General features: G+C 39.4%; 52 protein-coding genes, 1 pseudogene and 1 riboswitch (2 of these 54 cut by a window edge). Of the genes and pseudogenes, 31 read left to right on the top strand and 22 right to left on the bottom strand.

Annotated features, from left to right (window positions below; translation table 11 throughout):
* Positions 1-254 carry the end of a helix-turn-helix domain-containing protein gene (locus ACO05K_RS12465; RefSeq protein ID WP_421944760.1) on the top strand. It extends 577 nt beyond the left edge of the window, so the window shows 254 of its 831 coding nt (coding positions 578-831); the start codon falls outside the window, past its left edge; its stop codon occupies positions 252-254.
* Positions 255-488: 234 nt separating this feature from the next.
* Here ACO05K_RS12465 and ACO05K_RS12460 read toward each other — a convergent pair whose 3' ends face one another.
* From ACO05K_RS12460 to ACO05K_RS12440, 5 genes are all read right to left on the bottom strand, one after another.
* Entirely contained in the window at positions 489-2,615 is a 2,127-nt protein-coding gene (locus ACO05K_RS12460; protein ID WP_421944759.1) for a xanthine dehydrogenase family protein molybdopterin-binding subunit, read from the bottom strand.
* A 16-nt stretch (positions 2,616-2,631) separates the two neighbouring features.
* Entirely contained in the window at positions 2,632-3,645 is a 1,014-nt protein-coding gene (locus ACO05K_RS12455; RefSeq protein ID WP_421944758.1) for an FAD binding domain-containing protein, read from the bottom strand.
* Between the two features lie 20 nt (positions 3,646-3,665).
* Entirely contained in the window at positions 3,666-4,445 is a 780-nt protein-coding gene (locus ACO05K_RS12450) for a 2Fe-2S iron-sulfur cluster-binding protein (protein ID WP_421944757.1), read from the bottom strand.
* A gap of 871 nt (positions 4,446-5,316) precedes the next feature.
* Complete coding sequence (locus ACO05K_RS12445) at positions 5,317-5,463, bottom strand: hypothetical protein (RefSeq protein ID WP_421944756.1); 147 nt, start codon at positions 5,461-5,463, stop codon at positions 5,317-5,319.
* Between the two features lie 273 nt (positions 5,464-5,736).
* Entirely contained in the window at positions 5,737-6,105 is a 369-nt protein-coding gene (locus tag ACO05K_RS12440; RefSeq protein ID WP_421944755.1) for a response regulator, read from the bottom strand.
* A gap of 218 nt (positions 6,106-6,323) precedes the next feature.
* On the opposite strand from ACO05K_RS12440, the gene ACO05K_RS12435 reads away from it, so the two are divergent.
* Positions 6,324-6,965, top strand: coding sequence for a PAS domain-containing protein (locus ACO05K_RS12435; RefSeq protein WP_421944754.1), 642 nt, complete (start codon positions 6,324-6,326; stop codon positions 6,963-6,965).
* Between the two features lie 880 nt (positions 6,966-7,845).
* Positions 7,846-8,322, top strand: a complete 477-nt coding sequence (locus ACO05K_RS12430) for an SgcJ/EcaC family oxidoreductase (RefSeq protein WP_421944753.1) — start codon at positions 7,846-7,848, stop codon at positions 8,320-8,322.
* 248 nt (positions 8,323-8,570) lie between these two features.
* On the opposite strand, the gene ACO05K_RS12425 is transcribed toward ACO05K_RS12430, so the two are convergent.
* Genes ACO05K_RS12425 through ACO05K_RS12410 form a run of 4 tightly spaced genes read right to left on the bottom strand, consistent with a single transcriptional unit; the run spans position 8,571 to position 11,293 of the window.
* Positions 8,571-8,846: a Trm112 family protein gene (locus ACO05K_RS12425; RefSeq protein WP_421944752.1), complete on the bottom strand. Its 276-nt coding sequence runs from the start codon at positions 8,844-8,846 to the stop codon at positions 8,571-8,573.
* A gap of 3 nt (positions 8,847-8,849) precedes the next feature.
* Positions 8,850-9,497 carry a thiamine phosphate synthase gene (locus tag ACO05K_RS12420; protein ID WP_421944751.1) on the bottom strand — a complete coding sequence of 216 codons (648 nt, stop codon included), beginning with the start codon at positions 9,495-9,497 and terminating at the stop codon, positions 8,850-8,852.
* On the bottom strand, positions 9,497-10,540 hold the full coding sequence (locus ACO05K_RS12415) for an AIR synthase family protein (RefSeq protein WP_421944750.1): 1,044 nt from the start codon (positions 10,538-10,540) through the stop codon (positions 9,497-9,499). The genes ACO05K_RS12420 and ACO05K_RS12415 overlap by 1 nt, the downstream gene beginning before the upstream one ends.
* A gap of 9 nt (positions 10,541-10,549) precedes the next feature.
* Positions 10,550-11,293 carry a class I SAM-dependent methyltransferase gene (locus ACO05K_RS12410; protein ID WP_421944749.1) on the bottom strand — a complete coding sequence of 248 codons (744 nt, stop codon included), beginning with the start codon at positions 11,291-11,293 and terminating at the stop codon, positions 10,550-10,552.
* A gap of 57 nt (positions 11,294-11,350) precedes the next feature.
* Positions 11,351-11,452, bottom strand: a riboswitch (TPP riboswitch).
* 757 nt (positions 11,453-12,209) lie between these two features.
* Between ACO05K_RS12410 and ACO05K_RS12405 the strand changes: the two genes are divergently transcribed.
* The gene (locus ACO05K_RS12405; protein ID WP_421944748.1) at positions 12,210-12,461 is read left to right on the top strand and encodes a DUF3072 domain-containing protein; all 252 of its coding nucleotides are present in this window, start codon (positions 12,210-12,212) and stop codon (positions 12,459-12,461) included.
* A gap of 90 nt (positions 12,462-12,551) precedes the next feature.
* Here the strand turns inward: ACO05K_RS12405 and ACO05K_RS12400 are convergent, their stop codons facing one another.
* A complete protein-coding gene (locus tag ACO05K_RS12400) occupies positions 12,552-12,764 on the bottom strand; it encodes a hypothetical protein (RefSeq protein ID WP_421944747.1) in 213 nt (70 codons plus the stop codon).
* Positions 12,765-13,229: 465 nt separating this feature from the next.
* Here ACO05K_RS12400 and ACO05K_RS12395 point away from each other — a divergent pair, with 465 nt between their 5' ends.
* Complete coding sequence (locus tag ACO05K_RS12395) at positions 13,230-13,475, top strand: hypothetical protein (protein ID WP_421944746.1); 246 nt, start codon at positions 13,230-13,232, stop codon at positions 13,473-13,475.
* 350 nt (positions 13,476-13,825) lie between these two features.
* Here ACO05K_RS12395 and ACO05K_RS12390 read toward each other — a convergent pair whose 3' ends face one another.
* Both ACO05K_RS12390 and ACO05K_RS12385 read right to left on the bottom strand, forming a co-directional pair.
* Positions 13,826-14,836, bottom strand: a complete 1,011-nt coding sequence (locus ACO05K_RS12390; RefSeq protein WP_421944745.1) for a zinc-binding alcohol dehydrogenase family protein — start codon at positions 14,834-14,836, stop codon at positions 13,826-13,828.
* A gap of 696 nt (positions 14,837-15,532) precedes the next feature.
* On the bottom strand, positions 15,533-15,994 hold the full coding sequence (locus tag ACO05K_RS12385) for a hypothetical protein (protein ID WP_421944744.1): 462 nt from the start codon (positions 15,992-15,994) through the stop codon (positions 15,533-15,535).
* Positions 15,995-16,473: 479 nt separating this feature from the next.
* Here ACO05K_RS12385 and ACO05K_RS12380 point away from each other — a divergent pair, with 479 nt between their 5' ends.
* From ACO05K_RS12380 to ACO05K_RS12370, 3 genes are read left to right on the top strand one after another with little or no spacing between them, the layout of a single operon-like run.
* The gene (locus tag ACO05K_RS12380) at positions 16,474-17,313 is read left to right on the top strand and encodes a sensor histidine kinase (RefSeq protein WP_421944743.1); all 840 of its coding nucleotides are present in this window, start codon (positions 16,474-16,476) and stop codon (positions 17,311-17,313) included.
* Positions 17,300-18,016, top strand: coding sequence for a LytR/AlgR family response regulator transcription factor (locus ACO05K_RS12375; protein ID WP_421944742.1), 717 nt, complete (start codon positions 17,300-17,302; stop codon positions 18,014-18,016). The genes ACO05K_RS12380 and ACO05K_RS12375 overlap by 14 nt, the downstream gene beginning before the upstream one ends.
* 46 nt (positions 18,017-18,062) lie before the next feature.
* The gene (locus tag ACO05K_RS12370) at positions 18,063-18,686 is read left to right on the top strand and encodes a cupin domain-containing protein (RefSeq protein ID WP_421944741.1); all 624 of its coding nucleotides are present in this window, start codon (positions 18,063-18,065) and stop codon (positions 18,684-18,686) included.
* Between the two features lie 274 nt (positions 18,687-18,960).
* On the opposite strand, the gene ACO05K_RS12365 is transcribed toward ACO05K_RS12370, so the two are convergent.
* A complete protein-coding gene (locus ACO05K_RS12365) occupies positions 18,961-19,695 on the bottom strand; it encodes a GntR family transcriptional regulator (protein WP_421944740.1) in 735 nt (244 codons plus the stop codon).
* 427 nt (positions 19,696-20,122) lie between these two features.
* Here ACO05K_RS12365 and ACO05K_RS12360 point away from each other — a divergent pair, with 427 nt between their 5' ends.
* The 10 genes from ACO05K_RS12360 to ACO05K_RS12315 all read left to right on the top strand — a co-directional run bounded on the left by ACO05K_RS12360 (position 20,123) and on the right by ACO05K_RS12315 (position 37,954).
* Positions 20,123-21,898: a class I mannose-6-phosphate isomerase gene (locus ACO05K_RS12360; RefSeq protein WP_421944739.1), complete on the top strand. Its 1,776-nt coding sequence runs from the start codon at positions 20,123-20,125 to the stop codon at positions 21,896-21,898.
* A 5-nt stretch (positions 21,899-21,903) separates the two neighbouring features.
* On the top strand, positions 21,904-23,325 hold the full coding sequence (locus ACO05K_RS12355; RefSeq protein ID WP_421944738.1) for a sugar porter family MFS transporter: 1,422 nt from the start codon (positions 21,904-21,906) through the stop codon (positions 23,323-23,325).
* A gap of 60 nt (positions 23,326-23,385) precedes the next feature.
* Complete coding sequence (locus ACO05K_RS12350) at positions 23,386-26,538, top strand: SusC/RagA family TonB-linked outer membrane protein (RefSeq protein WP_421944737.1); 3,153 nt, start codon at positions 23,386-23,388, stop codon at positions 26,536-26,538.
* A gap of 24 nt (positions 26,539-26,562) precedes the next feature.
* Positions 26,563-28,188 carry a RagB/SusD family nutrient uptake outer membrane protein gene (locus tag ACO05K_RS12345; RefSeq protein WP_421944736.1) on the top strand — a complete coding sequence of 542 codons (1,626 nt, stop codon included), beginning with the start codon at positions 26,563-26,565 and terminating at the stop codon, positions 28,186-28,188.
* A 7-nt stretch (positions 28,189-28,195) separates the two neighbouring features.
* Positions 28,196-29,323, top strand: a complete 1,128-nt coding sequence (locus ACO05K_RS12340) for a SusE domain-containing protein (RefSeq protein ID WP_421944735.1) — start codon at positions 28,196-28,198, stop codon at positions 29,321-29,323.
* 130 nt (positions 29,324-29,453) lie between these two features.
* A complete protein-coding gene (locus tag ACO05K_RS12335; protein WP_421944734.1) occupies positions 29,454-30,575 on the top strand; it encodes a glycoside hydrolase family 76 protein in 1,122 nt (373 codons plus the stop codon).
* A gap of 16 nt (positions 30,576-30,591) precedes the next feature.
* Positions 30,592-32,946, top strand: a complete 2,355-nt coding sequence (locus tag ACO05K_RS12330) for a GH92 family glycosyl hydrolase (protein WP_421944733.1) — start codon at positions 30,592-30,594, stop codon at positions 32,944-32,946.
* Positions 32,947-32,971: 25 nt separating this feature from the next.
* Positions 32,972-34,153, top strand: coding sequence for a glycoside hydrolase family 76 protein (locus tag ACO05K_RS12325; RefSeq protein WP_421944732.1), 1,182 nt, complete (start codon positions 32,972-32,974; stop codon positions 34,151-34,153).
* Positions 34,150-35,010, top strand: a complete 861-nt coding sequence (locus ACO05K_RS12320; RefSeq protein WP_421944731.1) for an ROK family protein — start codon at positions 34,150-34,152, stop codon at positions 35,008-35,010. The genes ACO05K_RS12325 and ACO05K_RS12320 overlap by 4 nt, the downstream gene beginning before the upstream one ends.
* A gap of 442 nt (positions 35,011-35,452) precedes the next feature.
* On the top strand, positions 35,453-37,954 hold the full coding sequence (locus ACO05K_RS12315; protein WP_421944730.1) for a glycoside hydrolase family 95 protein: 2,502 nt from the start codon (positions 35,453-35,455) through the stop codon (positions 37,952-37,954).
* A gap of 245 nt (positions 37,955-38,199) precedes the next feature.
* On the opposite strand, the gene ACO05K_RS12310 is transcribed toward ACO05K_RS12315, so the two are convergent.
* Positions 38,200-39,243 (bottom strand): TlpA family protein disulfide reductase, encoded by a 1,044-nt coding sequence (locus ACO05K_RS12310; protein ID WP_421944729.1) that lies wholly within the window; start codon positions 39,241-39,243, stop codon positions 38,200-38,202.
* A gap of 299 nt (positions 39,244-39,542) precedes the next feature.
* On the opposite strand from ACO05K_RS12310, the gene ACO05K_RS12305 reads away from it, so the two are divergent.
* The 4 genes and pseudogenes from ACO05K_RS12305 to ACO05K_RS12290 form a co-directional block, all read left to right on the top strand.
* Complete coding sequence (locus ACO05K_RS12305; RefSeq protein ID WP_421944728.1) at positions 39,543-39,734, top strand: hypothetical protein; 192 nt, start codon at positions 39,543-39,545, stop codon at positions 39,732-39,734.
* A 276-nt stretch (positions 39,735-40,010) separates the two neighbouring features.
* Entirely contained in the window at positions 40,011-40,253 is a 243-nt protein-coding gene (locus ACO05K_RS12300; protein ID WP_421944727.1) for a hypothetical protein, read from the top strand.
* 29 nt (positions 40,254-40,282) lie between these two features.
* Positions 40,283-40,441, top strand: a complete 159-nt coding sequence (locus tag ACO05K_RS12295) for a hypothetical protein (protein WP_421944726.1) — start codon at positions 40,283-40,285, stop codon at positions 40,439-40,441.
* A gap of 1,043 nt (positions 40,442-41,484) precedes the next feature.
* Positions 41,485-41,727: pseudogene (locus ACO05K_RS12290) on the top strand (response regulator); the annotation flags it as partial.
* 344 nt (positions 41,728-42,071) lie between these two features.
* Here the strand turns inward: ACO05K_RS12290 and ACO05K_RS12285 are convergent.
* From ACO05K_RS12285 to ACO05K_RS12275, 3 genes are all read right to left on the bottom strand, one after another.
* On the bottom strand, positions 42,072-42,386 hold the full coding sequence (locus tag ACO05K_RS12285) for a hypothetical protein (protein ID WP_421944725.1): 315 nt from the start codon (positions 42,384-42,386) through the stop codon (positions 42,072-42,074).
* Between the two features lie 281 nt (positions 42,387-42,667).
* Positions 42,668-43,063 (bottom strand): hypothetical protein, encoded by a 396-nt coding sequence (locus ACO05K_RS12280; RefSeq protein WP_421944724.1) that lies wholly within the window; start codon positions 43,061-43,063, stop codon positions 42,668-42,670.
* A 174-nt stretch (positions 43,064-43,237) separates the two neighbouring features.
* The gene (locus tag ACO05K_RS12275) at positions 43,238-43,387 is read right to left on the bottom strand and encodes a hypothetical protein (RefSeq protein ID WP_421944723.1); all 150 of its coding nucleotides are present in this window, start codon (positions 43,385-43,387) and stop codon (positions 43,238-43,240) included.
* A 302-nt stretch (positions 43,388-43,689) separates the two neighbouring features.
* Between ACO05K_RS12275 and ACO05K_RS12270 the strand changes: the two genes are divergently transcribed.
* The 7 genes from ACO05K_RS12270 to ACO05K_RS12240 all read left to right on the top strand — a co-directional run bounded on the left by ACO05K_RS12270 (position 43,690) and on the right by ACO05K_RS12240 (position 48,799).
* The gene (locus ACO05K_RS12270) at positions 43,690-44,019 is read left to right on the top strand and encodes an ArsR/SmtB family transcription factor (RefSeq protein ID WP_421944722.1); all 330 of its coding nucleotides are present in this window, start codon (positions 43,690-43,692) and stop codon (positions 44,017-44,019) included.
* 52 nt (positions 44,020-44,071) lie between these two features.
* On the top strand, positions 44,072-44,539 hold the full coding sequence (locus ACO05K_RS12265; protein ID WP_421944721.1) for a DUF6428 family protein: 468 nt from the start codon (positions 44,072-44,074) through the stop codon (positions 44,537-44,539).
* Positions 44,540-45,039: 500 nt separating this feature from the next.
* Entirely contained in the window at positions 45,040-45,459 is a 420-nt protein-coding gene (locus tag ACO05K_RS12260) for an arsenate reductase ArsC (protein ID WP_421944720.1), read from the top strand.
* A gap of 1 nt (position 45,460) precedes the next feature.
* Positions 45,461-46,522: an ACR3 family arsenite efflux transporter gene (gene arsB / locus ACO05K_RS12255; protein ID WP_421944719.1), complete on the top strand. Its 1,062-nt coding sequence runs from the start codon at positions 45,461-45,463 to the stop codon at positions 46,520-46,522.
* A 500-nt stretch (positions 46,523-47,022) separates the two neighbouring features.
* Positions 47,023-47,865, top strand: coding sequence for a PAS domain S-box protein (locus ACO05K_RS12250; protein WP_421944718.1), 843 nt, complete (start codon positions 47,023-47,025; stop codon positions 47,863-47,865).
* 30 nt (positions 47,866-47,895) lie between these two features.
* Positions 47,896-48,297 carry a response regulator gene (locus ACO05K_RS12245; protein ID WP_421944717.1) on the top strand — a complete coding sequence of 134 codons (402 nt, stop codon included), beginning with the start codon at positions 47,896-47,898 and terminating at the stop codon, positions 48,295-48,297.
* Positions 48,272-48,799, top strand: coding sequence for a DUF892 family protein (locus ACO05K_RS12240; protein WP_421944716.1), 528 nt, complete (start codon positions 48,272-48,274; stop codon positions 48,797-48,799). Before ACO05K_RS12245 ends, ACO05K_RS12240 begins: the two co-directional genes overlap by 26 nt.
* Before the next feature lie 393 nt (positions 48,800-49,192).
* On the opposite strand, the gene ACO05K_RS12235 is transcribed toward ACO05K_RS12240, so the two are convergent.
* From ACO05K_RS12235 to ACO05K_RS12225, 3 genes are read right to left on the bottom strand one after another with little or no spacing between them, the layout of a single operon-like run.
* On the bottom strand, positions 49,193-50,029 hold the full coding sequence (locus tag ACO05K_RS12235) for a phytoene/squalene synthase family protein (protein WP_421944715.1): 837 nt from the start codon (positions 50,027-50,029) through the stop codon (positions 49,193-49,195).
* Between the two features lie 12 nt (positions 50,030-50,041).
* Positions 50,042-50,656 (bottom strand): MarR family winged helix-turn-helix transcriptional regulator, encoded by a 615-nt coding sequence (locus ACO05K_RS12230; protein WP_421944714.1) that lies wholly within the window; start codon positions 50,654-50,656, stop codon positions 50,042-50,044.
* A 38-nt stretch (positions 50,657-50,694) separates the two neighbouring features.
* Positions 50,695-51,411 (bottom strand): SDR family NAD(P)-dependent oxidoreductase, encoded by a 717-nt coding sequence (locus tag ACO05K_RS12225; protein ID WP_421944713.1) that lies wholly within the window; start codon positions 51,409-51,411, stop codon positions 50,695-50,697.
* 284 nt (positions 51,412-51,695) lie between these two features.
* Here ACO05K_RS12225 and ACO05K_RS12220 point away from each other — a divergent pair, with 284 nt between their 5' ends.
* On the top strand, positions 51,696-52,283 hold the full coding sequence (locus tag ACO05K_RS12220; protein WP_421944712.1) for a hypothetical protein: 588 nt from the start codon (positions 51,696-51,698) through the stop codon (positions 52,281-52,283).
* A gap of 353 nt (positions 52,284-52,636) precedes the next feature.
* On the opposite strand, the gene ACO05K_RS12215 is transcribed toward ACO05K_RS12220, so the two are convergent.
* Positions 52,637-55,126, bottom strand: coding sequence for a mechanosensitive ion channel family protein (locus ACO05K_RS12215; RefSeq protein ID WP_421944711.1), 2,490 nt, complete (start codon positions 55,124-55,126; stop codon positions 52,637-52,639).
* Between the two features lie 454 nt (positions 55,127-55,580).
* Between ACO05K_RS12215 and ACO05K_RS12210 the strand changes: the two genes are divergently transcribed.
* On the top strand, positions 55,581-56,429 hold the full coding sequence (locus tag ACO05K_RS12210; RefSeq protein ID WP_421944710.1) for a hypothetical protein: 849 nt from the start codon (positions 55,581-55,583) through the stop codon (positions 56,427-56,429).
* A gap of 366 nt (positions 56,430-56,795) precedes the next feature.
* Here the strand turns inward: ACO05K_RS12210 and ACO05K_RS12205 are convergent, their stop codons facing one another.
* On the bottom strand, positions 56,796-57,671 hold the 3' portion of the coding sequence (locus tag ACO05K_RS12205) for a helix-turn-helix domain-containing protein (RefSeq protein ID WP_421944709.1). Its footprint extends 45 nt past the window's final position; the window shows 876 of its 921 coding nt (coding positions 46-921); its start codon lies beyond the right edge, outside the window — the gene reads right to left on this strand; the stop codon is at positions 56,796-56,798.

The raw sequence follows: 57,671 nt of genomic DNA, 5'->3' as shown, positions 1-57,671 counted from the left end.
CTCAGCTAACTGGCAGAAGCCTGGCAGGATTCAAACGAGATTTTCAAAAGGCTTTTGGTCTTCCACCTCGCCAATGGCTGCTTTCCAAACGATTAGATGCAGCAAAATTTCTGATTGAATATAAGCACCAAAAACCCTCAGCGATATATTTGGATTTGGGCTTTGAAAGCCTTTCACATTTTTCTCATTCTTTTAAAAAGAAGTTTGGATTGATGCCCAGCCTTTTAAATAAGGGTATCGTCCGCTCAGAGTAAGTTGACAGTGAGGTAATGAGCGTAATATATCCTTGCATTATGTATGGGAAGTTAAAGGCCATCTCAATCAGCGCAAAGAAAACTAGGAAGATATTCAATACCCTGAAACTCGTCCTAATCGTTAAGGCCGCCCTGCTGGTGGCTGGGCCTAAGGCTTAATCTGATTGCCAAGAAGCACCATACAGTAATTTTAGCTCACCGGATCGCATGTTTTAGGATCATGCAAAAAAGTGCTTAAAATAACTTATCAGGAGTAATTGGCAATTTGCGGATGCGTTTTCCTGTCGCGTTAAATATCGCGTTAGCAATGGCTGCTGCAACACCAACAATGCCAACCTCGCCTATACCTTTCACCCCCATTTTGTTAGGGATTGTATCATCTTCATTAATGAAGATGGCATCAAGTTTTCCAACATCTAAATTTGTAGGAACATGATAGTCTCCAAATGAACGTGTTGCAAAGTTACCCCATCTTGGGTCAACAACTGATTCCTCACTTAGCGCCATTCCAATACCCCAGATATTTCCACCAATAATTTGAGAACGGGCAGTTTTTGGATTCAGTATTTTTCCAGCGCCCGTAACCGCCAAAAATCTAGTAACTTTCACCATTCCCGTTAAAGCATTTACCCTCACTTCGGCAAAGTTTGCATTGAAACTATGAGCAGAATATTGGTCCGCGTCTTTTGGCGGCTTAGCATCGACACGGCTTTGGAATTCACTAATATTTTCCGAAACCATTAATTGGTAAGCTGTAGGACGAACAAAAAATTGTTTGCCGGATTTAGCTAAAAGCTCATCGGTTATTTTGCTACAAGCATCATTAACTGCATTTGCAAAACTTGCCGCTCCTACAGAGCCAACAGAACCTGCGGCAGGTGGAAGGTCCGAGTCACCAAGTTTTACAGATATATTTTCCAAAGAAATCCCTAATCCATCTGCTGCAGTTTGTGCTAAAATTGTATTGGTTCCGGTACCCAAATCTGAGGCGGCAATTTCTACCGTTGCTAAAACATTATTTCCTGTCTTTTTTAATTTGATTATTGCAGAACTATCCCTTTGCCTGGCTGGATAGGTTCCGCAAGCAACACCATAACCAATTAAATCATCGCCAACTTTATTACTAGCTGGGGCCGGTTTTCTTTTCTCCCATCCAAAAGCTTTAGCACCTTCTTTCAAACATTCGACCGTTTTTCTTGATGACCATGGTTTGCCATTTGATGGATCTTTTTTAGGTTCGTTTTTTAACCTGAGTTCGATTGGGTCCATCTTCAGCTTGTAAGCCAATTCATCCATCGCTGATTCTAAGGCAAAACTGCCTGTCGATTTTCCTGGTCCCCGGGTATAGGTTGGCAAAATTATATTCATAGGTGCCACCTTATAAGAAATTATAGAATTTGGAACCTCGTACATAATTTTAGAACAATCCCCACATGGTTCTAAAAATTCGTTATCTATTGCAGTATGTGTTGTAGTTTCATGCGCAAGGCTAATTAATTTGCCATCTCTTGTGGCGCCTAAGCTAATCTTTTGAATATTTGCTTGTCGCAAACCAACAGAGTTAAACATTTGCTGACGTGTCAATGCCATTTTTACAGGGCGGTTGACTGCCTTTGCTGCAACAGCAGTAAGTATCAAGTTTGCCCACTGACCACCTTTCGATCCGAAACCGCCACCAATAAATGGAGATACAATTCTAACTTGTTCTGGCTTTAAGTTGAGTGTTTGGGCTGCGGCGGTTTGTGCACCATTAATAATTTGAGAACCGTTGTACAAAATAACTTTATCTCCTTCCCAAACTGCAATAGTAGAGTGTGGTTCCATGGGGTGATGGTGCTCTATCGGAGTTTCATATATTTCTTCAACCTTAACTGCAGCAGTGCTTAAAGCCCCTTTAGCATCTCCACGAATTAAATCTGCAAGTTCTTTTCCGCTAGGCGTTGTTGCTGAGGGAGCTAATTTTTCAAAATCAGTCCTAACATCTTTTTTTTGATAGTCAACCTGAATTAGATGAGCTGCATGAGTTGCCTGTTCAAATGTTTCGGCCACGACTACGCCGATATTCTGACCGTAGAACAGAATTTCCGGACTTTGCAACATTGCTCCGCCACGTATTCCACCCTTTTGGTTCAGTTTTGGAGCATTTTTATGTGTGATTACGGCCAGTACACCTTTCGCCTGCTCCGCTTGTGTTGTATCTAAGTTTGTAATCGTTCCGGCGGCAATTGTACTTTTAAAAATTACAGCATAGGCCATATTTTTAGCAGGATAATCTGTAGCATAGGTTGCCTTGCCTGTGATTTTTAAAATTCCATCAATCCTGTTAACGGCTTTACCAATCGATTTATTTCTTTCCTCCATAATGATAAATTGTAAACTACGCTTTAATGTCCGTTCCTCTTAAGGCTATTTCTAAAGCGCTAACTATTGTGTTCTTACCCAAATTAACCTTAAATTTATTATGTGATAAGGGCCTAGCATCAGCCATTTCTGCTTCTGCTGCGGCTTCAAAATTTGCTGATGTTGCCATTTGGCCTTTTAGCAAAGCCTCAGCTTTTAAAGCGCGCCAGGGTTTATGGGCAACACCACCTATTGCTATATGGGCAGATACAATTCTATTTCCATCAAGCACCAACCCTGCAGCAACCGATACCAATGCAAATGCGTAAGAATTGCGGTCGCGAACTTTTACATAAGCCGAATGCGCAGCAAAATCATTCTTGGGAATTTCAATCGATATGATTAATTCACCTCTGTTTAAGTTATTATCTTTTTCAGGATGATTTCCAGGTAGTCTATGGAAGTCATTTATTGGAATGGTGCGAACTTTGCCATCAGCCTGAGTTACTTTTACAGTAGCATTTAAAGCGGATAGCGCGATAGCCATATCTGATGGATAAACCGCAACACAATCTTCAGACCAGCCAAATATCGCATGCATCCTGTTTATACCTTCCTTCGCAGCACAACCCGTACCCGGCGAACGCTTATTACAAGCCAATGCGGTATCATAAAAGTACGAGCAACGGGTTCTCTGTAATAAGTTGCCTCCATTGGTAGCCATATTTCTGATCTGTTCCGATGCACCTGCTAAAATGGCTTTACTTAACAAAGGAAAATTCTCACGTACAAAAGGGTGGTTTGCAGCATCTGTATTTTTTCCAATAGCGCCAATAGAAACGCCACCACTATTCAATCCTGTTGTAATCGTTGAAATTGATGTCAAATCTAATCGGGTCAAATCAATTAATTCATCAGGTCTTTCTACGTCTTCCTTCATTAAATCAATTAGATTAGTTCCGCCGGCTAAAAAATGCGCGTTTGGATTTTTCATCAAGAGATTCATTGCGCCAGAAGTGCTATTGGTAGAGGTATATTTAAACGGTCTCATAATTTAGTATTGCTTTAATTTTAGCCTGCAAAAAGCCAGTTTTGTTGAACATCTTTTCCGCTTTGAGCTTCTTTAATTGCGGCTACAATATTTGGGTAAGCCCCGCAACGGCAAATATTGCCAGACATCCTTTCTGCTATTTCATCATCAGAAAGAATTATAGATGAATTTTTGGCTCGAATATCTTTTGTGATGTAACTCGCCTGACCATCCTTCGCTTCTTTCATCAAAGCAACTGCTGAACAGATTTGTCCCGGGGTGCAGAAGCCACATTGAAAACCATCATGTTTTAAAAACGCAGCTTGCATTGGATTTAACTCATTGTCTTTGGCTAAACCTTCAATCGTTATTACTGATTTTCCTTCGCAACTTGCAGCCAGCGTAAGGCAGGACAGTATACGGTTCCCATCAACGATAACGGTACATGCACCACACTGACCATGGTCGCAACCTTTTTTAGAACCGGTTAAGCCTAACCGTTCTCTTAAAGTATCAAGTAGCGTGCTTCGTGAATCTATGACAACTTTTTTGTTTGAAGCGTTTACTCTAAAGCTTACAGTTACACCATTCTCAATGGCCACTTCAGGTAAATCTTCAATATCCATATCGACCGCTCGGGCAAAAAGCTGCTCCGCACCGATAAGATGGCTAGCGAGTAAACCTGCCGATGCCAAGCCTAACAATTTCATAAAGTGTCTTCTATTTAGCCCTGAATGTGTAATTTCAGCTAATTCTTCTGGCATGAGGTCGCCGAAAAGTTTTAGTTCCTCTTCTGTGAGTTGAGTTTTTTTATGATTCATGCTTTGGTTCCGCTGGTTTAAGTATTGCTAACAAATTGATTAACAGTTTATACTTTGGAGAACATCGGAGCTTTACGAAGGTTTTTGCAAATCAGAAATATTACAGAATTTAATGCTTTTAGTCTAAATCTTTAAGAACGTGTTGCATGAATGTAACTGACATGGACTGTTAGGGTAAGGAATGGTAAATCAAAATAGATTATCCCCTCAATCATTTTTGCTGAGAGCGAAAAGCTCATCTGCATGCAGACCGTATCCATTTATAGTTAACAGGTGTACAAGAAATTTGAGCATCGCAAGGCAGAGGATTAATAGCTGGACTGATATTGCCGCTCGATTAATGCCAAAGGTTTCCTGGCGGTTTATGTTATCAATCAACCTTATGTATTTATCGGGTTCTCATTCAATCAGACTTGGGCAATAAGTCGTTCCATTACATACACTTCGAACCGGCTTTTTTTTTCGCTTGTCAGCTCTCTTAAGAAATCGAAAGTTTTTTGCCTTTTGCTATTTGAAATCTCCGTTTTAAAATGTATGGAAACTATGTCTGGTGCCCGGGAACCTATAGAGACGTTTGAGTATCTCAACTCATTAATCAATAATTCTGCAATCATGATCTTGTGTTCAATATTGAGTTCCTCCCGCTCAAGCGAACCATAAGTTTTACCCATATTATAACAACACTGATATTTAAAAATAGATTTGTGATGTTTTTTAAATGACGCCTTTATTTGCCTTGCTGTAACTCTTCATTCACATTACTTCATACGCCTCGGTGAAATATCAAACGCCCCAAGGATGTCATCGGTTGGTTTTAAACCGAAACCTGCTTTGAACTGGTGTTTTTAGATTCATGAGGAAACAATTTTGGTTAGCGACAGATTGCTACCAAAGGGAATTCTGGGATAAGATTTGCAACAGTTTCCTGATGACGCTCAGTTGCCACAAATAATCCTAAAATAAAGGCAGCCAGAATCAGGCAAATCAATAACCACTCGAATGCATCTAATTTTTTCATTATCAGTATAACAAGATTTTTCCTGCCTGGTTTTCAGTAATAATAAATTTAATCTTACACAAATTAGATATTGAACTCATAACCAGTTTTTGTTATTAGCGGACGGCGGGCCGAAAAGCATGATTGAAAAGGTGGTTCCCCTGCTATCACGTTTAAATAAAGGAGGTTATTGTTGCCAGATAACCGTTCTGGTAAAACTTTATGCCTTAACAAGTATTAAAACAATTAAGAGTTAATGCAATAAGGTTAAGATAATCCTTTTGCATTAGTTTCTCAGGTTAATATGTTCTTTGCCACTTCGCTTTCTAGTGGTTTTAGAATGTATTCTTTCACTAAATTATGATCTTGTGCTCGTAGCTGGTCTTTAATATCAACTGAGGAGCTTAGGATATAAACCTGTATTCCTGTTTTGGTATCCAGAGAACTTATAGCCTCTAAGACTTCCCAGCCGTTCATTTGTGGCATATTTAAATCCAGAAACAGCAAGACCTGTTCAACAGACTGTTCACTTTGGAGATACTCCAACCCCCTAATGCCGCTATTAAAGCATTTTATGGGCAAATCGGTGTGCTCGGCAATTATTTCACGATTAATGAATAAACTGTATTCATCATCATCTATCAAAAAAATTTCTTTCCTCATCACTACAATTTATTGTCTGTCTTGGCATCATTTGAAACCATTTAAATCATCACAAACGGTGAATACTTTCTGAATCACTAATGCCAATCTCGATAAAAAAAGGCAATTCTAGCGCCAATAGTTTAAAATTGGGTATAAATCGGATGTAATATAGTTTACTCGGATTTGGAATGAAACAATATTATTGATCTGGGTGTTAAGTTGAATATCTCTAAATTATGCAAAATTTTCCAGAAATCTGTGGTCTCTTGGAGGCGTCATCCTTTTATTACATCATTACCGTTGATATGAATGGTAGGTATTCCTATACCAATGCCAATTATGAAAGCCAGTTTGCGAAAGTGTCTCAGGGTTTGCTTGGCCAGCCATACGACATCACTATGCATTCCGACGATATTGCTACCTGTCAGCAGGTATCTGCACAGTGCTTTGAGTATCCAGACAAGTTATTTCCAGCGACCATTCGTAAGCTTGATGGTCGTGGTGGATATATATTTACACAATGGGAGTTTCGTGCTATGTTTGATCAAACAGGTCAACCTTCAGGGGTTTTCTGTATAGGTTACGACATTTCTGAGCTGATGATTGAAAGAGACCAGTCAAGAAAAATTTCTGAGGAAATCAATGCGCAATCTTCATTGCTTGAACAAATTGTTTTTACACAAAGCCATACGGTGAGGGCACCGCTGACTAATCTGATTGCCCTCACCAGAATACTCAAGAAAAACCTACATAACTATCAGTATAGCGGCCAGGTGGCAGACATGATCCTCTCCTCTGCTGCAAGACTGGACGAGATAATAAACGATATCGTCTCCTCAGTAAGAAAAAAGACGGACAGCCTTGACAAAGAGGATTAAGAATGAGTAGGAGAATCTGTTTGGTTTGACATATCTGGCAAGGCTTCAACGTCAATCTTTGGATAGGGGCTAACTGTTAAATTAATAAAGAAGCAGATGAAGACCCTGGTTATAATGAGTGCTTAGCATTTAATGAAAATTGGCTAAGGCTAATCATTAATGATACTTTACGGTTTAAATTGTTAAATATACATAATACTTAGAGTGAGATAAGTCCTGATTGATATTTCAATAAAAGTTCAAATGCTCTGCTATTTGAAAGTCTTTGGGCAAATATTAAGTCATGCAAATGCCCAGGATAAAGGTGCCTCGGTAAAGAAAAATAAATTTCAAATTATGGTGTCTTGTTAAGGAGTTCTATGTTTTTAACAACTAAGTTTTTATTTAAATATTCAATTTCAAAACTAACTTGATCCCCTTTCAACGGAGTTCTTTTTAGGTTTTGGTTTGTAAACTTAATGGTTTGGTTGTTGGAGTCTAGAAGAATTCCAGCACCAGACAAGATGTTGAATGATATGATTTTTCCCTTGCGCATTTCAATAAGGTTTGATAAGTATGATTAATTGTACAAAAATTATAACTTTTGTAGATAACAACCAGCGATAATATAAAGTTTTGAATATTTTTCCCCGCGGTAGTTAATTATGGTCTTACATTAATCCTGGATTAAAGTTTCGATTTTGATAACCGCGCGTTGTCGACTAAAATTAAAGGGTCAGTCTTTGTGAATATTGAGGAGCAAATAAATATCTTTTTTTAATGAAAAACTTTCCAGACTAGAGATGATGGCTTGGTTTTGAGGCCTTTTTTAGTTTTTCTTGCTATAACTTTGTTTGCGTTTTAAGCTAATCTTCAATATCTTAGAGTAAAAAAACTTGCCATGAACAAATTAATGCTATCATCGCTAATGCTTGTGAGTGGCTATTGTGCTGCGCAAACACCCACAGAAGAAATAAAAAAAATCATAACTAAGCAAGAGTCGGATTGGAACAAAAACGATATGCTTTCTTACACAAATTCTTTTACCGAAGACGCAAAACTCATTAACTTCCTAGGCTTGTTCTGGAAAGGGAAAAGCGAGATTATAAATCAGTTTAAGCTAATTAACGATTGTTGCATAAAACCCACCCAGGTAAAGTTCGATATAGCAGAGACATATTTTATTAACAATGAAACTTCCATTGTATACATCAAAGAAACATTAATTGCAAAGGAAGACTACCAAGTCCCTGGAAAGATAGTTAAAAAAGGGAGTACCGACCGTAAAATAATTACTGCCGTTTTTACAAAACAAAAAAACACCTGGAAAATACTTTCTATGCAGGTTACTCAGATAATGCCGCTCCCGCCAAGATAAATAACCAACCCATTAGTCGTTAAAGGCGAGCTGCCCTCAGAAAAACTCACCTACAAGACCAGAATCAATTACCATTTGATGAGTAAAAGTGAAAAACCTCTTCCTTAGAAATAAAGTTTGCAAGCTTATATAGAGCCCTAAAGTGATTTCAATTCTGAAATCAGCAAAAGGTACTTCCATTCAGGACCTTTTGCTTTTATTGAGACAGGTCTATTGAGAACTATCAGATAAATAAACTGGGAAGTCTGTTATTCTTTCTCCACAGTTTGTGGGAGGAGGCGAATGTCATTTAGTCCATATTGAAGCTTCCAGTTTTCCATAATGGGCTGCTCAAGTTTTATCTGACGAAATTCATCTGGGGCCATAATCGGCACGCCATGTACAATAGGGTACTTCCTTTTACAAACTGCGCAGGAAAGTATACCCTCCAGTACATTAAATTCAATATCTTTTACGAAAATATCCACCTGAAGGTCGCCTTTGTCTAAAGGACAGCATAATTTTTCTATTGTTTTAACTCTCATAATTTACTTTTTAGTATTTAATGCTAATTGATAAGCTTCTGCTTCCATTTTTGGGTTTTCTGAACTGAGAATCCCCGAAATCACCGCAACACCGCTAAACGGAATCTTCTTTTTCAAAAGAGCTGTGTTTTCAGGTGTGATCCCTCCAGAAATAAAAATCGGCAGGTTCGTAAGTGTACTGGCCCGTTGAACTGTTTCGGGTAAGACAATACTGCAACTTCCAGCGGAAGCTGATGGGAACATAGAGCAAAATGAAATGTAATCGATTTGGTTTTTATTGGCCAGCTGGACAGTCTTCAGGTCGCCGGTGCAGGTTAGCCCGGTGAGGATGGGTCTTCCGACAATTTTTCTTATTGAGGCGAGCTCATCAGGCAAACGGTCAAAATGTACGCCATGAAGGTCTTTTGTTTTTAGTAGCAAAGGCCATTCTTCATTAATAAGTACGGGAATTGAATAGGGTTTGCAAAGCCTGGCAATAGCTTCAATGATATCTACCTTCTTGCCTTCCATTGGCCAGTTGTTCCATATCTGAACGATATCTATCCTCCCAGACAATGCTGCTTGAACTTTTTCGAGCAGTATATCCTCATTTAGAGCCGGATTTACAACCAGGTAAAGTCCTCCTTTGATTGTTTTTTTTCTCAACCGCATTATTTCCATCCTTTTTGCTGTGCGATGAAAAACGCGTGCCAATATGGATCTGTCGGGTAGTAAGTTATTTCGCTAGATTTTTCATCATCAATAAGTTTATACCCGTTTTCTCTCGGGGTAAATTTTCCGATAATACTTGCCTGTATACCGTGGTTTGAGAGCGTTTCCACCAAACCAGTCGCCATAGTTTTGTCTACAGCCATCACCATACTGCCCGCACCAATGCTAAAACGGGGATCGATGCTAAACAAATCACAGATATCCCTGACTGTTTGGCTAATGGGGATAGCACTATTGTCTATTTCAACACCATTGCCAGATGCGATTGCCATTTCGTAAACCGCCCCCAATATTCCTCCTTCAGTCACATCATGCATAGCTCGGATTACTCCATTTGCAACTTTTCTCGCAATTAGAGCCTCCGCTAAGCTCGAAGTTTGATAGAAGGATTTGCAGGCAACATTGTAGCTTTCTATTCCGGCCTTATTCTTAACTGTTTCCGGAAAACTCATCGCTAAAATTGCCGTCGAGGATATTGCACATTCTTTGGTTACAATTATAAAGTCATCCTGCCTAGCATAACGGCTAAGTAAAATGCTTTGAGCTGGAGCGATGAGCACCATTGTCCCTCCGCCCGCTATGGTTGAGTTTTGTCCCTGAATTCTTCCTGTATGACCTCCGGTGATGGATACTCCGATTGATTGGCAGTATTGATGGATAAAGTCCCAATAGGTACTGAAATCCTTTTCGGTGAGTGAAATCGGGAGATTTAAAACCATTTGTGCATACATGGGTGCAAAACCTGTGGTGGCCATGTCGTTAGCCATAAGATGTACCGATAGCCAGGCGGATTCCTGCAGACCGAGCGAGGGAATAAGTGTCAAGGGATCGCTTGTCATCGCCATGGCCAAGCCATCAGGCAGGTTAACTATGGAGACATCGATGCCGAAGCTTGGTCCGCAGTACACTTCGCTGCGCTTTATACCTGTTTTTTTGAGGATTACATCCTCAAACTCTTCATTGTTTATTTTTCCTGAACCCATAGTGTTTTATTAATCTTCGAATCGTACATACAAGCCAAAAAAATCACCTACCGGGAGACTCCACTGCTGAAGTGGAAACCATTTGGGAAGACCTGTGCAGGTCCACTCAATCGTGTATTTTCGTCCATTCAGGGCTTGATGAATCTTCCGGGTCAGCAGCTGTGGAGTATAGAATGTGGCCGTTAGGTAGAAAGGGTTTTTACCGAAGAGCTCCTGAACGCGTCTTCGCAATACTTTTGGTGAATTCCTATTCATCATACCAAATGCAATTCCTTTTTTGCCTACGCGGGCTGCTTCCGTTATGACCTTAATGGGATCCTGATAGTATTCAAAGGTGGTTATAAATGCAACCACATCAAAGCTGTTGTCTTTGAATGGCATATAATGCGAATCCGCATTGACTAAATCCCCATCAAAGAGGTGTACGGCCTGGCCGAGCATGAAGGGAGATAAATCACCTCCTGTGGCCTCAATACCGATTTCTTTCCACCATCTGGTGAACCGCGTTGTACCACAGCCAAATTCCAGTAATTCTTTGATCTCAGAATCTTTCCCGACCAACTGGGCCATTACTTTTTTTTGCCAGATTTCTGCCCGTTTGTAACGACCTTCGTACCACTGTTCGTAAGTGTCAGTATGTTCCCGGTTAAAAAACCATTCTTTCCGACCTTGCCAGTTGCTAAGTTTATCTGAAAGGACGTTGAAACTCTTCTGTTCTAATTGCATATGTTTAAATTTAAGGAGCTTTACCATTAACCGGATTTTTGGGTATCGGATCGCGCTTAAAATTAAACAGCCAGGCGGCCGCAGTCATTTGAGCAAGTGCATCCCTACGCCGGTATTATCCGTGTCAGGTTCGCGGGTATTCATCTCAGCCTATAACAAATTTTATAAGCACCCCGTGCAACAGTAGCAAATATATAAATTTTGGTCGAAAATATATAGGAAGTCGTTTCCCAAGCTCTTCTTTCTTTACTATTCCAATCAGAGTTGGTTAGTTGAAAGCTTAAAACATTTTATCATAATGCTGACATTTAAGGATTTAATGGCGTAGACTAACAAAGAAGAAGATATCGGCTGGCAAAGGATACTGCGAGGTGGATATTTTCATGGCCTTCACCCCCCCCAGAAATCTAGACGGCCAAACGTCTCGGCGAGATGAAGAGGGAACAGTATGGTACGGCCTTATGGGCGAATCGAGCTGTTAGTGACCAGTCTGTTTATGCCTGTCTTTTGTCAGATCACTATTAAAGATTAATTTTATCCTGCCGAGAATAAATTAGGCTGTATGGATTATTCACTGCCTGTTTGTTTAGAAACACATTTAATACCTCATGATTGCCATCAATTTCACCTTTCATCATTTCTATTAGCAAGACCACTACCGGTTTTCTTCTGATGTAAACTGCGACGATATTTCCCAAAATTAACGTTGGCATAATCAAATGCCTGCGCCTTAGAAATGGCTCAAAAACATATAGATATGTGGTGTAGCTTAGAAGAAATTCGATAGCCCATGATTCTAATGGGGTTGTGATCTAACATAAATTTATTCAATAATGTTTTAGTGATTTTTAAATGAACTGGAGTCAATAAACATTCATTTTAAGAATAGGGCAAACTTCGTTGATTAGACTTTGTTTTATGAAGGCATAAATACTTAAAGCGCATGGAAAACGAAGAAATTAAAAAGCAGGGAAATATACCCGAAAGAGATAATGCGCTCAAAGGCGACAATACAGTTAAGAATCCTGATGATTGGACTACTGGTGATGAGCCGATGACAGGGGCACAAGGCTCATATCTTAAGACCTTATCGGATGAGGCCGGCGAGCAGTTCGATGCGGGGCTTTCAAAAGCTGAAGCATCAAAGAGAATTGATGAGCTTCAGCATAAGACAGGCAGAGGTTTAGATGCCTGAGAATAATATACTTGCGCTGAGGAAATCCTCAGCGCAAGTATATTATTCCAGAAGTGGTTCTAATGCTAAAGCCCAGACAAACAGGTACCTCTAAAAGGTTGCGCCACTGCCGTCTTTATACTGGTAAGCAATTTTTATAGGTTCCCTGGTGCGCCAGAATTGAGAGTCTATCTGGTTAACCTTTCTAATAATTTCCTTAACATCTGCATTATCATGAAGGATGATACTGATTTCGTGAGAACCAAGCTTTACAACATCTAGTATGTCTTTTTTCAGTGCTGATTCTTTAAGTATGCTCATCATTTCTTCCATGAATATAAAACTGTAATTGTCTGCAATAGGTTTAAATATTTATCAAAAATCTTAAGTGCTGTTTTTGAATTGGGACTAATGAATTTTCGCTTGTATAATCCGAAATTGTACCTAAATTTAGCCATATCACTTGTATTGTTATTGCCCTTTGCGCCATTACCGAAGAACTCTATGTTGTCACCTTTTTCGTTGGTTTCCTTAACATTTGTTAACATCACCGCATAGAAACCACAAATTCTAGACCGTCGCAAAAACCCTCTGATTTTAAAGACGGACTAATTAGGGCCGCTTTTAATATAGCGCAGAGGATTTTAAAAACAACTCCTTTTGGTTGTGTATAATGTACACTAAGGCAAGCTAAAACCCGCTTTATTCTTTTTGTGTTTGAGTGTTATAATTTCCTTGCTGACATCGGTACGCTAGTTGTATTTATAGATAAATCAACCTAAGAAATTTATGTTTACTAAAAGCAATACAAGAATAATATTTATTAATGGCAGCGTTGTTATACTAAGACAACTAGATCCGAGTAAAGCTAAATGCCGGATATTTATAGATGGGATCGAAAAAGGGAATCTGGTTGAATCCAGTGGGAGTTTTTTTCCTGAAGATGATATTTCTATTGAGCCGGCAGTGATGTCAAGAATAAATGACTTAGCGAAAAGAGCAAATCCAGCTCAGAATGCTGTGCAGACTTCTTAGATTATTGGATTGCCTGCTATGCTTATAATGCATGATGAGCTCGTAGATGATTTTGATGACTTAAGTCAGTTAGTATAGCTTGCTCGGATTTCAAGTGATTGCTTTAAGGCTATTGAGAGAACCTTCTCTTTCACGAATGCTATGCTAGCTCATGAGCTGATGTAATCCAGTGGACATATAGGTAAACTTGTTTTGATGCCTTAGTGAAGCAGCATGCATTACGGACATGATAAATTTTGGTCGCTAGAAATCCAAAACAGCAGAGCTGTTTTGATAAGCCGTTTTGGATTACTGGATAAAAGCTTGGCAAACTGATTAATTTGCGATGTCAGCCTTAACGCGCGTTTGAACTAGTATTCAATTACTATTTTACCGATGGTTTTACCACTCTCCAGTAAGATATGTGCCTGTTTCAGGTTTTCAGTGCTGAAGCCGCTCAGGTGCTCTTTCATTGTAGAGGCGATTGTTCCATTCTCAAACAGCGCTGAAGCCTCATTCAAGATCAGATGCTGCCTGCTCATATCTTCTGTTTGAAACATCGATCGGGTGAACATCAACTCCCAGTGGAAACTTACGCTTTTCCCTTTTAATTGCCTCAAGTTCACGTTTTCTAGTGGATCACTGATTGAGCCAATATGTCCCTGAGGTTTGATTAGAGTAACCATGGCATCCCAGTATTGGTTAACATCAACAAAATCAACAATAAAGTCTACCTGGTTAAAACCTGCCTGTTGGACTTCTTCAATCAGGTTTTGGTGATTCACTACAAAATCTGCGCCTTGTTGTTTACACCATTCTACGCTTTCCGGCCTGGATGCGGTAGCGATTACCTTTAATCCGGCAACCTTCTTTGCGATTTGAATGGCAATAGATCCCACGCCACCTGCGCCTCCGATAATGAGCAAAGTTTTTCCTCTGTCTATTTCATTAATCCGGATGCGATCAAACAAAATCTCCCAGGCAGTAAGCAGGGTCAAAGGCATCGCTGCTGCCTCTGCCCAAGAAAGGTTTTCAGGTTTTCTGCCCACGATGCGTTCATCTACCAACTGGTATTCTGCATTACTTCCGCTTTTGGTAATATCACCTGCGTAATAGACCACATCTCCCTTTTTAAATAAGCTTACCTCATTGCCGCTCTCTTCAACGGTGCCCACAGCATCCCAGCCAATTATTTTTGGCTGCTCTAGCACCTTTTCTTTTGCGCTATTTTGGCGAACTTTATAATCTACCGGATTGACACTGATCGCCATAACCCTTATCAGAAGTTCTCGGCCCTGTGCCTTTGGTTTCTCTATTTCGAAGCTAATAAAGCTTTCTTGTTCGTTAATCGGTAAAGATTTTTTAAATCCTATTGCTTTCATCCAATATATCTTTGACTTGTACTAATTATGAATCTTTTAAATTAACCTTCCCTTAAAACTTTTAAGGTTAGAAATATGCTACTAATTTAACGGCTTAAAGGATGAGTTTTCATAACGAGTCTGTCATTTTCAAACTGACAATAATCTGAATTGGAACTGATGCTTCGCTAATTTCTTCATTGAACAACAGGTAATTGTTCTTTACTCACAATAGCTCTTTTGTAAAAGCTTCCTTAAAAACTTAATTTTACTACCCAGAATCCGAACTTTTCAGTATAGCGCTCCATGCATGGATATTCTGGAGTATGTTGACCCCCTAGTTATGTTTTCTAATTTCGGTTTACGGTAAAGACATTTGAGTTTTTACTGACATTCCGGCGGATGCTGACCCCACCCTTGGGTATTAAAGATTTTGTAATGGAGCATATTGACCCCTCTTGATCTGCGGTACCCCTAAACAAAGATGTTTAGTCTCGAAATTTAATCAAGTGACCGCATTTCCTATCATCAGTAAATATGTTTCGTTCGTGCAATCCACTCAATAAAAATTTCTTATAAAACAAAAACTGAATCATTACATCGAAAGAATAATTCTTGGTTACCACTTAAGGGAAGTTAGTCCTTCATTCCCAAGATGAGCAACTACACATCCGAATTAAACTGAAGTAACTCATAATTAACTTCTCTATCTGCAGTTTATTTAATTGACGGAAAAAGTTTTTCATCCACCTGGGTACCTTGGCCAGCAACCATACACCAATTCTTGTCTTTTTTTACAAACACCTCTAAGCGGCGAACCTTAAGTGATATATCTTGGCCCTGAACATTGATTTGCACGTCTGCAAGCCAGTTCACTACCGCTGTTGTGGAACCGTAAATTCTTATGACCTCGGTACCTGGCATAACTTTAACTGATTTGAATACTAGCTTTTCTTTAGCCTGGGTATCTCTCCATTGGTTTACAGAGTAGTTAATATCACCTTTTGGCCCCACAGAGATAAGGTCGTGGCAATTTTTTTGAGTTTGAATCCTCAATGCCGGGTCAAGCAGCAGAGCTCGTATTTCCATTCTCTCTTTTGGAAAGCTTACCGTATCGATTTGTGCATTGCTACACAACGCTAAGGCTATCAGTAAACAGCTTATCAGTGTTTTTCTCATGGTTTTTATTTTTACCGGTCTAATGTAGGTGGAATTTATAAGGAGTTTTTATCTATTAGACCATCGCGGCTCTTTAGCAGACACACATTGGGTGTTTGAACTGGAAATGGTTTTATCGTCGATGAAATGATTATGTCGACACTAGTCTATTACAGCCGGGTGAATCGTATATTCGTGTTATGCTAGGATTTGACCGTTCGCAATTTGTTTTTTCAGAAAAGCCAAGCTGGAAGTTGCTCAGGCATAGCGTTTTTTGGTTTTGCTGGTATATTTTTCAGGTCTATCTCTATTCCTTTACGCCCTCACCGATATTGCTCAGGGTAAACTTTTTGGAGCGAATCTGCATTAACTCGGTTGAGAGCTTTTGGTTTATCTTGCCGAGTTTTTTGCTGTCTTATGTAATATTGTACCTGGTTATTCCACGGTTAATAATCCCGGCAAAATATTTTAAGGCCGTAATCTCTATTATAGCGATAATAATGCTCACCGCACTTTTTTCAGCCCTACTTTCGCTAACGGTAATTGAGGCTTTTCGAGCAAGTTACCTGCGCAATCATCCTGAGGTCTCTGCTGGAAAGATTCCATCAACCCCACTTAATATTCAGATATTTCTTGCGCTCATTTCCGGGTTAAGAGGAAGTATAACCATCGGTGGATTGGCTGCTGCGATCAAGCTCACAAAGTATTTTTATAGCAAGCAACAGCAGGCTTTGCTGTTAGAAGAGCAAAACGCTATTGCTGAACTCCAATCCCTTAAAGCGCAACTTCATCCACATTTCCTGCTCAACACTTTGAATAACATCTATTCACATGCTATGCCATCCTCTCCTGTTGCCGGGGATATGCTTGTTCAACTCTCAGCCTTATTGCGATACACACTTTATTCGTGCAATGAACCTTTGGTTACCCTCCCAGACGAGATTTCGATGATAAAGGACTATCTAGGGTTAGAAAAGCAAAGATATGGTAATGGTCTTGAAATATCATTTAGCTTCCCCGCAGATACCCAAGGTCATTATGTAGCGCCTTTACTCATTTTACCCTTCGTCGAAAATTGTTTCAAACACGGTACCAGTTCAATGCTTTCAAATCCATGGATTAATGTTGATATCGCTCTTGCCGGAAATCTTTTACAGATGAAGTTTATAAATGGAAAATCTTCCGTCTTAGTTCAGAGTGAAGGTGGTATTGGTATTGAGAATGCACGAAGGCGCTTAGAACTTTTATATCCGGATGCTCATCAGCTAAAAATAATAGAAGAAGAAGAAGTATTTATCGTGAATTTGGAATTTAACACTTATCCCAATGCAAATTTATAATTGTTTAATCGTGGATGATGAACCACTGGCGCGGAATGTTTTAGGGCGTTATATTGAAAGCATGCCAATGCTAAAGCTGGTCGGTGAATGCAGTAACGCATTTGACGCCATTTCTTTCTTGCAAACTCATAGCGTAGAGATAATGTTTCTAGATATCCAAATGCCTCAGTTAAGCGGTATGAATTTTTTGCGGACGCTGGCAAATCCTCCCAAGACAATTTTTACCACTGCTTTTGCTAGCTATGCTTTGGAAAGTTATGAACTTGATGCCGTGGATTATCTGCTGAAACCTGTGAGTCTGGAAAGATTTATTAAGGCCATAAATAAAGCAGTTCCAAAAAAAGGAGTTCCATTGCAGGATTTGCCAGAACTGAATCCCTTGATTGCCTGGGAAGATAATTTTCTGTATTTCCGGTCAGAGCGGAAGATGGTAAAAGTGGTATTAAAAGATATTTTGTACGTTGAAAGCTTGAAGGATTACGTTAAAATTATCACCATTCATGGGCCGGTGATTACTAAATATGCGATGACTGCTATGGAAGCGATGTTACCTGAAAAAAAGTTCATGAGAATACATCGCTCTTTCATGGTTTCTGCTAATAAGATTACCTCATTTTCTCAAACCCACATTCAAATAGCTGGCGCTAATATTCCTATTGGCAAACTTTATCAAAGGGAAGTTATGAGACAATTGTGTTCTTAAATGTCAAACTTTACCAGGCAGTCACTTTAATCAAAACATATCTAAAATGGAAAAAACAATAATCAATCGACGAATCACCCTGCAACGACTTGTAGCACTGATGGGCGCTGTAAGCTTTCCCGGAGTAGCATTTGCTGAAATGTTGACAACAGGTGATAATGAAGTTTTAGCAGTGGAAGGAAAGAAGCCTATTCACATAAAGTCTGGTGGTGGAAAGGTTGGGAAAATTGGAGAGGGTGATATTACTTTTAAGTTCAATAAATCTCAAACTGATGGGCACATTGGCATTACAGAATCAACATTGCCAGTGGGGGTACTTGGTGCACCTCCGCACTTGCATAATGGATTTGATGAAATATGTAGAGTCATTCAGGGTACACTTACCATCATGGTTGGCGATGAAATTTTTGAAGTGAACGAAGGGGACTGGCACCTCAGGCCAAGAGGGATAGTACACAGTTTCTGGAATACTGGAACTAAGCCTGTAAAATTTATCGAGATTTACAGCCCTGGCGGACATGAATCTTATATGACCGAACTCTCAGACCTTTTCCTCAACAATAAACGCCCCAAGCCTGGAGCGCTTGATTTACTGGCACAAAAGTATGACATTACTTTTGACTGGGCCAAACTCAACATGATTATGGATACTTACAAGGTTAGACTATAACCTTTCTTTCAGCTTTTCACCACCTAGCAGTCGCCTCCATTGAGGTGTCTCATTTTCTTATAAGTCTTCCGTAAGCGCTAATAAGCCAGGATAGCCAGCGAGATAAGAGGCCAAGGCCCTAAATGTTTATGCCGTCTTTTTCTCATTTCTTCAAAAATAGGTTTAACGTTTGGATGGTTTTGATATCGTCAAACGTTATATTATTTTTCTTCTTTGGTTGTTTTTTTGAATAGTCTTATCAGATTGTATTCCCGGCCAGTATGAGCTAGCAGGCCTACTCCCTCTTGCTTTCAACGGTATAAACAAAGCTATCCGCCTTGTAGAACCCAAGGTTATATTCAATCGGGCGGTCTTGATTATCATAAACAAAACGTTTACGAAAGAGTATAGGTGCTCCAATATTGGTTTCCAACTTAGCCGCGATAAATTCATCGGCTATGAGAGCACTGATTTCTTCTTTTGATGTCATTGCAACAATACCATGCGCATGCTCCAGCATTTCGTATAATGGAGTCTTATAGTCTTCCTCTCCGGTGAGTCCAACCACAGGATGAAAATAAGATTCAAAGTATACAAACGGCCCTTCGGGGCGGCCCCTGAGTCGAACAAGCTTGAGGATTTTTTTGTCATCCTTTATCCCAAAGAAGTTAGCGAGTTTTTTTTCAGGATATACCCAGCTTACATGCAATTCGAAGTTCTTAATTGGAATTCCCCTGGCGCTCATTTCCTGGGAAAAGCTCATCCAGTTTTTAGATTTCGAGCTTAATGATTTTGATTCTACTACTCTGGTACCCACACCCTTTTTTCTGACCAGAAGACCATCATAAACCAGTTTATTAATGGATTGCCTTAGCGTCGTGCGGGAAATATTCAAATCTTTGGAAAGCTCCACCTCATTTGGTAAGAGTTTTCCATCAACGTATTCCTGCGATTCTATCAATCGTCTAAGCAGCTCTTCTGCCTGAACGTGTAAAGGAACCTGACTTTTATGGTCAATCTTCAATTTCATAATGCTCACAATATTAAAAAAAATAACTGATTAAGTAATGATTCATAAATCATCCAATTAATTAATCCGATTAAAACAGTTCTATGCATTAGTTGTATGAAAAAAACTTATAAAATATTTGGAGATTTGTTTTTTAATAATAGCTTTGTATGTACATACTATTAAATGTGTGTGCTAATCAAGTATTTTAATTTTTTATGAGTTCTCGAAAAGATATTATCTGCTCTTTTTTAAGCTTAGCTCGATATTATAAGGTTTTTTTATTTGCACCTAAGATTTTATTAAGGCTCGATTACATTTCTTTTAACTTAGTTTTAAATCATAAATTCAATATTTTTTCTAGACATATTTGTTTTTAAGCATATATGTATATACAAATAAATCAATGCAGCAACTTTCTTTTAATTACAAACCATTTTTAGATAATATGTCAATAGAAGAACCAATGAGAAAAACCGAACAGGAAATTATGCCTGAGCGGCTAAGTAAGATAACCAAACCTACCGGGTACGATATTTATCCATATCATCATCTAGAGGATGGAAAAATTTTCAATGGTATTTCGAGTCTTTGTGATTACATCGTTCAGCAGAAAAGGGTTTGTATTGATGGTTACGTAGGGGTGTATTGGGGTTTTCTAAAAAATGCAATCAGTAATGAAATAATCTCACGTGGTTTAAGCTTGAATGTATGTCTGGCCAGCGATTTTATGAAATCAGAAGAAGATATTAATCTCCTGACCTCACCATTTATCGGAGCACCGGGAAGTGTTTGGGGTAAGAATGCGGATTTATCAATTACTGATTATTTCGATAATTCAACTTTAAAGCAATTGCAGGTTGATGAAAGTGTGGATGTAAATATTACAATCGGTCCGGGCGCAGCCCTGGCAGGATGGTCCGCTGCTTTGATCTACATTGATTTACCTAAAAATGAGCTTCAACACAGAATGAGCGCAGGGTCAATTTTTAATCTTGGTATAACTGCAGAATTAGATCAGACCGAGATGTACAAGCGGTTTTATTTTGTGGATTGGGTAATACTGAATAAGCACAAAAAAGATATTCTAAACCGGGTAGATGTTTTTTGTGATGCACAGTGGGAGCATGATGTAAACTGGGCGTATGGTCAGGATATACGTAAGGGATTGGAAAGGATTTCTACTTCTGTTTTTCGTCCGCGTCCCTGGTTTGCGCCAGGTGCCTGGGGAGGACAGTGGATGAAACGCCACATGCCTCAGCTCGAGCAGAGCGAGGTAAACTACGCCTGGTCATTTGAAATTATAGCACCCGAAAACGGCATTGTTTTTCAAAGCAGTGGCCTATTGCTGGAAGTTTCCTTTGATATGTTAATGTTCCATAATGGAGACAATATTCTGGGCCATCATGCAACAAAGTTTGGATATGAATTTCCGATTAGATTTGATTTTCTGGATACTTTTGATGGAGGGAACTTATCTATACAATGCCATCCAAGCCTTGATTATATACAGTCTGAGTTCGGGGAAAGGATTACACAAGATGAAACTTACTACATTTTAGATTGCAAGGAAAATGCGAGTGTTTATCTGGGTTTTCAGGAAGGCATCGATCCGGATAAGTTCAGAAAGGATTTGGAAGAAAGCAACCTTAATGGCACTCAGGTTGATATAGAAAATTACGTTCAGGTTCATAAAGCAGAAAAACACGATCTTTTTCTAATTCCAAACCAGACCATTCATAGCGCCGGCGCCGAAAATCTGGTGCTGGAAATCAGTGCTACCCCTTACATATTTACTTTTAAAATGTATGACTGGCTGAGGCTGGATCTCAACGGTAAACCGCGTCCAATAAATATAGAACATGCTTTTCACAATCTGGATTTTTCAAGAAAGGGCGATAAGGTTCAGGAAGAACTGATTTCAAAACCCTATATCATTTTCGAAAATACCGACCTGCGCTGCTATCATCTGCCTACTCATAGTGAACATTTTTATGATGTGCACCGGCTGGAATTTAGCTCGAAGGCAGAGGTGCAGACGGATGGTTTATGCCATGTTTTAATGCTGGTGGAAGGGGAGTCAATTACGGTGAAAACCGCTGACGGTTCGCAACTGATACTTGCTTTTGCCGAAACATTTATTATACCTGCCGCGGCAGTAAGTTATACCATTATCAATAATTCCCAATCAGAGATAAAAGTAATAAAGGCCTTTTTAAAATAAGTACTATGGATACTAAAGAACAATATTCGGACATAAAAAAGAGCAGTATTTACTTGTATCTGGTTTGTCTCGTTGCCGCTTTAGGTGGCTTTCTCTTCGGGTTTGATACCGCCGTGATTTCTGGCACAATTAGTCTGGTTACAAGAGATTTTGGGTTGGATGCAGTGAGTGAAGGATGGTTTGTAAGCTGCGCCTTATTAGGCTGCATCATTGGGGTAATTGTTTCAGGAAAGCTGAGCGATAGGTTCGGACGAAAAATTGTGATGATAATATCTGCCTTGCTATTTCTGGTTTCCGCTCTGGGTTGCATGTATGCTGATTTTTTCGCTTCACTAATAACTTTCAGACTGATTGGAGGTATTGGGATAGGGGTTGCTTCAATGGTCTCTCCACTATACATCTCGGAATTTGCTCCCTCTAGGCTTCGGGGAACAATGGTTTCTCTTTACCAGCTGGCTCTTACCATCGGTATCGTAACGGCTTATCTTACTAATGCTTATCTGGCTGGTTACGCCGAAAAAGAGATTACCGGAGGAGCAGGTTCAGCCTTGTTTTCTGATCAAGTGTGGCGTGCGATGCTTGGACTTGGCGCCGTTCCGGCCTTTATTTTTCTAATGTCTTTACTAGCTGTTCCGGAATCCCCTAGATGGCTGCTATCCAGGGGAAAACGTGAAAATGCTAAACGCATTCTTATAAAAATTGATGGTCCTCTTGCAGCACAAAAAGAAATCGATGCATTCCAGTCAGCTGAAAACGGAAACGAGGAGGAATCCCTGAAAACCCTTTTTAAACCAGTATACAGGAAGGCATTATGGATAGGACTTTTCCTACCTTTCTTATCACAGGTATGCGGCATTAACGCTGTCATTTACTATGGGCCAAGGATTTTAGAAAAGGCTGGATTTACACTGAATAGCGCACTAGGCGGTCAGGTAACCATTGGCCTGGTCAACGTTGTTTTTACTTTCGTCGCGATTTTTACAGTCGACAGATGGGGTAGAAAACCTCTGTTATATATTGGAATAGGAGGAGCTGTGATTTCACTGGTTATTATTGGTCTGCTCTTCCAATATGGCATCACTTCAGGTCCCTGGATACTGATTTTTATACTTGCATTTATTGCATGTTTTGCCTTTTCTTTTGGCCCTGTATGCTGGGTGGTGATTGGCGAAATTTTTCCAAATGGTATCCGTGGGAAAGCAATGTCGCTAGCTACACTAACCCTGTGGATAGGCAACTTTTTTGTTGGACAACTTACTCCTATAATGCTGCAAGGACTAGGTTCGGCCTGGACCTTCTGGATTTTTGCCATCTGCTGCTCACCAGCGCTTTATCTAACCTGGAAACTTATCCCTGAAACCAAGGGTCGTTCCCTGGAAGAAATCGAAAGGCACTGGCAATCGAGTTATTCTGATACTTTACACTAAAAAATAATAAAGAACTAACCATATATCAAATGCCAGCGGCATTTTAATCAATCAAAATTTATGAGACTTAAACTTTACAAAAACAAAAAATTAAAGCGGCTGCCCTTCAGGCAGTTTGCCTTACTTATTTCCATTCTGGTGCCCTTCAGCCCGGGTTTGCTACAGGCGAAAACTTCAGAAACCTCAAGCCTCGTGCTCAACAAGCGGGTGATTGTTGTCAGTGGAAAGGTTGTAGATGAGAAGGGCGTGGCAATTCCTGGTGTAAGCGTTCAAATCAAAGGGACCCAGGTTGGTGCGGTTACTGATTCAAATGGAGCTTACAGCTTGTCGGTCCCTGATAATCTGGCTTCCAGAAGCCTAACCTTTTCCTACCTTGGATATTTGAGTCAGGAAATTGCGATATCTGGTCAGAAAACAATAAATGTGCAACTTAAAGCAGGAGGGGAAAATGCACTCGATGATGTTGTTGTTGTTGGATATGGTACACAGAAAAGGGTAACCATCACCGGTTCAGTAAGTACGATAGATGCAAAAAATATTGAAAATAAACCTGTGCTTAATACCTACCAGGCCTTACAGGGAGAATCTCCGAATCTAATTATCCAACAAACTAATCTAAATCCTGGCAGTAACGTTACGGTGAATATACGTGGTGTAGGTACGCTTGGCGATAACACACCATTAGTAGTAGTAGATGGGATTGTTGGGGGAAATTTAAACACCATTAACCCGAATGACATTGCAAGTGTATCGGTGCTGAAAGATGCGGGTGCTGCCGCCGTTTACGGTTCAAGAGCTGCAAACGGTGTTATACTGATTACCACCAAAAGCGGAAAAATAAACCAGAAAACAAGCGTTTCCTACAATGGAAGTTATGGTATCCAGGATGCAAATGTTCTTGTTCATAAAGTGCCTGCTTGGCAGAATGCATACTACAAAAATGAATCACTTGTTAATTCCGGGCTTAGTCCGGCTTATACACCAGACCAGATTCAACAGCTTAAAGACCAGGGCGATGGGACCTGGGACATCGAACACCTGCTCAGGAATGCTCCTCAGCAGTCTCATAACTTCAGTATTTCCGGAGGCGGGGAGAAAAGCGCTTTCTTTATCTCTGCCGGGTTGCAGGATCAGGAAAGCAACTTTATCGGCAACGGTGGCGAAGGTTCTAACTTTGGCTATCAAAAATATAATTTAAGGCTCAACCAGACTAATGTAATCGATAAATTCAGGACTAATTTTATTTTGCTTTACACTAAATCAAGAAATAAAACAAATAGCGTTGGGGACAATAACATCTTCGCAGATGCCAACAGGGTGCCACACAATTTTAACTGGCAGGATGAAAACGGAAATTACCTGACCAACCCTTTTGCATCCCAATACAATGAATATGGTGTGTTGGAAAAAGGCGGATTCAACCAGGCAGATAATGATGAAATTTTTGGATCGTTCAATGGTCAGTTTGACATCACCAAAAACCTTAAGCTAACCGGACAATTCGGGGGAACGCTTCAGAATAATGGCACTTTTTTTAGAAGAACGCAAGTGAATTACCTTCCATCGGGTGTTTATGGTGATGACCGTTCGGTGCTGGATGCAAACAGTAAATCGCAGCTCTTCAATACTAAAGTGTTTTTAGAATACGGAAAAAAAATCAGCGACCACGATTTTAAAGTTCAAGTTGGTGCCGAGAGTGAAAACTATACACAGCGAGGGTTTCAATTACAAAAAACACTTACCGATCAGCTTCTTGGAACTCCAACAACAGGTACTATCGTTGATCCGATTAATTCCAATAATAGCCTTGCCATTAATTCCTATAGTTTGGTGTCGCTTGTTGGAAGAGTTAATTACAGCTTTAAAGATAAGTACCTTTTAGAGGCGAATGCGAGATATGATGCCTCTTCTAAGTTTGCCAAAGGAAACCGTGGGAGCTTTTTCCCGGCGGTGAGTGCCGGATGGATACTATCTGAGGAATCATTCATGAAGTCTATCAAAAACACGGTGAGCAATTTAAAGTTACGTGCCTCTTACGGGGTAGTGGGTAACCAGAATGTAGGTAATTTCCAGTACCAGACGACCTATTTCAATTTTGCAAGTGCCTATGGATTTAATAACATCCCGGTAGGTGGAGCAGGAACTTTGCTTTCCAACAGGGATTTAACCTGGGAAAAGGCCACAACATTCAACATCGGAGTAGATGCCGGATTATTCGACAACAAGTTAACGGCGACTTTTGAATATTTTAACAAAGTAACCAAAGACATCCTTCAGCCAAGACAAGATATCCCTGCGATTTTTGGAGCTGCAACGCCGGACTTTAATGTAGCCAAAGTTCGCAGTAAAGGTTGGGAAGCATCGCTAACTTATAACCTTCGGGGAGAAAACGTAACTCAAAGTTTCAGTGTAAACATTGCTGATAACCAGAATAAATTGCTGCAACTCTCTGGTGGTGCAACTGAGCAGATAATCAATCAGGATGTATTCCAATTGTTAAGACGTGTTGGCGAGCCCATTACTCAATACTACGGTTATCAAACTAATGGATTTTTCCAGAACCAGGCCGATATCAACAGTTCGCCAAAAATTGCCGGTAATGCTGTTGTGCCGGGTGATGTTAAATTCAAAGACCTTAATAACGACGGGGTGATTGATGCGAAAGACAAAACCGTTTTAGGAAATCCTTTTCCAAGATATACCTTCGGCTTTACATACCGTTTGGCTGTTAAAGGCTTTGACTTACAGCTGTTCGTCCAAGGAGTCGGTAAGCGAGAAACCTTCCTTCGTGGAGAACTTGTAGAGCCTTTCCACTATGGTTATGGTGCAACAGTTTATGAACATATGACCAACTATTGGACACCTGGCAATCCTGATGCACGTTACCCTATTTTTGCAAACATAGGCTCTCCTTCAAATACCAATAACTGGCGTACCGGTTCTGATTTGTACAAATATGACGCGGCCTATGTACGCCTGAAAAATGTGAACATTGGCTTTACCTTGCCGCAAGCGCTAACAAGTAAAGCCGGAATAAACAGGTTACGCATTTCGCTGATTGGACAGAATCTTTTCACACTTAGCAAACTTAAATTTATCGATCCGGAAACTTCTGAGTTTGGCAATAACTTAAGCACCGGATCAAGTTCAAACAGTGCCCGCCAGTATCCTTTGCCTATCTTTTATGGGGCAGGACTTGACATAACTTTTTAAAAATTCATAGATAGCATTACTGATATGAAATCGATATATAAACACTTTATTATAGCTTTTGCTGTTCTTGCCATTGCGGGATGTAAAAAGCTTGACATAGCGCCAACCGACAGGTTTTCGGACCTGACCTTTTGGACTGTGGATGTCAATGTAACCAACGCACTCAACAACAATTATAGTCTGCTTTACAACAGTTCATTATATTTTGAGCCAGAAGCACTTTCCGACAACGCCTATTCTCCTTCAGGGGATTTAAATTTGATTGCCAGCGGAAACGCTACTTCGCTTACCGCAAAATTTGCAGGCGATTGGGCAAGTTATTACCGTACAATAAAATCGGTAAATATCTTCCTGGCGAATGTGGATCAGAATAAGACCCTTCCGCAGGCCACTATTACAAGGATGAAAGCAGAGAACCAGTTTATGAGGGCATTTGCCTTATTTAACCTGAGTAAATGGTATGGGGATGTACCGCTACCAGACCACGATCTTACACCTGAGGAAGCTCAGGTGATTCCGCGTACTTCGAAAGCTGCGGTTAGCGATTTTATAATTTCTCAGCTTGAGGCGGCAATACCAAATCTACCAAGTAAAGATCAGTTGCCGGCAAGCGAAAATGGCAGGATAACAAAAGGTGCTGCACTTGCGCTTCAAATGCGTACCCTGCTTTACCAGGGAAACAAAATGGCAGAGGTGGTAGCCGTTTGTGAAAAGCTGATTAACAACCAGGCAACTTATGGTACTTATTCATTAGCGTCTAGTTATAGTGCTTTATTCAGTGATCCGGCAACAAATAAAAACAATAACGAAAGTATACTCTCCCTGCAATACGTTCCAACGGTAAGGACCTGGCAGAATTTCTGGGATTTCGCTCCCAGAACAGTTGGTGGTAGGGTGAGCAACATGGCGCCAACACAGGAGCTTGTGGATGATTACATTATGCTCAATGGCAGAGGTATAAAAGAAGCTGGTTCGGGATATGTAGAAAGTAATCCATATGTTAATCGCGACCCACGCCTAACGGCTACCGTAGTTTATGACAGATATACATGGGTGAATGCAAATAATACGACCAAGACGATTTACATCAGGCCAGGTTCAGATCCTGTTCAGCCAGGTCTTGACGAATATTCACCAGGTTCGCAGAGCGCATCGGCTACAGGTTATTACTGGAGGAAATATTTTGATCCAATCGCATTGTCAAGCTTTGTATCAGGAAATAATCTGCATCTGTTTAGATATGCTGAAGTATTACTTACCTATGCGGAAGCCAAAAACAGTCTCGGGCAGATGGATGCTGCAGTTTGGACAAAAACCATTGGCGCCCTTCGCCAGCGGGCAGGATTCACAGAAGCTGGAGCGCTGAATTTTCCAGCCGGCGATTTGACGGCAATAATTCGCCGTGAGCGCCGGGCGGAGCTGGCTATGGAAGGTCTTCGCGTGGATGACATCAGGCGCTGGAAAGTTGCTGAAGTGACCATGAACGGTTATGCACATGGTGCACGCTTTGCGGCTGACCAAAGTGTTGACGGAGGTTATATCAGAACGCAACAGCGCAAGTTTAATCCACAGCGTGATTACCTATGGGCAGTGCCCTCCGGTGAAACTAGCCTTAATAAAAATCTAACACAAAATCCAGGATATCAATAATAAGGATATGAAAAATTTAAAAATAGTATTCGTTTTAGTACTTATGGCATGCATTGCTTTGAGTTCATGCAAAAAGGATGAAAAAGCACTCAATGAAAATATAAGTCCAGTTGGCGCACTGAATTTACCTGTAAACCAGGTTGCTATAAAGTTAACTCCTTCAAATGTATCTGCTGCTCAGCAATTCAAATGGACTGGCGCAACTCCGGAAGACGGTGGACTGATTTTATATGAGGTCGCATTTGATAAGGAAGGAGGCAATTTTTCAAACCCTGTGTTTAAAATCGTTTCTGATGGCGCTGGTGTGCAGCCTCAGGTAACTATATCTCACAAGGATTTAACAAAAATAGCTGCTCTGGCAGGAATAAACTCTTCTTCAACTGGTAAGGTAAACTGGACAGTAATCGCATCAAAAGCAAGTAGTAAAAAAATTGGTCAGGAAATCAGAACCTTGCAATTGGAGCGTCCTGCAGGTTTTGCGGAAGTCCCAACAGAGCTATATTTAACTGGTTCTGCTACCGAATCAGGAGCAGACATCAGCAAAGCAATTAAATTAAAGAAGATTGAAGAAGGCGTTTTCGAAGTGTATACAGCATTAAAGGCTGGCACTTATCAGCTTACCGATAAGCAAAGCCAGAGCGGAAGAATGTTTTTTACTGAAGGCACGCTAATTAAAGAGGGTACATCTTCAATCACCGTTTCAGGTAGCGCTAAACCTTATTATCTGAAATTTGATTTTAATGTTGCCACTGTAGTTGATGCTTCAGAAGTCCAGAGCGTTGGTTTATATATGTCTGCCTACGGTACTGAAATCGGTCAGCTCAGCTATACCTCTTCAGGTACCTGGCAATCAGGCAGTATTCCAATTGTTTTCTACCAGTTCTCCTGGGGAAGGGACGAGCGGTATAAGTTTGCGCTCCACACCTCGTCTGGCATACGCTACATGGGCAGCAGTAATGTAAACAATGTTAGCCCTGTTGGTCAGTCGGCTTCTTATTTCTACCTGAATGCGGTGACTAATGACCAGTGGAATAATACCTATAAATTTAATCCATCAGCGGATAACAAAAACATTACCGCAATGGTGAATTTAGGTGCATCAGGACCATACACTCACACCATCACTACTCAGTAAATAAAATGTTTACCACCGGCAGCGTTTGCCGGTGGATAAAATCTATACCATGAAATACAATCTAACCACTTTAAGCCTATTTATTCTGCTGTTTTTGAGCTCCTGCAAAAAAGAAGCAGCTACGATTCCTATGACACCTCCGCCAGTGGTGCCGCCGGTGGTTCCCGGTGCTCCGGTTAGCTATCTTCAGCTGGCAAAAGAGACGCATAATTTTACTGTTAATAACCTGCTAACGGCCAGTTATGGTTACCGTGCGAATACCACCTCCAAAGCCAACAACTGCTTTGAGTGGTACAATGTTAGCCAGATATATGCTGATGCTGCCATGATAGCTGCCGGTGAAACCAGCTACCTCACCTTCATGAACAATACGTTTAAATTTATGGAAAATATGTGGGATAAAAAGGACCTGCGTGGAGGTTATTTCGCATCGGTAAACCTGGATGGATCTGGCGCAGGGGGAGATAAATATGTAGATGACAATGCGCTGAGTGGTATGGTGTACCTTGAAGCTTATGAAGTGACAACCGGGACTGATAAACAGGCCTACCTTGCAAAAGCGAAGGCCTGTGGAGATTGGTTAATAAACAGTGGCTTGTGGGATAATGTTTACGGTGGTGGCTTTTACTGGAACACATTAAAGCCTGAAAAACCAACTCAGACAAACGGACTAACATTACAGCTGTTCCTTAGGTTGTATAGTTTAACAGGTGAATCAATATATCGTGACTGGGCACTTAAGGTGGATGCATGGCTTTCTGCAAAAATGTTCGATGCCAGTACGGGACTTTACATCTGGAAAATAGACGGAGCAGGGGAAGGAATCAAACATACCCAGAAATTTACCTATGATAATGCAATTATGGTTGAAGCTTATATATTGTATAGTAAAATCATGAATGATGCCTCATATTTAACCAAAGCTCAAAATCTGGGTAAGGCGATGAACGTTACACTTTGGAATGCTATTTACAAAGGATATGTATTTAATACGGCTGAAACCAGGATTAATCCCGCCTGGTGCGCCTGGGGTTCGCAGGCTATGATTCGTCTATATGAAGCGGATAAAAATGAAAACTGGCTTGTATATGCAAGAGAAAATATAAACCGTTTGAACATTGCAAACCGAAATACCACTAACTTGGGCTACTATTTTTTTGCAAGCTTCGACGGACAAAATCGTTCAACTGAAATGGAAACAGTAGATCAGGCATGGATGCAAAGAATCCAGGCCATGCTATCAAAATATTAAAAATATCCTAATCGTTATGAAAATCATTAACAAGTCAATATATTTTCTGCTCTTCTTTGCCTTATTGATGTCAGAAGCCTTTAGCCAGAATCTGCTAAAATATGTTAATCCTAATATCGGCACGGCACATAGCAGGTGGTTTTTCTATACTCCAGCTGCTGTTCCTTACGGTATGGCTAAACTTGCTCCATCTACCAATGGTAGTTATGGTAATGCCCAGGGCTGGGAGGCAGTAGGTTACGATACCCGCCACAATTCCATCGAAGGATTTGTTCATTTTCATGAGTGGCAGGTAGGTGGATTGAGTTTCATGCCAACAGCCGGAACAATCAAGACTGTTCCAGGCATCTTGGAAAAACCAGGCAGCGGATACAGGTCGGCTTTTGACAGAAAAAATGAAATTGCCGAACCGGGCTATTATTCAGTTATGCTTGATGATTTTAACATAAAAGCAGAACTAACTGCAACCAAAAGGGTAGGCCTTCACAGATATACCTTCCCTAAAAATGAGTCTTCCAGAGTTATTCTATCCGTCGGCGGAATTCAGGGAGAAAGTGGTCCGGTAACGGATGCCTCAGTTGAAATGGTTGATGATACCCATTTTAAGGGTTCTGTGATTACTTATCCCAAGTATGTTAAGAAATATGATGAAGGTGGAAGAGTGGCTATGTACTTTTTTGGTACGCTTAGTAAAAAACCAAACAGTGTAAGTGCAATTGAGAAAGAAATTGCCGTTCCTAATCAAACATCTTCAAAAGGCATTGGCGCAGGATTATTCCTAAATTATAATACGAATCAGAATGAAAAGGTTGAGATTAAAGTTGGACTTTCCTATACCTCAATCGCCAATGCAAAACTTAATTTAAATACTGAAGCTTCATTACTAGACTTTGATGCCGCTAAATTACTGGCCCAGCATCAATGGAGAACAGAATTAGGAAAATTAAGCGTTCAGGGCAAGAGCAATTCAGACAAAACGAAATTCTACACCGGACTTTACCATGCGCTGCTTGGTCGTGGAGTAGCAAGCGATGTAAATGGTCATTTTCCCAGGCATGACGGTTCCATTGGTCAGCTCCCTAAAGATGCTCAGGGTAAATTCAGTTACAATTTTATGAATACCGATGCCATCTGGGGCGGTTTCTGGAACATTACCCAGCTTTGGTCGTTATCTTATCCCAGCCATTACAATGATTTTGTTCATACGCAACTAGAAATTTATAAGGAAAGAGGCTGGTTCGGCGATGGTATAGCAAACAGCAATTTTGTATCCGGTGTTGGAACCAATTTTGTTGGTCTTGCTATATCGGGTGCTTATCAGGCGGGTATTCGTGATTATGATGTTAACTTAGCCTACAAAGCTGTTTTAGGTAATGAATTAAACTATGAAAAACGTTTGGTTGGATCTGGTAAAATGGATACCAAGGCTTTCGTTTCCAAAGGTTTCGTTCCTTATATGGATGCAGACATTACCGATTCTACGGGTTCGCATTTTTCAGGTTCTCATACTCTGGAATATAGTTACAGCGCATTTGCTGCTGCACAGTTTGCAAAAAAACTCGGAAAGCAAGCAGATTATGATAAGCTTATAAAACTGTCAAATGGCTGGAAGCTGATTTTTGATAAACAGCTTAAACTAGTTAGGCCTAAAAATGCGCAGGGTCAGTTCATAGATAAATTTGATCCATTGGAAGCCTGGCGTGGATTTCAGGAAGGTAATGCTACACAATATACATTTTATGTCCCACAAAATCCTAAAGCACTCATTGAGGAAATTGGAAATAAAACGTTCAACGACCGCCTGAACAATATCTTTGAAACTTCTCAGAAAAATGCTTTTGGTGGTGGCAAAACAATTGATGCCTTTGCCGGTATTCAAGCCCTTTATAATCATGGTAACCAACCAAATCTGCACATCAGCTGGCTGTTCAATTACTCGGCAGCGCCTTGGTTAACACAAAAGTGGACAAGGGCAATATGTGATGAATTCTACGGAACGGAAAGCATACATGGTTATGGGTATGGTCAGGATGAAGATCAGGGCCAGCTTGGTTCATGGTATGTAATGGCTTCAATCGGACTATTCGATGTAAAAGGGCTTACAGATGCCAAACCTACAATTCAGATTGGAAGCCCTGTATTTGACCATATTGAGGTAAGCCTGGGTAATGGTAAACATCTGGTTATCCAAACCAAAAAAAATAGTAAATCAAATGTGTATGTGCAGTCAGCGATTTGGAATGGGAAGGCGCTGAATAATACATGGTTGTATCGTGATGAACTTATGAAAGGCGGTACGCTTATATTAAGTATGGGCGATAAACCAAATAAAAACTGGGGTATTAAAGTACCACCTCCATCAAACCAGTAAAGCCAAACTTTAAATAGTTTAGATAATGAAATACTTTTTTCTAATAATCGGTTTAACCCTGAGCCAGCATAGTTTTGCCCAAAAGCTGAAACCTGCAAGTGAATATAAAAAAAGGGCGGATGAGATGTTCGAAAAAGTCTGGAAACTCTACCGATTGCCTGAACATCCAGGGCTTTTCAGTGAGCATTATCCAACTGGTTCAAAGGTCGATTTAGATTATTTTCAGGGTGCCGGAGTTAAAGAGAAGGAAGTGAGTTTTTTGTGGCCATTTTCTGGGATGTTCTCTGCTGCAAATGTCCTCATAAGGTATCCAGACTTGAAGTTGAGGTATCAGAAGTATCTTGATACCCTGGCCACAGGGATATGGAAATACCGGGATACAACCAGGGCACCAATAGGTTATCAGGCTTATCCTGCCACATTGGAACGTTCAGACAGATATTATGATGACAACGGAGTGGTTTGTATAGATTATGCAGAAGCTTATCTAAACACCAGAAATCCGGAATTTATCCGTAAAGGAAAAGAAGTTTTTGAATTTATCATTAGCGGTTGGGATAACAATTTAGGCGGAGGCGTGTATTGGTTGGAAGGACATAAAGACCAAAAGCCTGCCTGCAGCAACGGAATGGCAACGCTGGCAGCGCTGAAACTTTATCAAGCAACTAATGAGCAGAAGTATCTGGAATGGGGAAGGCGTTTCTATAATTGGATGCACTCCAAGATGAGAAACCCAAAAGGAATTTACTATAATGATGTGAAGATGGATGGTAAGCCTAATCCAACTTATTATACTTACAATACTGGCTCGATGCTGGAGTGTGCTATGCTGCTGTATAAATTCACCAGAGAAGCAAGTTACCTTAAAGAAGCGCAGTTAGTTGCTAAAAATTCACTTCGTTTTTTTTCGAAGCAAGAGCTGGGAGTAAGGCAATTTAATGTTGACTTGCCATGGTTTTTGACCGTACTTTTTCGGGGTTATGAATCGCTTTACCATGTCGATAACAACCCTGAGTATTTAAAAGCAGTTATTATTGATTTAGATCGGGCCTGGCAGAATGCTGCTGATACAAATGGCCTGTTGAGCGCAAAATGGGCAACCGATAAGAATGCTTTAAGAAAGCCAAAATGGTTATTAGATGAAGCTTGCATTGCGGAACTTTATGCAAGAGCCGGTCTTTTAAATTTAGCAAACAAATCGAAATGAGCAATAATATAATTCTTGGAGTTGATATTGGTGGTTCCCACATCAGTTCGGCACTAGTCAATATTAAAAACGGAAAAATTTTAGACGGCACTTCATTCAGGAAGAAGATTGATGCCCATGCAAAAACTGCAGAAATCATCAGTGTTTGGTGTGAGGTGATTGAGAAAAGTTTAAATACAGCAGAGCATTCTGGTGAAATCGGAATTGCAATGCCCGGACCATTCGATTATGGAAATGGTATATCCTATATGAAAGGCATGGGTAAATACGACGCCCTTTACGGGCTTGATGTTGGTCAGCTATTATTAAAAGAACTAGGAAGCAAAGTTAAGTCGCTCCGTTTTGTAAATGATGCGGGATGCTTTTTGCAGGGTGAGCTCAGTCACGGTTTGGCAGCGCCTTATTCGAGTGTGATGGGTTTCACTATTGGTACCGGATTTGGCTCCGCAAGAGGTATTAGTGGCCTTGCCAAAGATGCAAATTACTGGTGTCATCCTTTTATGGGGGGCATATGCGAAGATTTATTTTCCTCAAAATGGTTTGTAGCAAAATACAACCAGTATGCTGGTAAAACGACAACAAATGTGAAAGAACTTATTGAAAACGCTGATTGCGGCAATCCATTATTACAGGTGTTTGATGAATTCAGTATGAACATGGGTGTTTTTCTCACCCAGATTTATAAGAAGGAAAATTTTGACTGCGTAGTTTTGGGTGGAAACATTTCGAAAGCTTCAGCGTTGTTTCTACCTCAGCTAAAATATTACCTAAATACAATGTCTATTTCTTCTACTGTTTACATCTCTGCAAAAGGAGAAGATGCCGCTCTGATAGGCGCAGCCTGTTCGGTTGGTTAAAGGATAGCTTTTTGTTTTTAGGCAACTGGATGAATTGGTGAAAGATGGATGCTAGATATAATCTCTTTCGATACAAAAATCCCTAAAGTTACATATCGCTTAAAAGCTTTTGGGCTTAGTCGATTACCTTTGATAGTCAATTTGGAAAGCTCGAGCGAAAAAAATAGAGTTGTTTCATAGACAGCCCTAAATGAAAGCAATAACTTAATTTGTCCAAAGAAATCGACTGTGAACATTAAATTACATAATCTTAAAATACCTAGCCATATTCGTTTAATGTGATATAAATTAGGTTTAATTAATCTATATTCATTAAAATTGTTGCAAAAATTGCGAAACTGCTCTGATCAAATGAATGTATCCTTGCATTTAATCTTAAGAACTGGTTTTTCAATAAAAAATTGAGTATGGGTACTACTTCAAAAGAAATACTTTTATTAGGATGTTAAGATACTGGAAAATTAAAGCTTTAATAATCGCTATCCTTACAGGTTTACTGATGCTTACTACGGTTAGTAATTCCTTCGCTCAGCAAAAACAAAATCTTAAACTTTGGTATCTGCAGCCAGCTGAAAAATGGGTAGAAGCTTTGCCACTTGGCAATGGTAAATTAGGCGCAATGGTATATGGTAGGGTTGAAGAAGAATTAATTCAGTTAAACGAAAGCACGTTATGGAGTGGGGGACCAGTACCGAAAATTGTCAATCCATATGCACTTAAGTATTTGCCGCAAATTAGAGAAGCGCTCTTGCAAAATCAAAATTATGGTCTTGCTGATAAGCTTACCAGAAAAATGCAGGGATTCTATTCTCAATCTTTCTTGCCTATGGGAAATATTTCTATAAAGCAGGATTTTAAGGGCAAAAAGAACATTTCAGCTTACCAACGAAAATTAAGTTTAGATAGTGCAATAACATCAACCGTATTTACGGTTGATAATGTAAATTATTCACGAACTGCGTTTATTTCTGCTGCAGACCAAGTCTTGATAATCAAACTTAAAGTTAGTCAGAAAAAAATGTTGAATTTCTCTATTTCAGCTAATAGTCTTTTAAAAAATAAACAAGATGTTGGAACTGAAAAGGAACTTATTTTAAAAGGAAAAGCTCCAGCGAATGTTTTGCCAGTTTATTATAATCCGAAAAATGTTGAACCAGTAGTTTATAGAGATAGTTCCGGTTGCAATGGAATGAGATTTCAGTTCAGAATCAAGGTGGTTTCTTCCGATGGAAAAATTATTAAAGTTGATGACGCAATAAAGTTGAAAGATGCATCTGAAGCAACTATTTATGTTACCGCCGCAACCAGCTTTAACGGTTTTGATAAATGTCCCGATAGTGAAGGCTTCGATGAAAATCTTCTCGCTGCAGAAAGGCTTAAAGCGGCACTGAATAAAAAATATCCTGATTTGTTACGTCGCCATTTGGCTGATTATAAGCAATATTTTAATAGAGTTTCTTTACAACTTGGTAACGATCGATACGATTCGAAAAGTTCCATGCCCTCAGATGTTAGACTTAAAGCTTATTCTGCAGGAATTCCAGATCTTAATCTTGAAACAACCTATTTTCAGTTTGGAAGATATCTCTTAATCTCGTCTTCACGCCCTGGAGGTCCGCCAGCTAATTTACAAGGAATTTGGAACAACGCTTTAAGACCGCCATGGAGCTCTAATTACACGATAAATATCAATACGCAGATGAATTATTGGCCGTCAGAGGTAACTAATTTATCCGAAATGCATGTTCCCCTGCTCAAGTTTATTAGTGATTTATCTCAATCTGGTAAATCAACTGCTAAAGAATTTTATGGAACTAGAGGCTGGGTAGCCAATCACAATTCAGATATTTGGGCGCTTAGTAATCCTGTTGGCGACTTTGGTGAAGGAGATCCGCTATGGGCAAATTGGCCGATGGGTGGAAACTGGCTTTGTCAACACCTTTTTGAGCATTATCAATTTTCGCAGGATAAGGAGTTCTTGAAAAAAGTTTATCCGATTATGAAATCTGCAGCTGAGTTCAGTTTAGATTGGCTTGTGGAAACAAATGATGGTTATTTGGTTACAGCTCCTTCAACCTCACCAGAAAACGCATTCTATGACAAAGACAAAAAAGTACAATCTGTATCAATAGCAACCACAATGGATATGTCAATTATTCGAGATCTGTTTAGTAACGTAATCGAATCGGCAAAAATTCTGAATGTAGATAAGAATTTCAGGGATACATTAATTTCTAAAACCCAGAAATTGTATCCATTACAAATTGGTAAAAATGGTCAGTTGCTAGAATGGTATAAAGATTTGGAAGAAACCGACATTCATCACCGCCACGTCTCACATCTTTTTGGACTTTATCCAGGAAAAGAAATTACGCCCGACAAGCCTGAGTTTTTTAAGGCTGCTGCAAAATCATTAACCACCCGTGGAGATGATGGAACTGGTTGGAGCAGAGGTTGGAAAATTAATTGGTGGGCTCGGTTAAAGGATGGAGACCATGCATATTTACTGCTCAGAAAGTTATTAAATTATGTTGATGCAGAGGAGAGATCCAAAGGTGGTACTTATGCTAATTTCTTTGATGCCCATCCACCTTTTCAGATAGATGGTAATTTCGCCGGAACTGCTGGGATTGCTGAAATGCTTTTACAAAGTTATAATGGCGTAATCGAAATGCTACCTGCACTTCCATCGGTGTGGAACCAAGGGAGGATTTCAGGACTAAAAGCTAGAGGTGGCTTTACTGTAGATATTCAATGGAAAAACAGAACCGTAGTTAAGAGCATAATTAAATCGGTAAAAAATGGTGAATGTGTAATCAAATCTGCCAGTCCGCTGCAATTGAAACAATTAAATATTCGTTCGAAGAAATTAGATGGTGTTTACATATTAACATTTCAAGCTAAAGTTGGAAAGATATATGAACTTATTTCATTAGCAAACTAATCCAATAATACTCGGCGATTGGCTACATATTCGGCTGAAACCCTGCTAGGCTGTTTAAATCTAAATTTTATAAATATTTGCGTGCAGAATTTACCTGGGGGTTAAATAGATAAACGGAGTACATTTACCTCTCGGTCAGTGCATCGGAAATCTCCAGCCAAAGCTTTAAAAATGATAGTATTAAATTTTAAAGTTCATTGATTATAAATTTGATTAAACCCATTAATATTATAAACTGCCCAGATTTAACCTTTTTCCACCAGCTTTCTCAGGTGCTCCTCGATTTTGGGAATTTCGTATTCATCGGGCATAACAATATTGTTTTGCGCATCGAGCAAGTAAACCGATGGAATGGCGTACAAGTTGTATGTTGAGTTTATTAACTTACTATCACCAGGAAGATTTGACAAGTTCATCCATCCCATTGCTTCCTGCTTCATAGCTAATTTCCATGCTGCAATATCGTGATCGGTCGATATACTCACCAAATTTATGCCTTTTGCCTTATAAGTTTGATGAATCTTCTTAAGTTCTGGTATCTCTTTACGGCAAGGCCCGCACCAACTAGCCCAAAATATAACTAAGGTTCCATTCTTACCCTTTACATCATCAAGGGTCCATTTCTTGCCTACTGCATCACTGTAATTGAATTGAGGGAATACAGCGCCGCGTACTAGTTTGCCAGTCTGTTTGGTGAAATTTATTAATGATTTTCCTTTCGGTGTTTCCAATGTACTCTTTGAAAACTTAGCGGAGATTTCTTCCAACTCTGAAGGTGTGAAACGACTGGCGTTCTGATAAACATTCAGCAAAATAATCCAGCTCGACGGGTATTGCTCTGCTAGTTTGTTAAGCTTCTTTTTAAATGATTCTAGACTGTCCTTTTTTGCGCTTAACGCTGCCGCTAACAATTTAGAGTCATTTTTCTTATCAGCTTCATCCATTCTTTTATTTACACCTGAAATATTAGGGCCTAATAATCCGTATCTCATATTTAGTTCATTCTCTAAAGAACCATCAATATTTAAGCCTTCCGGGTTTTTTATATCCCCTGAAATATTAATGTATCCATTTTCAAGGATGAAACTCCTGCTTTTTCTTTTGCTGTTAAAGTTATTTTTAAATACAAAGGTTTCTTTCTTTTTAGTTAAAGTATCAATGTAACAAATGCCGGAAGCCCAGGACGCATCAGCAAGTAATGTATCGCGCTTTAGTTTTGCTTTACCGTTAGTTATAGTAGCTGAATCAATGTTTGGCCAATAAGCTTTTTGTATCGCATTATTTTTCATGGTGTACAGATAAACTTTGTTAGTATTGATATTTGAGACATCAATATCAATTTCGTAACCAATCTTACTTTGTTGGCTGTAGCAGTTATTACTTAATGAGATTGCAATGCATAAGGCGAAGATATTTCATAAAGAGCAGAATTAATTTTTTACAATTTAAAAATAAAAACTATAAATCGTTGCTCACACTGTTTATTATGATTTTACGATGTCAAGCAAATTTGATACTGTACTTAAGTGGAAAAAATCAAACTATACCTAAACATTTATGTTCTCAAGTTACATTAACTAATAAAACCATGAAAACTTTAAAATTAACACTGATCGCGTCTGCATTTTTATTTTTAGCTGCGTGCAACAACAATACTGAAGAAAAAAGTAGAGAGTCAGAGGTAAATACGGACACCATTGATACCACCGCAACCGGCAATCAGGAAATGAGGGATACAAGTCATATCGATTCATCAACTAGGACTTTACCGCCAAACTAATAAATAAAATATTGCGAAAATTATCCGCTTCAGATCACTCGATTTGGTGTAATTGCGCTGGATTTTATTTTTGAATATCTTCAGTCGTTCACAAAATTCTTTAGAAAATGTTGAAGTGGTAACTTTGACTGATAGATAATGTCTACAGGGCTCAAACTAGATTATCATGCCTAGAAGAATCTCCAGTTCAATAAGCGTTTATTGGTCGAATTCCAATAGGTAAACCAACTTCACAAAACCTTTATGCAGCATATATGTATTTAATATAAAAATTTTATGGAAAATAGTAGGGATAGTAAAACTGAAAAAGAAATTGTTCAGGATCTTAGAGAGGTGCGAGAAAGTGTCAAAAAAGATTCTTCCAAGAAATTTGATCCGGACGAAGTGAAGTCACAAATTGATGACCTGGCAGATCAGGTGAAGAGTAGCGATGCAGATAGCGATTCATCTATTGGGGAAAAATCAGCTGAAACTCAAAAACAAGAGCAAAATAAAGGTAGCGACGCTGCCAAAGATTAAGGTTTGATCATAATATAAAATTAGAAATCATGGCAAAAAACAAACAGGGATCTGAAAAAGAAACCAAAGACTCCGAGGAGAAAACCGACGAATCAAAATCCGTTTCGTCATCTAGAAAAAAGAAATCGACAACAAAGTCATCAGGCAAGAAGGCTGACTTTGAAAATCCAACCGATGATCCCGCCTAACGCTTAATAGCAGCATCAATTTCAGGATTTTATAGATTAATTCTCCATAATCAATTCCGAACCATGAGGTAAATGTCGCGTGGGAATGCAAATAATCTGGGCACAAAAAAACCAGACAATTAGCGGATATTGCCTGGTAAGGTGAGAGATGTTTTTTAATAAGATTGAACGTAACCTAAACTAGCCATCAGTTAATTCCAGATGGCCAATGCGAAGATAAAAAAAGTGTATTTTGAGAGTTGTCAAAAAATCGTTGCAAAAAACAAAGCATACACATAAATGTAGCCTACCTTTAAATTAACGCTCTGGAGCAATAAATAGGGAAATAAAAGGTTGATAATTGTCAAATGAAATAAATTCTTCTATGCTGACTGCACAATTCTTTCGCTTAGAAATCATCAACTACAAGGCAACATCCGGGTTAATAGAATTTGCTACGTCGTTAAAATTAGGTTTGCGTCGCTAACTGGCGGATAGATAATAAACTGCAATTCACCAATTTATAGCTTTAGAGAATATTTGATTCAACTGAATTTTATCGGTTATATTTGTCAGCTTTTTAAGAAAATGCTAGCCAAATATTAACGTCTCTATGTTTAGTAACCCGAAAACCGGCACACGGATCGTCGTGTTTAACAATCGTACAATTGTCGTGAGCCGTGTTGCCTCAAAACCTTTCCAATTCCGAATTTATATTGATGTTTCATATAAAGGAATATTGGAGCTAAACGGTGATGAGTGGTCCCACACCCCTGGTTATACTTTGCCGAAGGGAGTTTTTACACTCCTTGTCAAGCGAATGGGAATTGGTAGGTGGGAGCAAAATGAGGATAATAAATAAACGCTTCGAGTTTGTGGGTTATAACGCTAGAATATTGACTAAAGTCAATCCTTTTGAATCCTGAATTTTCATATATTAAAAACTAAATATCTCGTTTTAATGTATTCATTAAAAACGTAATTAACATGCAGACGATTTTTTACTTGAAGACGATAGAGACATCAGAGAATTAGTTCAGATGATTTAGGAAGAAGAAAATTATCAAGTCTACGCTTTCAGTAATGTAACTGATTTCATAACTAGAGACAAATCCATCCCTGCTGATTTATTTTTGCTTGATGTGATGCTTCCTTATGGTTATGGCTTGGAGGTTTGCGAACAAATATTATCAGAACAAAAGACTCCTATTTTAATAATGAGTGCACATGCAACGCTCAAAAATATCGAAAGCAAATGCCAGGCTAGCGACTTCATTCAGAAACCCTTCGCTCGATGTGAGGGTTAGATCATGGCTCGATAATTGCTCTTATTTTATTGTAAAGTAAACTCTGCTTAAAGCAACAATCATGGAAAATATAAGAAGTAAGGTTAATGAGTTGAAAGAGAAGATTAAGGACTATAAAGATTTTAAAGGTGCTACAAACCTAAAGAAAAAAATGTTTTCAGTGCTTGTCAATTCCTTTATAAGTACCTATAACAAACCGGCTGTCGCCTCGAGGAAATGATAGGACTGGCAGGTGAAATTGATTTGAAAGTCTCGCTTCATTCCCCGGCCAGACTTGTAAGTACAGATTAGCCGGGGAATGAATTATCCATTTCACTTTGTGTATTCTTAAATTTGCTCCCGATTTAGTGATTCCAGCCTAGCTTTCCCTGCCGGTCCAGAGCAATGGCAAAGGTTTTGGCGTCCTTAACAGCCACAAAATCGGTTCTGGGAATACCTCCTTTGGTTTTTTTAATCACCGGCCTGGTGTAATGTGTAAAATCTTTTTCCATAGTCTTACGTCCGACGATCCATGCGCCGACGCCGATACGTTCATGCACCTTTTCAAAACTTTCTTTAAGTAATTCCACAGGCCCGCTCTTGCCCCATTTTTCGCCCAATATCTTTCCGTCCAGAGAAGTCATCATCAAACAGATCACTTTTGGTTTTTTATTTTTCATTTGCTCACATTTAAATTTTAATTCTGTTTCAGGTATGATAACCGGATTGGCCGCCAGCAATGGGGGGCTTGAACACATGAGGTGCAGGTCCTTATAATACAAGAGACAAAATCCTCAAAGAGGTGTCGCCATTTTAAGCCCCCTGGTAATGGATTATCAGTTGCTCAGTCCGAGTAAATCGGTCAGCGCTTTGGCCGTAGGACCGGCTGAAAGTGGGTTTTGTCCGGTTATCAGCAAGCCATCCACTTCCACATGGGAGAGAAAAGGCACGAATGCTGTTTTTACCTCCGCTCTAAGCTTACCAAGGTTTCCTGTAGTAGATAAGGGACATTTCCTGCCCTTCCTACCAGCTTTTCCTCTATATCACTAAATGCAAAAAGGCGTTTACACCGCATAAAACCGGGCCGCTGACCTTCTACGCTGATTAACGCTGCATGGCCGTGACATACCAGTGCGACGGGTTTTTCAGAATCAAGAAAATCCAGGATCAAAAGACCGTTATCATTATCCTTTGCCAAATCCCAGATTGGTCCATGCCCTCCAGGATAAAATGCGGCATCATATCCTGAGGCAGAGACCTGATTTAGTGGCATGATATGAGAAAAAGCATCTTTTGCGGCCAGGTCATCGGTAAAACGGCGGTTAGCCCAGGTAATGTGTTCGGTAAGTTCACTCATCGGATCTACCGGCGGCCGGCCACCTTTCGGGCTGCATAAGGAAACCTAGTAACCCGCATCTATAAATTGGTAATAGGGCTCAGTGAACTCACCAAGCCAAACGCCAGTCTTGCCTTCGGTATTTTCCATCTCACTATGAGAGGAAAGTACCATCAATATCTTCTTCACCTCTGATTATTTGATCTCATCTGGTGTAATTTCATTGCCTTCCTCATCGATTTGCTGATGGGAGTTCCAGTTACCGCGCACTGCTGCATCTTCAACTGGCTTCATGCCATTATTTTCTTCCTGGTCTTGCGACTGTTCATCTTTTGGACCTCTCATGATATTATTCTTATCCCCGAACGACAATCCAAATCGCCAATGGTTTTATCGTAAACAACCCTTCAGGAATTAGAAGAGTCGACTTTATGCATATCAAGGTCTAACCTGACAACCTCAATAAATTATAATAAGATTTAAAAAAATGTAACCTGGGTTTTTCAACTGTTCAATCGCTAATGAATCTGGCGATCAACGGTGAGTAGTCGCTAGTTTGAGCCACTAGTCTGGATTTTTGTTTATCTCATCGTTTCTCCACTTTAAGTTTTGTAATGTAAAATATACATCGTAATATTGCGATATAAATGGGGATTACAAAAACAGAAATATTCACACAGGAGCAGAACCAGCTATCAATGCTCTTGAAGGCCATTGCCCATCCAGCGCGCATTGCCATATTGCAACAGATCATTTCCGCGAATGCCTGCATCTGCGGAGATCTTGTGGAAGAGCTTGGACTTGCACAAGCAACAATTTCTCAGCATTTGAAAGAACTTAAGAATGCGGGGATTATTCAGGGAACAATTGATGGGGTGAAAGTTTGCTATTGTATAGAACCAACAACGTGGAGTTTTTTGCAAAACCTATTCGGAGATTTTATGAGCTCGTTTGTTGATCCAAGGGGCTGTTGTTAAGCCCTTTTTTTGAAGAGTTCAATCGTAAAATTGCGATAAATAAATAATAAATATGAGATTATCAGAAATCAAAACCATCTTGGCAACAGCTGAAGCAGTCAATTTCCAATTAGAAAACGGAGAAACAGTACCCGAACATTTCCATGTTACCGAAGTTGGAATCATCACTAAAGACTTTATTGACTGTGGAGGCAAGGTGCGCCGTGAGAAAGTAGCAAACTTCCAGTTATGGGATGCCAATGATTATGAGCACCGCCTGAAAGCGACAAAACTGTTGAATATCATTTCTTTTTCAGAAAGGGTACTGGGTATGGAAGACCTTGAAATAGAAGTTGAATATCAATCAGCAACCATCGGTAAATATGACCTTGGCTATGAGGGAACAAACTTTGTCTTAATTGCAAAGCAGACTGCCTGTCTTGCGGCGGAGAATTGCGGAGTAGAGGATGCAAAAAAAAATGGGATGGTTAATTTGGTATCCTCTGCAAATGGTTGTACGCCTGGTGGCGGTTGCTGTTAATCTGTTTATTATGCAAAAGGAACTTTTCGCTGACGGTTGGGGTTTGGTGAGAGACATCTATGAGAGAGGGCATCGCAACAGGCAATGCCACTTTTAGAACAAGGCCTTCTCGGAAAGAATGGGAGAGCTCGCATCGTGGCACTTGTACGCTAGTTGCCAAGGAAATCGCGATGCTTTTATCGGCTGCACTTTCACCCGTTTCTGCACCTTGCATATATGCCAGGGAAGCTGCAGTGAACGTACGTGCTAACCTGAGCAATCAGTGAAAGGGATCGGGCTTGCCCTATTGAAAGAACTCATCACCTTAAGCGAAGTGGAAGGGATATAAATATTACAAGCAGGTATATTTCCAAAGAATATCAGTAGTCTTCGCATCGATGAAAAAGCACGCTTTAGGAAACTTGGCATTATAGAAATAATTATAAAGCAGAATGGGATTTGGAAGGGATCCAGTGCTTTTGCAAATAAGAAGTAATGGAATCATTTAACAATAAAAATTTATGGAAAAAATATTAGTGCTCTGCACAGGAAACAGTTGCAGAAGCCAGATTGCAGAAGGCTATTTAAGACATTTTGCTGGAGATAAAGCGGAAGTATACAGCGCGGGAATTGAAACCCATGGGGTTAATCCAAAGGCAACTGAGATTATGAAAAGAGATGGAATTGACATTTCCGGACATACCTCCAACAACATTGAGGAATATATCAATATCGATTTCGACTATGTGATAACCGTTTGCGATAACGCAAAAGAGAGCTGTCCGTATTTTCCCTCGGTTGCGGTGAAGTTACACTATAACTTTCCCGATCCTGCCAAAGCTACCGGAACAGAAGAGCAGGTGATGGAAGCTTTCCGTGAAGTAAGGGAGATGATAAAAGAATATGCACAAAACTTTGTTAACGAGAACCTAAAGCGCTAAGATGTCAGTGAACAATTGTGCGCCTGCCGTTGCACGAAAAAAAATGGGTTTCCTTGACCGTCATCTCACGCTTTGGATATTCATGGCGATGGCTATAGGGGTAGGCATAGGCTATTCTGTTCCATCCTCATCGAGGTTGATCAATTCCTTTTCAAATGGAACCACGAATATAGCCCTGGCCATTGGACTGATACTGATGATGTATCCACCACTTGCAAAAGTGAAATATGAAAAGATGGGCGAGGTATTTAAGGATACGAAAGTGCTAACGGTTTCTCTGGTTCTGAACTGGCTCATCGGCCCGCTTCTGATGTTCTTTTTAGCAATAATTTTTTTAAGGGATTATCCTGAGTATATGGTTGGACTCATCTTAATTGGACTTGCCCGCTGTATTGCAATGGTTGTGGTGTGGAATGAATTGGCAGAGGGAAACCGCGAATATGCGGCAGGTCTGATAGCTTTGAACAGTATCTTTCAGGTATTGTTGTACAGTGTTTTTGCCTATGTTTTTATTACTGTACTTCCCCCATATTTTGGACTGAAAAGCCTGGAGGTAAATATCTCTATCAGCGAAATAGCCAAAAGTGTCGGCATCTATCTGGGATTGCCGTTTGCTATGGGTATTATCAGCAGATATTCTTTAACTAAATTGAAAGGTGAAGAATGGTTTGAAAATAAGTTTGTTCCATTCATATCACCAATTACATTGATAGCATTATTGTTTACCATTGTGATCATGTTTAGCCTAAAGGGTAATCTGATCGTTCAGATACCGATGGACGTGGTTCGCATTGCCATACCGTTAGTGATCTACTTTTCGATTATGTTCATGGTCAGCTTTTTTGCGGGTAAATACTTCGGCGCGGATTATTCAAGAAGTGCCTCGATTGCCTTTACCGCCACTGGTAACAACTTCGAACTGGCAATTGCAGTTGCCATAGGGGTGTTCGGGGTTAACTCGGGTCAGGCCTTTGCTGGAGTTATTGGACCGCTCGTGGAAGTTCCGGCTTTGATTAGTCTTGTCAACTTAGCATTTTGGTTCCGCAGGAAATACTATAAATAAAAAAAAGCAGTGATGTTCTGTTACCCACTATAATCTATTTTTATGTCTATTTTTGAGTTATACCAAGGCCACTTTGGAACCGTGGTGGGAGAATAAAGGGTAGCTTAGAAAATCAGAGCGGAAGTAAGATAAAACAGGTATATCGACAAATAAGACTATCGCTATTCTCCAGCTAATCCTAGCATTTTTGTACCTCCCTAAGGGGGAAATGTATGTTAGTTCCTTAACCACGATTTTTTAAACGAAATATTGAAGTTTTTGAAAATGTGTGTTCTCAAACTCGGGAAGGAAGGATAAAAAAATTGGAGCAAATAAGAATTAGCACTTGCTCGTAAACCGTTTCCTGATCAAATGCGGACACAAAAGTATATAAAAACTGACATTTTTTTTGTGAAAACCGACAAAAAGCGAATTATGGGGCGATTGTGAAACAATTGAAATGGTGAAATGTTCCAAAGATACTAATGCTGAATATATTTGATAGGCAGTGAAATAGACTAATGATGGCTGATAAAATTTTCCATAATAATATAGATATAGATTATTTTTTAGAGTTGTATCCGGATCTGTTATGCATTGTAGATGATAAAGGCTTCTTAAAAAAAATTAATCCCGCCGTCCTGAAGCTACTTGGGTATAGCGATGAGGAACTTTATTCATCGCCCATCGACCAATTTATCCATCCGCAGGATAGAAGTGTTGACAAGGATCGGATGAAAAGACAAATGGCTGGTGAATTTATAAAAGAATATGTAAACCGGTATATTACTAAAGATGGAAGGACAGTTTGGCTTGCATGGACGTCAGTCTTCGTTGAAAGAGACCAGTTACTGTTTGCAATCGCCAAGGATATTACTGCCACAAGATTGATGGAAAAAAAGGAGCATTTTTCTGCAATACTCGATAGGTTGGGTGAAGAGCAACGTAAACGCTTTTCACAAGAAGTTTCACTTGTAATGCCTTTTGTTCACGAAAAGAAGAATGACATTAGCTGGCTAAAATTAGATACACAGATTCCAGTTGCCGACCGTGTTTGGTTAAGAAAATTTGAGTCATTGATAAGAAGTCAGGCTCCTAAATTTGAGCTGAACTTAAAACTTCTCAGTAGTGAAATGGCGATGACGGAACGACAATTATACAGGCAGGTGAAACGGCTCGTGGGATTGACCCCAAAAGCACTAATTTCGAGAATTAGGTTCCATATCGTTTGGGAAAACATTGCCGCTGGCTCAGATTGTACATTAACCGATTTGGCACGCCTTGCGGGATTTGCTAATATAAAAAAGTTTAGAACTTCATTTCATGAAAACTTTGGAATTGAAGTTACTGAACTATTGTACTAAAACTTATTCTCTCAAAATCTAAAAAAAGATATGAAAAAACGTGTACTGGCAATTGATGATGATGAAGATATATTAAATATCCTGGACATTATACTGCAGGATGAAGGCATTGAGGGATCTTTATTTTCAACTGGTATTCCGGTACAGCAGATAATAGACTTGAAGCCCGATCTTATTCTTTTAGATGTTAGGATAGGTGGATATATTAAAACTGGTAGTCAAATATGCGGAGAAATTAAACAGCTAAAAAACACTCAGAAAATACCTGTTGTTTTGGTTTCCGCAGAAGCAAACCTTGCTATGATCGCCGCTAAATGCGAAGCAGACGGATTTATATCCAAGCCTTTTGACATTTTTAATTTTGTTGAAAAGGTTAAAGAATTCTTATCTTCGGAAAATTTCAAGCATGAACGAAAAGACGAACTCCCCTGATTCATGGGAACACATAAACCTTGGGTCAGAACGTTTAAAAAAATTCTTTCTAATGCACCTCGACAGAATTTATGGTGCGAAGTTACATCTGATAACCAAGCTGCCAATGCTCCTGGTAGAAGCGCAATTTACAGTACTTAAAAATGCAATAGAGGATACGGTAGCGAACGTTGAAAAACAGATAGCAAGAATGCAACTGATTTATACCCTACTTGATGCCGACCCAGCTAAAGGTAGTATCAAGGGTGTAACTGGATTGATAGATGATGCCTTCGAAGCGATATATCAGCAGCAGGGTGAAGCTGAGCTTCAGGACCTTTCTATTATTTTTTACCTCCAGAATATAGAAAGCGTTGAAATGGCTTCCTTCCAGGTTCTTCAGATGGCAGCTGTCAAAATGCACAATGTCCATGTCAATAAATTATTAAAAGACAACTATGATGATGCCAAATCAGACCGGACATTGTTGCTCCTAATATCTTCAAAATATATTGTGACTTAATTTTTTGGTATTGCGCTTCAAAGACTGACAGGTTCACTACCGTTGCCAAATCAATCTATAGCAACATATCAACTAATGCTTAGCTTTAGTAAATTTTAAACACATAGTTATCCATCATAAAGTTTAGTAAGTTTAAAGTTTAATAGTCCTTGCTGGCGAAATACACTGTGATTATTATTAACGGATATCCATCCAATCAGCGGGAAGTTTCATCGAAAGAAAATCTCATTGTCTGATAAATCCTTAATACTTGCTAAACAATATGCCACAGATTTATCATTTCAATATTTAACTTCAATCCATCATCATTCCAATATTACAAAAAAGTGGTTTGTTGTAATTGACAATGATTTTCAAAATAGATTTTCGTTGGTTGATAAGCTTCATTTGTGATTAAATTCCATAATATTTGCTTTTAAATACTGAACTAAGCATTAATACAAATTTATGGGGATTTGAAATCCTAATCCGATCGCTCATAATTTGATTTGCGGTTTTCTTTTTAATCTTCTCAAAAAGCTCTTTGTAATAAATGTATGCCAGATATACGCCTCTACGTGATGATTTTGGCAATCCTCTTATGCCGGCTAAAGCAGCATCAAACTCGGCGGATATTTCTTGTTCGATTGAGCGTTTTTCGTCGATTGAAAAGATTGACAAATCAACTCCTGGAAAGTAACTCCGACTCAATAGATAGTAGTCGGCTTTCAAGTCCCTTAAAAAGTTAACCTTTTGAAATGCTGACCCAAGCTTCATTGCAGACTCTTTCAACTGTTCATATCGCCCATCGTCGCCTTGTACGAAAACCTGAAGGCACATTAAACCTACAACCTGTGCAGAACCTAAAATATACTCATCATACCTTTGAGGCGTATATTCTTCTTTTTTGAGATCCATTTCCATGCTTTTCAAGAAAAGATCTATGAGTTCCTGTTTTATCTGGTATTGATTTACAGCTTTTTGAAAAGCATTAAGAATGGGATTTAAACTGATTTTTTCTTCAATGGCTTCTTTGCAGTCCCTTTTAAATTTATTTAGCAGGTTAGTTTTATCGTAATCATGAAAACTATCAACTATTTCGTCAGCAAGTCTAACAAAACCATATATTGCATAGATTGCCTCCCGACATGATTTGTCGAGAAAACGGATACCCAAAGAAAAGCTTGTGCTGTAAGTTTTTGTTACTACTTTACTGCATTTCGCAGATACGCTATCAAAAATTACTTTCATGTATTTTTTGGTTTAACTCTTTTTGAAATTTTGTACATAGTGAAAGTCTTCAAGTTTCTGGAGCAATGATATTAGTTGTGACTTCTCTTCCATTTTAAGTGCACCGGTCACATTAGCAGATGCTGTACGAATCTTGTCCATGTGGTTATTCAATTCATCAGTTCCCTTATTTGTAATGTTTAATACCATGCTTCTCTTATCGGTCCCTGAACGTTGCTGACTGATTAAACCTTTATCAAGAAGCCGTTGGATTATCAGCGTGCCAGCTGGTTTATCATGGATATTTTCTTTGATTAGTTCAGATTTAGTCATTCTGCCCGCAGATTTTAAGCATATCAAATAAATGAAGTCATCAGGCGTAGAAAAAATAGTTTCGTTAATGGCTGTCTTAGCCTGAATCTTCGCATATCTGTAGAGATGAACAAGCGAAGTGTTGATCACACTGTCGGCAGACCTTCCATTAATTTTGCCGGGCCATTCGGGTTCTTTTTCTAAAGTTTTTCCTGGCTTAAGAAACTGCACATTAATCCACTTTAAAAAGGAATCTAAATCATCCCCTGCGCCTGGATTATCAAGCTCATAGTCTTTTAATAATGATATTAGATCATTTAACAGGTTATACATCATTGTATTTAATTATCAAATTTATTATGCCTTGTTTATTGCTATAATGTTTTCAAATTACCAATTCCACCATTGACTGGTATCACTTGTCCGGTTATCCAGCTACTATCATCCGATAATAAAAACGCAATGGCCGCACTGATGTCTCTGGCCGTTCCGTATTTACCTAAAGGATGTCTTTTTGCCGATGCTTCCATCTTTTCAGCAGTGTTGAGTAATTTCGATGCAAGCGGGGTATCTGTTAGTGAAGGTGCGACAACATTTACCCTAATTTGACTAGTGCAGAGTTCTGCTGCCAGCGAGACAGCCAATCCTTCAATTGCAGCCTTCGATGCTGAGATACTAGCATGAAAGCCCAGTCCGGTTCTTGCTGCAACCGAACTTATTAAGACTATTGACGCGGAAGAAGAATTTTTTAATGCGTTTAAAGATTGCTGTATGCAAGAGACGGCCCCGATTACGTTGAGTTTAAAGTCATCAATAAAATCACTTTCAGATAGTCTTGCGAATGGTTTAAGATTAATGCTTCCCACACAATAAACCAATCCGTCAAGTTTATCTGGCAGAAAAGATGATAGCGCGGCGTTAGAATTCAGGACATCTATCTCCATGTAGTGTATCGATTCGGGCCAGAACGCGGAGCGGCTTCTGCTTGCGGTGAAAACATTTGCCCTCTGGGCACTCAGATACTGAACCAAATCCAAACCGATTCCAGAACTACCACCGATGATAAGCATATTTTTATTTTCGAAATTCATCTGCTGATTTAATTGAATTATATATAAACTAATATAGTTAAATAAAGTTTATTAATAATCTAAATATAGGTTTTTTTCTGTTACCCCATACTCTGATTGTTAATTGTCTGGAGTGAAAAATACCAGATGAATTAAATTTTTCTCACTGATTTAGTTCTTTATAGAGCGGTTAATGACAGCAGGGTAGCTTTAAATATAGAATTGATTAAGGAAAATGAAAGGTTTCTGCAAATCTGAAGTTTTTGAGAAATTGATGAAAACAAAATTGACATTTTTTATATTTTATGAAAAAACAAGAATTACATTTTATGTCCATTACACGAGAAAAGCTTAACAAAACGCACCATAGTCAGGAATCAACTGTATCTATCAGCACGTTTGTGATTACGCTTTCCGCTGCCATTATCATAATTTTTTCTCTTTGGGCATCCAAATCAATAGAAAGTAGATCCATCTCGCTTGAAAGTAAAAAGGAGAACCAGGAGCTTAGAAAAAAACTGTCAGCTAAACTTGATTCCACCCTCAAAAATCAGCTGCTGGTATTCACAAAACCATTGGTTTGGGCAATACGAAATAAACTGGTGGAAGGGGACATGAAATCTGTAAATATGTATCTTGGTCAGTTTGTCACGGACCAGAATTTTAAGGAAGTTTCGGTTATCAATAATAATGGGCTTATCATTGCCTCAAGCAAAAAAACCGAAATTGGTCATTTCTATTCAACGTTCTATAATAGAAATTTTTTATCTACAGATTCAGCTCGTCTCAATATTCAAAGGGGTAATGACGTTATCATCACCAGCCCCGTGTTTGGACGTAACGGGCGAATGGCAACCTTGTCAATCCATTATCTCATGCCTGGAAAAGAATAAGTTAATTGTTTTTTATTGATAAGTTATTTTGGAACCGATGATTTTAAATTCCCTTTCGTCCACATGTAAGATGTCATTTTGAGCTGGCTTACTATTAGTTTCCTTTGTATAACGATAATATAAGTAAGCGGGTACTCATGGTATTTGATACCTATTTTGCCGCTATTTTCCAAAATAGTCATGGGTGGCCTTCAGTTTAAAATAAAACCAGTTTTTCAACAGAAACGACAATTGTCTTCAGCGCATGTACGGATTCCTTAGCTCGCATCTCCTTGATATGTACAGATTCTTCGCAGCAAGAAGGACATTTCACCAATTCTAGGGTTAACATTTTCTATATGTATTGAAAGATATTACATCTCCTTATCCTTGCTTGTAGGATTTATCGCTTTATGGAGATAAACATCTTGCTGGTTGAAAGGGATTCTTATGTCATTTCTATCAAAAGCATCCTTTATGGCAATAATCAGGTCATTTCTAGTCTGATTGTTTTCATTTAAATGACGGGTCCATAATTGAATTTTCAGCTCAATAGCGTTGTTGCCGAACAGTTCGAAATTCACTACTGGTTTTGGGTTTTTAAGCACTCGGTCTTCCTCTTCCAGGATTTTATATATAATTTCCCTGCATTTCTGCAAATCGGTATCGTAAGCAATGCCAATCGCCATTGACAGTCGTCTGCGGTTTCCAGAAAGGGTCCAGTTCATTAAATGAGAATTGAGCAAATCCCCGTTTGGCATCACCAGATCTCCACCATCCCAGGTACTGATTACGCTACTTCGAAATCCAATGGATTTCATGGTGCCACCCTGACCATCAACATCTACAATATCACCCACATTAACGGGTTTTTCAAAGGCAATAATGAGTCCGCTAACCAGGTTGTTTACCAATGTCTGCAGGCCAAAGCCAATGCCTACGCCCAGCGCACCAATGATGATGGTAATGCGTTCAATTGGTATGCCAGCAGCAGCTACAGCGAGAAAAAGACCTATTGATAATATGCTGATACGCAGAAGTAGTACCCAGCTTCCTAATCCGCGACTACTTTCTTTAGTACCTTTAGCGCTAATTAAATGATCATCAGAAGTAAAAAAGGAAACGATCTTGGATAGAATAACGGATATGGTCATAATGATAAAAAATAGCAATATGCCATTTATACTAAAGCTATAATTTCCCAATGTTCGCTTAGTACTCATGAATTCAAGAACGGGTTTGGAAAGAAATTCGAACAGAGGGAAGTTATGCCCCAATAAAACTATCCATCCTAACACCAGCATCACATATAACAGTGAAGGCGCTTGACCACCAACCTTGCCAAAATTCACATAAAATAGTTTTCTGTCCTGCACTGTATAGACTTCAAAGGCCAGCAGCAGTCCTTCATTAATCAGGCGAACCACCCAAAGAAACAGTATTGCAATGATTACATTCAAAAAACCAACTAAAAATAAGGTCTTTGCCAGATTAAATCGTCCGTAAATATTGAGAATACTTGAAATAACTTCGATGCATACCATAACTAAGATCGAGTAGGCTATCCATTTTTCACGGAGTTCGACATGCCGTTTTTGCCTTAGGATTATAATTCCTGCTAAAGCACCAATCAACGCCAGGGTTAGCATGTACCATCGCTCAGGCCGGGAAGCCTGCAACAATAGATTTGCTGCTGATGCGAAGATAAAAAATACGACCATAAGCAACCAGACTTTCATCCAGTAGGAAGTGATGAAATTTTTAAATACAGCCGTTAGACAAAGGCAGCAGATCATCCAGATGATAAAGCTTAACGTAAACGGCGGGGATAGAAGAAGGAATTGAAATAGACTTAGCACAATTAGTACAGCTGAAAATGCAGGGTACCTTATGACTAGCTGGCCGTTCATTTCTTTTGTCAATAGTCCCTTTTCATGGTAAATTTTTCGAAGCGCGTTTAGGTAAATATAGGAGCATAGTATAAGAAATACAATTATGCAAAGTTTTCCAGCATTGTTCACCACATAGAAGTTTAAGGTGAGTATGTTTTTATGCAGCGAAAAGCTGACGATATCCTTAAAGGGTCTAAAGTGAAGTTGCTTTTGCCAGATGTTCGGCAGCTCTCGCGCAATTGTTTCATTTGCCATTTGCCGCTCAAAACCTTCCACTTGCTCGACAGCGTTTTGAAATTCACTGATGATGATGTTATAGCTGTATAACAATTTTTGCACTTTAGTATTCGTAGATTTTAAAAGAGAATCAACGGGCGCAGCATCTACAGCAACAGACGCCAACGTGCGGACATAATCCATGGTCTGAGCGGAATCTTTCGGGAAAATAAACAGTTCAGGAGCGGTAGAAAGTGAGTCTATTTTGTAGTGAAAAGAAGCCAAGTTTTTTTGAGTTAAATCCAATAAAGATTTACTTCTTTTAGCATCTGCGGTAAGCGCATTTAAAACCCGTTTTGTTGAAGCAAGATTTCTATAAGTTTGGGTTGTGCCTCGATTAGTCAACACCCCTTCAACGGCTATGATATAATCTTCCTTTAACCTGTTGAGCTTTTTCCTAAATGCTGCGGTATCTGTGATGGTCTTTAAATAGCCTTTGGCATCCTGAGTGGTCAGCCTGATATGGTTGATTACTTCAAGCTGTATCATGGCTACCTTGTCGGACTTGAAATCTTCAATACTTTCCTTTGCAGATTTCTTTGCGAAATCCTGCATTCTGGACATGAAACCCTTGGTCTTCACTTTTACGGAATCTATGTCTTCATTCCCTTCAGATTTTGTTTGTCCTGAAGTGGAAACTGTGAGAAAATTAAAACACAATAGGATAATGATTATCCGGGTAAATCTAGAAGTCATGGTAGAACAGTGTTTATTCAATATTAAATAAAAATCAAAATGTATCCAAATATGGATGCCTGTAATTTTTATAACCTCGGCATCGCGGCCAAGGTATTCGTCCAATTACATAGGCGTATTCAACAAGGAACTGGTTTCATTGGTTATCATTTAAAGTAATGGTCTTAATGTTTGAGGAGGCATTCATCCTACAAAAGCTAATAAGAGTAATCGCCAATGTTTTAGGACTACTTGAAACGTACCACAGCGAAAGGATAGTAATGTTTTCGGATTAATTTCAGATCAGAAATTATATAGGTAATCATTTTGCAAAGAGAATAGAGTAAAACTCTAAAAGTTCGTTTTCAATAGGTAGTTATTCCAGGTTGAGTAATCATACCCAGAATTTCTTTTCTGAATTCTGATGAATCAGCATAATTTTGTTTATTTTTATCTAACTGAAATTATACTAGATATGAAAAAAATCTACCTCATTCTGATTTATCTGATTATGGCAGTCAGCACATTTGCTCAAACCCAAACGAATTCCAAAGCAGATGTAATTAAGAGAAATAACGGAGAAGAACTCAAAGGCAAAATAATTAGAATTACAGACGTTGAAGTGTCATTTGTGTATGAAGGTGAGACTGCAGAGTATGTTATTAAAAAATCCGATATCGCACAAATCGTGCATTCAAGCGGACGGATTGAAACGATTTCGCAAAACAGCTCGCCAGCCGAAACCAGACAGAAAGATCAGGTGGCAATGACCGCTAGCCCCGCAGACCATCATAACAAGATTGCTATATTGCCCTTTACTTTTTTGATGGATAATCAGCCCGGTGCAGAAGCCATCGGACTAAAAGCGCAGCAGGATGCCTTTGCTTTACTTAGCCAGCATTCGGCCGGCTATACTATTTTAGATCCCCGCACCACTAACGCGATGTTAATCCAGGCTGGTGCAACCAGGGACAAGATGATTGGTTTTACGATGAAAAACATTTGCGATATCCTTGGCGTAGAGTATGTTATTGAAGGAACAATCACTCAAAATAAAGGTTATCAAACCAGCTATACCTCAACCAGTGACAATTCCAGCGTGAAAAGGGATAACGCGGATAAGGTGAAAGGAATATCAAGCTATGGGTCCTCAAGCAGCAATGCCGTTCAGCGTTTTGATGTTAGCGTAAGTTTACAGATTTATATGGATAACAATGCGAGTATCTATAATGAAAGCCACAAAGCCTTTTTCAGTAATACAGACGGATCTTATAACGGGCCATTAGAGTACCTGCTAAAACGAGCACCACTTTACCGAAAATAATTAATTGGTATCCCTTATGAAAATCAGACATTGCCTTAAGATTGGCCATATACTTTTTGAACTTGTTTTCAGCAGATGCGCTAAGTGGTATTTAACAGCTTCAGCTTTCAGTTGACCACTGCTAGGTTTCAATCGAATATAAATATTGTTGAAGAAAAGGTGCCGTTGCTTTCCTTTACTTTAGTTAGATCTTTTGCTGGTCCGGAGTAGAGGATCTTACCGCCCAGATCACCCGCTCCGGGACCGATATCAATAAAGAGCATCATAACTGCACTGAATAGACATGCCAATCCAAAATAAAATAAGCAAGGATTTCTTGATTTCAATAATACTAAAAAATCGAACATAAAGCGGTTAATCGTAACGTTAATTGAAGGAGTTGCGGAACTCAAGGGGAGTTAGATCTGTCTTACTTTTAAATAGTTTACTAAATGACTGGGGATATTCGAAGCCCAGCTCAAAAGCAACCTCCCCAACAGTAAGGGTTGTGGTGGAGAGTTTTTCTTTCGCTTTCTCAATCACTTTTTCATGAATGTGCTGCTGGGTATTCTGTCCTGTAAGGGTTTTGAGAACTCCACTGAGATAGTTGGCAGAACAATTGAGCATTTCGGCGATATGCTGCACGGTAGGCAGGCCCCTATTGATAAGGTCTTTATTATTAAAATAATCGTCGAGGATTTTCTCCAGTTTATCCAGTATCTGACTTCCAGATATTTTGCGCGTGAGAAACTGACGCATATAAAACCGATTTGAATAATTCAGGAATGATTCAATCTGAGAAATGATGATCGGTTCACTGAATTGATCGATATGTGCATGGTATTCCTGCTCGATGTTCTTAATAAAACTTTTCAAAACAATCTCTTCTTTTTCAGAAACAAAAAGTGCTTCATTTATCGCATAGTTGAAAAACTCATATCTTTTGATCGTTTTGGCTAGCGGATTTCCCCACAGAAAGTCCGGATGGATAAGCAACATGCTTCCTGCACTCCTGAAGTCATCATCGGCTTTAAACGAAAATATTTGATTAGGAGATATGAAGAACAATATGCCGTCATCGAAATCATACTTTTGCTGTCCATAGCCATACTGCACATCTCCGGCCTCCACCTTTTTAAGTGAAATCATATAAAAATCAAATACCACCTTGATACTATCCTCACTTTTGTAGGGCGTTATTTCAGCTAGGTCTATAACGCTGATCATCGGATGTTCCGGATTGCCAATACCCAGTATTTTGTG

This window comes from Pedobacter sp., assembly GCF_965227205.1.
GTDB lineage: Bacteria > Bacteroidota > Bacteroidia > Sphingobacteriales > Sphingobacteriaceae > Pedobacter.
The sequence above is the reverse complement of the archived record's forward strand: the minus strand, read 5'-3'. Positions and strand labels throughout refer to the sequence as shown.

Coding starts and splice junctions, on each gene's coding strand:
- ACO05K_RS12435 (WP_421944754.1), top strand. CDS start 6,324: ATGCAAAATTTTCCAGAAATCTGTGGTCTCTTGGAGGCGTCATCCTTT.
- ACO05K_RS12325 (WP_421944732.1), top strand. CDS start 32,972: ATGAAATACTTTTTTCTAATAATCGGTTTAACCCTGAGCCAGCATAGT.
- ACO05K_RS12360 (WP_421944739.1), top strand. CDS start 20,123: ATGTCAATAGAAGAACCAATGAGAAAAACCGAACAGGAAATTATGCCT.
- ACO05K_RS12350 (WP_421944737.1), top strand. CDS start 23,386: ATGAGACTTAAACTTTACAAAAACAAAAAATTAAAGCGGCTGCCCTTC.
- ACO05K_RS12405 (WP_421944748.1), top strand. CDS start 12,210: ATGGAAAACGAAGAAATTAAAAAGCAGGGAAATATACCCGAAAGAGAT.
- ACO05K_RS12425 (WP_421944752.1), bottom strand. CDS start 8,846: ATGAGAGTTAAAACAATAGAAAAATTATGCTGTCCTTTAGACAAAGGC.
- arsB (WP_421944719.1), top strand. CDS start 45,461: ATGTCAGTGAACAATTGTGCGCCTGCCGTTGCACGAAAAAAAATGGGT.
- ACO05K_RS12215 (WP_421944711.1), bottom strand. CDS start 55,126: ATGACTTCTAGATTTACCCGGATAATCATTATCCTATTGTGTTTTAAT.
- ACO05K_RS12455 (WP_421944758.1), bottom strand. CDS start 3,645: ATGAGACCGTTTAAATATACCTCTACCAATAGCACTTCTGGCGCAATG.
- ACO05K_RS12380 (WP_421944743.1), top strand. CDS start 16,474: ATGCTCACCGCACTTTTTTCAGCCCTACTTTCGCTAACGGTAATTGAG.
- ACO05K_RS12245 (WP_421944717.1), top strand. CDS start 47,896: ATGAAAAAACGTGTACTGGCAATTGATGATGATGAAGATATATTAAAT.
- ACO05K_RS12275 (WP_421944723.1), bottom strand. CDS start 43,387: ATGAGAGGTCCAAAAGATGAACAGTCGCAAGACCAGGAAGAAAATAAT.
- ACO05K_RS12260 (WP_421944720.1), top strand. CDS start 45,040: ATGGAAAAAATATTAGTGCTCTGCACAGGAAACAGTTGCAGAAGCCAG.
- ACO05K_RS12225 (WP_421944713.1), bottom strand. CDS start 51,411: ATGAATTTCGAAAATAAAAATATGCTTATCATCGGTGGTAGTTCTGGA.
- ACO05K_RS12280 (WP_421944724.1), bottom strand. CDS start 43,063: ATGAGTGAACTTACCGAACACATTACCTGGGCTAACCGCCGTTTTACC.
- ACO05K_RS12315 (WP_421944730.1), top strand. CDS start 35,453: ATGTTAAGATACTGGAAAATTAAAGCTTTAATAATCGCTATCCTTACA.
- ACO05K_RS12270 (WP_421944722.1), top strand. CDS start 43,690: ATGGGGATTACAAAAACAGAAATATTCACACAGGAGCAGAACCAGCTA.
- ACO05K_RS12330 (WP_421944733.1), top strand. CDS start 30,592: ATGAAAATCATTAACAAGTCAATATATTTTCTGCTCTTCTTTGCCTTA.
- ACO05K_RS12320 (WP_421944731.1), top strand. CDS start 34,150: ATGAGCAATAATATAATTCTTGGAGTTGATATTGGTGGTTCCCACATC.
- ACO05K_RS12400 (WP_421944747.1), bottom strand. CDS start 12,764: ATGATGAGCATACTTAAAGAATCAGCACTGAAAAAAGACATACTAGAT.
- ACO05K_RS12415 (WP_421944750.1), bottom strand. CDS start 10,540: ATGGGTTCAGGAAAAATAAACAATGAAGAGTTTGAGGATGTAATCCTC.
- ACO05K_RS12300 (WP_421944727.1), top strand. CDS start 40,011: ATGGAAAATAGTAGGGATAGTAAAACTGAAAAAGAAATTGTTCAGGAT.
- ACO05K_RS12210 (WP_421944710.1), top strand. CDS start 55,581: ATGAAAAAAATCTACCTCATTCTGATTTATCTGATTATGGCAGTCAGC.
- ACO05K_RS12375 (WP_421944742.1), top strand. CDS start 17,300: ATGCAAATTTATAATTGTTTAATCGTGGATGATGAACCACTGGCGCGG.
- ACO05K_RS12410 (WP_421944749.1), bottom strand. CDS start 11,293: ATGGTAAAGCTCCTTAAATTTAAACATATGCAATTAGAACAGAAGAGT.
- ACO05K_RS12440 (WP_421944755.1), bottom strand. CDS start 6,105: ATGAGGAAAGAAATTTTTTTGATAGATGATGATGAATACAGTTTATTC.
- ACO05K_RS12285 (WP_421944725.1), bottom strand. CDS start 42,386: ATGAAAAATAAAAAACCAAAAGTGATCTGTTTGATGATGACTTCTCTG.
- ACO05K_RS12335 (WP_421944734.1), top strand. CDS start 29,454: ATGACACCTCCGCCAGTGGTGCCGCCGGTGGTTCCCGGTGCTCCGGTT.
- ACO05K_RS12445 (WP_421944756.1), bottom strand. CDS start 5,463: ATGAAAAAATTAGATGCATTCGAGTGGTTATTGATTTGCCTGATTCTG.
- ACO05K_RS12340 (WP_421944735.1), top strand. CDS start 28,196: ATGAAAAATTTAAAAATAGTATTCGTTTTAGTACTTATGGCATGCATT.
- ACO05K_RS12395 (WP_421944746.1), top strand. CDS start 13,230: ATGTTTACTAAAAGCAATACAAGAATAATATTTATTAATGGCAGCGTT.
- ACO05K_RS12385 (WP_421944744.1), bottom strand. CDS start 15,994: ATGAGAAAAACACTGATAAGCTGTTTACTGATAGCCTTAGCGTTGTGT.
- ACO05K_RS12295 (WP_421944726.1), top strand. CDS start 40,283: ATGGCAAAAAACAAACAGGGATCTGAAAAAGAAACCAAAGACTCCGAG.
- ACO05K_RS12250 (WP_421944718.1), top strand. CDS start 47,023: ATGATGGCTGATAAAATTTTCCATAATAATATAGATATAGATTATTTT.
- ACO05K_RS12345 (WP_421944736.1), top strand. CDS start 26,563: ATGAAATCGATATATAAACACTTTATTATAGCTTTTGCTGTTCTTGCC.
- ACO05K_RS12265 (WP_421944721.1), top strand. CDS start 44,072: ATGAGATTATCAGAAATCAAAACCATCTTGGCAACAGCTGAAGCAGTC.
- ACO05K_RS12310 (WP_421944729.1), bottom strand. CDS start 39,243: ATGAAAAATAATGCGATACAAAAAGCTTATTGGCCAAACATTGATTCA.
- ACO05K_RS12460 (WP_421944759.1), bottom strand. CDS start 2,615: ATGGAGGAAAGAAATAAATCGATTGGTAAAGCCGTTAACAGGATTGAT.
- ACO05K_RS12430 (WP_421944753.1), top strand. CDS start 7,846: ATGAACAAATTAATGCTATCATCGCTAATGCTTGTGAGTGGCTATTGT.
- ACO05K_RS12420 (WP_421944751.1), bottom strand. CDS start 9,497: ATGCGGTTGAGAAAAAAAACAATCAAAGGAGGACTTTACCTGGTTGTA.
- ACO05K_RS12220 (WP_421944712.1), top strand. CDS start 51,696: ATGAAAAAACAAGAATTACATTTTATGTCCATTACACGAGAAAAGCTT.
- ACO05K_RS12230 (WP_421944714.1), bottom strand. CDS start 50,656: ATGATGTATAACCTGTTAAATGATCTAATATCATTATTAAAAGACTAT.
- ACO05K_RS12305 (WP_421944728.1), top strand. CDS start 39,543: ATGAAAACTTTAAAATTAACACTGATCGCGTCTGCATTTTTATTTTTA.
- ACO05K_RS12450 (WP_421944757.1), bottom strand. CDS start 4,445: ATGAATCATAAAAAAACTCAACTCACAGAAGAGGAACTAAAACTTTTC.
- ACO05K_RS12390 (WP_421944745.1), bottom strand. CDS start 14,836: ATGAAAGCAATAGGATTTAAAAAATCTTTACCGATTAACGAACAAGAA.
- ACO05K_RS12355 (WP_421944738.1), top strand. CDS start 21,904: ATGGATACTAAAGAACAATATTCGGACATAAAAAAGAGCAGTATTTAC.
- ACO05K_RS12240 (WP_421944716.1), top strand. CDS start 48,272: ATGAACGAAAAGACGAACTCCCCTGATTCATGGGAACACATAAACCTT.
- ACO05K_RS12370 (WP_421944741.1), top strand. CDS start 18,063: ATGGAAAAAACAATAATCAATCGACGAATCACCCTGCAACGACTTGTA.
- ACO05K_RS12365 (WP_421944740.1), bottom strand. CDS start 19,695: ATGAAATTGAAGATTGACCATAAAAGTCAGGTTCCTTTACACGTTCAG.
- ACO05K_RS12235 (WP_421944715.1), bottom strand. CDS start 50,029: ATGAAAGTAATTTTTGATAGCGTATCTGCGAAATGCAGTAAAGTAGTA.